Source organism: Dactylosporangium sp. NPDC005555 (genome assembly GCF_040605635.1).
Classification (GTDB): domain Bacteria; phylum Actinomycetota; class Actinomycetes; order Mycobacteriales; family Micromonosporaceae; genus Dactylosporangium.
On the sequence record NZ_JBEXDG010000003.1, the window covers coordinates 157,911 to 215,581 of the forward strand.

47 protein-coding genes, 1 tRNA gene and 2 pseudogenes (2 of these 50 cut by a window edge) are annotated in these 57,671 nt (G+C 71.4%); 18 read left to right on the forward strand and 32 right to left on the reverse strand.

Annotated features, from left to right (window positions below; all coding sequences use genetic code 11):
* On the reverse strand, positions 1–509 hold the 5' portion of the coding sequence (pgsA, locus tag ABZS58_RS05040) for a phosphatidylinositol phosphate synthase (protein ID WP_354777711.1). The gene continues 145 nt to the left of window position 1, outside the view; only the first 509 of its 654 coding nucleotides appear in the window; the start codon lies at positions 507–509; the stop codon falls past the left edge of the window.
* Positions 510–697: 188 nt separating this feature from the next.
* Between pgsA and ABZS58_RS05045 the strand changes: the two genes are divergently transcribed.
* Positions 698–2,860, forward strand: coding sequence for an elongation factor G-like protein EF-G2 (locus ABZS58_RS05045; RefSeq protein ID WP_354777713.1), 2,163 nt, complete (start codon positions 698–700; stop codon positions 2,858–2,860).
* A 7-nt stretch (positions 2,861–2,867) separates the two neighbouring features.
* On the opposite strand, the gene ABZS58_RS05050 is transcribed toward ABZS58_RS05045, so the two are convergent.
* Positions 2,868–3,347 carry a GNAT family N-acetyltransferase gene (locus ABZS58_RS05050; RefSeq protein ID WP_354777715.1) on the reverse strand — a complete coding sequence of 160 codons (480 nt, stop codon included), beginning with the start codon at positions 3,345–3,347 and terminating at the stop codon, positions 2,868–2,870.
* A 36-nt stretch (positions 3,348–3,383) separates the two neighbouring features.
* Between ABZS58_RS05050 and ABZS58_RS05055 the strand changes: the two genes are divergently transcribed.
* Positions 3,384–4,400 (forward strand): DUF695 domain-containing protein, encoded by a 1,017-nt coding sequence (locus ABZS58_RS05055; protein ID WP_354777717.1) that lies wholly within the window; start codon positions 3,384–3,386, stop codon positions 4,398–4,400.
* A 6-nt stretch (positions 4,401–4,406) separates the two neighbouring features.
* Here the strand turns inward: ABZS58_RS05055 and ABZS58_RS05060 are convergent, their stop codons facing one another.
* From ABZS58_RS05060 to ABZS58_RS05090, 7 genes are all read right to left on the reverse strand, one after another.
* Positions 4,407–4,922 carry an HIT domain-containing protein gene (locus ABZS58_RS05060; RefSeq protein ID WP_354777719.1) on the reverse strand — a complete coding sequence of 172 codons (516 nt, stop codon included), beginning with the start codon at positions 4,920–4,922 and terminating at the stop codon, positions 4,407–4,409.
* Positions 4,919–6,919 carry a threonine--tRNA ligase gene (gene thrS, locus ABZS58_RS05065; RefSeq protein WP_354777721.1) on the reverse strand — a complete coding sequence of 667 codons (2,001 nt, stop codon included), beginning with the start codon at positions 6,917–6,919 and terminating at the stop codon, positions 4,919–4,921. The genes ABZS58_RS05060 and thrS overlap by 4 nt, the downstream gene beginning before the upstream one ends.
* A gap of 54 nt (positions 6,920–6,973) precedes the next feature.
* Entirely contained in the window at positions 6,974–7,549 is a 576-nt protein-coding gene (locus ABZS58_RS05070) for a phosphoesterase PA-phosphatase (protein ID WP_354778046.1), read from the reverse strand.
* A 764-nt stretch (positions 7,550–8,313) separates the two neighbouring features.
* Positions 8,314–10,803, reverse strand: coding sequence for a VIT domain-containing protein (locus tag ABZS58_RS05075; protein WP_354777723.1), 2,490 nt, complete (start codon positions 10,801–10,803; stop codon positions 8,314–8,316).
* Positions 10,800–11,372, reverse strand: a complete 573-nt coding sequence (locus ABZS58_RS05080) for a MerR family transcriptional regulator (protein WP_354777725.1) — start codon at positions 11,370–11,372, stop codon at positions 10,800–10,802. Before ABZS58_RS05080 ends, ABZS58_RS05075 begins: the two co-directional genes overlap by 4 nt.
* Positions 11,373–11,390: 18 nt before the next feature.
* The gene (locus ABZS58_RS05085; protein ID WP_354777727.1) at positions 11,391–12,734 is read right to left on the reverse strand and encodes an ATP-binding protein; all 1,344 of its coding nucleotides are present in this window, start codon (positions 12,732–12,734) and stop codon (positions 11,391–11,393) included.
* Entirely contained in the window at positions 12,731–13,390 is a 660-nt protein-coding gene (locus ABZS58_RS05090; protein WP_354777729.1) for a response regulator transcription factor, read from the reverse strand. The genes ABZS58_RS05085 and ABZS58_RS05090 overlap by 4 nt, the downstream gene beginning before the upstream one ends.
* A 99-nt stretch (positions 13,391–13,489) precedes the next feature.
* Between ABZS58_RS05090 and ABZS58_RS05095 the strand changes: the two genes are divergently transcribed.
* A complete protein-coding gene (locus tag ABZS58_RS05095; protein WP_354777731.1) occupies positions 13,490–14,605 on the forward strand; it encodes a sigma-E factor regulatory protein RseB domain-containing protein in 1,116 nt (371 codons plus the stop codon).
* A gap of 20 nt (positions 14,606–14,625) precedes the next feature.
* Here ABZS58_RS05095 and ABZS58_RS05100 read toward each other — a convergent pair whose 3' ends face one another.
* A complete protein-coding gene (locus tag ABZS58_RS05100; protein WP_354777733.1) occupies positions 14,626–15,465 on the reverse strand; it encodes an MHYT domain-containing protein in 840 nt (279 codons plus the stop codon).
* Positions 15,466–15,576: 111 nt separating this feature from the next.
* Here ABZS58_RS05100 and ABZS58_RS05105 point away from each other — a divergent pair.
* Positions 15,577–16,020: pseudogene (locus ABZS58_RS05105) on the forward strand (SRPBCC family protein); the annotation flags it as partial.
* Positions 16,021–16,323: 303 nt separating this feature from the next.
* Here the strand turns inward: ABZS58_RS05105 and ABZS58_RS05110 are convergent.
* Positions 16,324–17,301 carry a hypothetical protein gene (locus ABZS58_RS05110; RefSeq protein WP_354777735.1) on the reverse strand — a complete coding sequence of 326 codons (978 nt, stop codon included), beginning with the start codon at positions 17,299–17,301 and terminating at the stop codon, positions 16,324–16,326.
* Positions 17,302–17,543: 242 nt separating this feature from the next.
* Here ABZS58_RS05110 and ABZS58_RS05115 point away from each other — a divergent pair, with 242 nt between their 5' ends.
* Positions 17,544–17,864: a hypothetical protein gene (locus ABZS58_RS05115; RefSeq protein ID WP_354777737.1), complete on the forward strand. Its 321-nt coding sequence runs from the start codon at positions 17,544–17,546 to the stop codon at positions 17,862–17,864.
* Entirely contained in the window at positions 17,864–19,354 is a 1,491-nt protein-coding gene (locus ABZS58_RS05120) for a DUF6745 domain-containing protein (RefSeq protein WP_354777739.1), read from the forward strand. Before ABZS58_RS05115 ends, ABZS58_RS05120 begins: the two co-directional genes overlap by 1 nt.
* Positions 19,355–19,732: 378 nt before the next feature.
* Here ABZS58_RS05120 and ABZS58_RS05125 read toward each other — a convergent pair whose 3' ends face one another.
* Positions 19,733–19,939: a hypothetical protein gene (locus ABZS58_RS05125; RefSeq protein ID WP_354777741.1), complete on the reverse strand. Its 207-nt coding sequence runs from the start codon at positions 19,937–19,939 to the stop codon at positions 19,733–19,735.
* Between the two features lie 647 nt (positions 19,940–20,586).
* On the opposite strand from ABZS58_RS05125, the gene ABZS58_RS05130 reads away from it, so the two are divergent.
* Together ABZS58_RS05130 and ABZS58_RS05135 are read left to right on the forward strand one after the other, a co-directional pair.
* Entirely contained in the window at positions 20,587–21,684 is a 1,098-nt protein-coding gene (locus tag ABZS58_RS05130) for a crosslink repair DNA glycosylase YcaQ family protein (protein ID WP_354777743.1), read from the forward strand.
* 4 nt (positions 21,685–21,688) lie between these two features.
* Positions 21,689–22,018, forward strand: coding sequence for a hypothetical protein (locus ABZS58_RS05135; RefSeq protein WP_354777745.1), 330 nt, complete (start codon positions 21,689–21,691; stop codon positions 22,016–22,018).
* Here the strand turns inward: ABZS58_RS05135 and ABZS58_RS05140 are convergent.
* Both ABZS58_RS05140 and ABZS58_RS05145 read right to left on the reverse strand, forming a co-directional pair.
* Positions 21,982–23,682, reverse strand: a complete 1,701-nt coding sequence (locus ABZS58_RS05140; RefSeq protein WP_354777747.1) for a CocE/NonD family hydrolase — start codon at positions 23,680–23,682, stop codon at positions 21,982–21,984. The two genes, ABZS58_RS05135 and ABZS58_RS05140, sit on opposite strands and share 37 nt — an antisense overlap.
* A gap of 11 nt (positions 23,683–23,693) precedes the next feature.
* On the reverse strand, positions 23,694–24,587 hold the full coding sequence (locus tag ABZS58_RS05145) for a lytic transglycosylase domain-containing protein (protein WP_354777749.1): 894 nt from the start codon (positions 24,585–24,587) through the stop codon (positions 23,694–23,696).
* A 154-nt stretch (positions 24,588–24,741) separates the two neighbouring features.
* Here ABZS58_RS05145 and typA point away from each other — a divergent pair, with 154 nt between their 5' ends.
* Positions 24,742–26,607 carry a translational GTPase TypA gene (typA, locus tag ABZS58_RS05150; RefSeq protein ID WP_354777751.1) on the forward strand — a complete coding sequence of 622 codons (1,866 nt, stop codon included), beginning with the start codon at positions 24,742–24,744 and terminating at the stop codon, positions 26,605–26,607.
* Between the two features lie 40 nt (positions 26,608–26,647).
* Here typA and ABZS58_RS05155 read toward each other — a convergent pair whose 3' ends face one another.
* From ABZS58_RS05155 to pnuC, 7 genes are read right to left on the reverse strand one after another with little or no spacing between them, the layout of a single operon-like run.
* Complete coding sequence (locus tag ABZS58_RS05155; protein WP_354777753.1) at positions 26,648–27,520, reverse strand: STM4011 family radical SAM protein; 873 nt, start codon at positions 27,518–27,520, stop codon at positions 26,648–26,650.
* Positions 27,517–28,818: an STM4012 family radical SAM protein gene (locus ABZS58_RS05160; protein ID WP_354777755.1), complete on the reverse strand. Its 1,302-nt coding sequence runs from the start codon at positions 28,816–28,818 to the stop codon at positions 27,517–27,519. Before ABZS58_RS05160 ends, ABZS58_RS05155 begins: the two co-directional genes overlap by 4 nt.
* Positions 28,818–29,612: an STM4013/SEN3800 family hydrolase gene (locus ABZS58_RS05165; RefSeq protein WP_354777757.1), complete on the reverse strand. Its 795-nt coding sequence runs from the start codon at positions 29,610–29,612 to the stop codon at positions 28,818–28,820. The genes ABZS58_RS05160 and ABZS58_RS05165 overlap by 1 nt, the downstream gene beginning before the upstream one ends.
* On the reverse strand, positions 29,609–31,144 hold the full coding sequence (locus ABZS58_RS05170) for an STM4014 family protein (protein WP_354777759.1): 1,536 nt from the start codon (positions 31,142–31,144) through the stop codon (positions 29,609–29,611). The genes ABZS58_RS05165 and ABZS58_RS05170 overlap by 4 nt, the downstream gene beginning before the upstream one ends.
* Complete coding sequence (locus ABZS58_RS05175; RefSeq protein WP_354777761.1) at positions 31,141–32,067, reverse strand: STM4015 family protein; 927 nt, start codon at positions 32,065–32,067, stop codon at positions 31,141–31,143. The genes ABZS58_RS05170 and ABZS58_RS05175 overlap by 4 nt, the downstream gene beginning before the upstream one ends.
* A 10-nt stretch (positions 32,068–32,077) precedes the next feature.
* Positions 32,078–33,175 (reverse strand): AAA family ATPase, encoded by a 1,098-nt coding sequence (locus tag ABZS58_RS05180; RefSeq protein ID WP_354777763.1) that lies wholly within the window; start codon positions 33,173–33,175, stop codon positions 32,078–32,080.
* Complete coding sequence (gene pnuC, locus ABZS58_RS05185) at positions 33,172–33,786, reverse strand: nicotinamide riboside transporter PnuC (protein ID WP_354777765.1); 615 nt, start codon at positions 33,784–33,786, stop codon at positions 33,172–33,174. Before pnuC ends, ABZS58_RS05180 begins: the two co-directional genes overlap by 4 nt.
* Before the next feature lie 21 nt (positions 33,787–33,807).
* On the opposite strand from pnuC, the gene ABZS58_RS05190 reads away from it, so the two are divergent.
* Positions 33,808–34,101: an antibiotic biosynthesis monooxygenase family protein gene (locus ABZS58_RS05190; protein WP_354777767.1), complete on the forward strand. Its 294-nt coding sequence runs from the start codon at positions 33,808–33,810 to the stop codon at positions 34,099–34,101.
* A gap of 4 nt (positions 34,102–34,105) precedes the next feature.
* Here the strand turns inward: ABZS58_RS05190 and ABZS58_RS05195 are convergent, their stop codons facing one another.
* Together ABZS58_RS05195 and ABZS58_RS05200 are read right to left on the reverse strand one after the other, a co-directional pair.
* The gene (locus ABZS58_RS05195) at positions 34,106–34,945 is read right to left on the reverse strand and encodes a hypothetical protein (protein ID WP_354777769.1); all 840 of its coding nucleotides are present in this window, start codon (positions 34,943–34,945) and stop codon (positions 34,106–34,108) included.
* Positions 34,946–35,196: 251 nt separating this feature from the next.
* Positions 35,197–35,439 (reverse strand): hypothetical protein, encoded by a 243-nt coding sequence (locus ABZS58_RS05200; protein WP_354777771.1) that lies wholly within the window; start codon positions 35,437–35,439, stop codon positions 35,197–35,199.
* Positions 35,440–35,577: 138 nt separating this feature from the next.
* Between ABZS58_RS05200 and coaE the strand changes: the two are divergent.
* Both coaE and uvrB read left to right on the forward strand, forming a co-directional pair.
* Positions 35,578–36,147 (forward strand): annotated as a pseudogene (coaE, locus tag ABZS58_RS05205) (dephospho-CoA kinase); the annotation flags it as partial.
* 291 nt (positions 36,148–36,438) lie between these two features.
* Positions 36,439–38,592, forward strand: coding sequence for an excinuclease ABC subunit UvrB (uvrB, locus tag ABZS58_RS05210; RefSeq protein ID WP_354777773.1), 2,154 nt, complete (start codon positions 36,439–36,441; stop codon positions 38,590–38,592).
* A gap of 929 nt (positions 38,593–39,521) precedes the next feature.
* Here the strand turns inward: uvrB and rpsA are convergent.
* A complete protein-coding gene (gene rpsA / locus ABZS58_RS05215; protein ID WP_344503470.1) occupies positions 39,522–41,024 on the reverse strand; it encodes a 30S ribosomal protein S1 in 1,503 nt (500 codons plus the stop codon).
* A gap of 257 nt (positions 41,025–41,281) precedes the next feature.
* Here rpsA and ABZS58_RS05220 point away from each other — a divergent pair, with 257 nt between their 5' ends.
* Positions 41,282–42,091 carry a class I SAM-dependent methyltransferase gene (locus tag ABZS58_RS05220; protein WP_354777775.1) on the forward strand — a complete coding sequence of 270 codons (810 nt, stop codon included), beginning with the start codon at positions 41,282–41,284 and terminating at the stop codon, positions 42,089–42,091.
* A gap of 434 nt (positions 42,092–42,525) precedes the next feature.
* On the opposite strand, the gene polA is transcribed toward ABZS58_RS05220, so the two are convergent.
* Positions 42,526–45,231, reverse strand: coding sequence for a DNA polymerase I (gene polA, locus ABZS58_RS05225; protein WP_354777777.1), 2,706 nt, complete (start codon positions 45,229–45,231; stop codon positions 42,526–42,528).
* A gap of 260 nt (positions 45,232–45,491) precedes the next feature.
* Between polA and ABZS58_RS05230 the strand changes: the two genes are divergently transcribed.
* On the forward strand, positions 45,492–46,748 hold the full coding sequence (locus ABZS58_RS05230; protein ID WP_354777779.1) for an ABC transporter substrate-binding protein: 1,257 nt from the start codon (positions 45,492–45,494) through the stop codon (positions 46,746–46,748).
* A 116-nt stretch (positions 46,749–46,864) separates the two neighbouring features.
* Here ABZS58_RS05230 and ABZS58_RS05235 read toward each other — a convergent pair whose 3' ends face one another.
* From ABZS58_RS05235 to ABZS58_RS05255, 5 genes are all read right to left on the reverse strand, one after another.
* Positions 46,865–47,665 carry an ABC transporter ATP-binding protein gene (locus ABZS58_RS05235; RefSeq protein WP_354777781.1) on the reverse strand — a complete coding sequence of 267 codons (801 nt, stop codon included), beginning with the start codon at positions 47,663–47,665 and terminating at the stop codon, positions 46,865–46,867.
* Positions 47,666–47,750: 85 nt separating this feature from the next.
* Complete coding sequence (locus tag ABZS58_RS05240; RefSeq protein ID WP_354777783.1) at positions 47,751–48,737, reverse strand: ABC transporter ATP-binding protein; 987 nt, start codon at positions 48,735–48,737, stop codon at positions 47,751–47,753.
* A complete protein-coding gene (locus tag ABZS58_RS05245; protein ID WP_354777785.1) occupies positions 48,727–49,722 on the reverse strand; it encodes a branched-chain amino acid ABC transporter permease in 996 nt (331 codons plus the stop codon). Before ABZS58_RS05245 ends, ABZS58_RS05240 begins: the two co-directional genes overlap by 11 nt.
* A 10-nt stretch (positions 49,723–49,732) precedes the next feature.
* Positions 49,733–51,034 (reverse strand): branched-chain amino acid ABC transporter permease, encoded by a 1,302-nt coding sequence (locus ABZS58_RS05250; RefSeq protein ID WP_354777787.1) that lies wholly within the window; start codon positions 51,032–51,034, stop codon positions 49,733–49,735.
* Between the two features lie 153 nt (positions 51,035–51,187).
* Positions 51,188–51,799 (reverse strand): response regulator, encoded by a 612-nt coding sequence (locus ABZS58_RS05255; RefSeq protein WP_354777789.1) that lies wholly within the window; start codon positions 51,797–51,799, stop codon positions 51,188–51,190.
* Between the two features lie 96 nt (positions 51,800–51,895).
* Here ABZS58_RS05255 and ABZS58_RS05260 point away from each other — a divergent pair.
* Positions 51,896–51,969 (forward strand) — tRNA-Leu (locus ABZS58_RS05260).
* A 15-nt stretch (positions 51,970–51,984) separates the two neighbouring features.
* On the opposite strand, the gene ABZS58_RS05265 is transcribed toward ABZS58_RS05260, so the two are convergent.
* Positions 51,985–52,800 (reverse strand): fused MFS/spermidine synthase, encoded by an 816-nt coding sequence (locus ABZS58_RS05265; RefSeq protein ID WP_354777791.1) that lies wholly within the window; start codon positions 52,798–52,800, stop codon positions 51,985–51,987.
* On the reverse strand, positions 52,801–53,331 hold the full coding sequence (locus tag ABZS58_RS05270) for a hypothetical protein (RefSeq protein ID WP_354777793.1): 531 nt from the start codon (positions 53,329–53,331) through the stop codon (positions 52,801–52,803).
* A 98-nt stretch (positions 53,332–53,429) separates the two neighbouring features.
* On the opposite strand from ABZS58_RS05270, the gene ABZS58_RS05275 reads away from it, so the two are divergent.
* The 3 genes from ABZS58_RS05275 to ABZS58_RS05285 form a co-directional block, all read left to right on the forward strand.
* On the forward strand, positions 53,430–54,728 hold the full coding sequence (locus ABZS58_RS05275) for an EAL domain-containing protein (RefSeq protein WP_354777794.1): 1,299 nt from the start codon (positions 53,430–53,432) through the stop codon (positions 54,726–54,728).
* A gap of 6 nt (positions 54,729–54,734) precedes the next feature.
* On the forward strand, positions 54,735–55,601 hold the full coding sequence (locus ABZS58_RS05280; RefSeq protein WP_354777796.1) for a hypothetical protein: 867 nt from the start codon (positions 54,735–54,737) through the stop codon (positions 55,599–55,601).
* Between the two features lie 67 nt (positions 55,602–55,668).
* Positions 55,669–57,671, forward strand: partial view of a hypothetical protein gene (locus ABZS58_RS05285; RefSeq protein WP_354777797.1) — the 5' portion only. 127 nt of this gene lie beyond the right edge of the window; 2,003 of the gene's 2,130 nt are visible here — the first part of the coding sequence; it begins with the start codon at positions 55,669–55,671; its stop codon lies off the right edge, out of view.

Sequence of the window (57,671 nt, forward strand, 5' to 3'; positions counted from 1 at the left end):
ACGTCGAAGCCGAACAGCAGGCCGCCGATGCCGACGAGGATCAGCCGCTCGGTCCGCTCGGCCAGCCCCACGTTGGCGGTCATCCCGAGACCCTCCGCGCGGGCCTTCACATACGACACCACCTGCCCGGTGAGCAGGCACAGCAGCGCCGCGGCGCACTCGCGCAGCTGGCCCTGCGACGCGAACCAGAACGCCACGGAGCCGAAGATGGCGCCGTCGGAGACGCGGTCCATGGCCGAGTCGAGCAGGGCGCCGAACTTGTTGCTGACGCCGAGCTGTCGTGCCATGGCCCCGTCGAGCATGTCGGTGAGGCAGCTCACGGTGACGATAACGAGCGCGATGACCATGTGGCCGCGCGTGGCGAAGCCGACGCTGCCGATGAGCACCCCGACCGTGCCGGCGACGGTCACCGCATTGGGCGTGATCCCGACACGCAGCAATGCGGCCGCGACGGGGTTGACGATGCGGGCCAGTCCGGCCTTGCTGACTACGCTGAAGATCTTCGCCATGGCGCTCCCACGATAACGGCGGCGGAGCTTGCCGGATACCTGCGCGTGGGCCTGCTCACGGTGCTTGAGTAAACCGTATGTCGCTCGTGGGAGACGACGGGCTTGTGTCGGTGATGGTTCGGGTGTGGGATCGGTGAACAGGTCGTGACTGTGAGACTGCTCACAGATGGCATGACGGGAGGCGCATGATGGCGCAGAAGGTTCAGGAGAAGGGTGTCGCCGGCCCGGTGCCGGCGGTTGATGACCCCGGCAGGGTACGCAACGTGGTGGTCGTCGGGCACTCCGGCGCCGGGAAGACGACGCTCGTGGAGGCGCTGCTCGCGGCGACCGGCACGATCGGCCGGACCGGCACGGTCATCGACGGCACCACGACGACCGACCACGATCCGGCGGCGGTGCGGCAGCAGCGCTCGGTGACGCTGTCGTGCGCCCCGCTCGTCCACGACGGCACGAAGGTCAACCTGCTCGACACCCCCGGCTACGCCGACTTCGTCGGGGAGCTGCGTGCCGGCCTGCGGGCCGCGGACGCGGCACTGTTCGTCGTGTCGTCCGTCGACGGCGTCGACGGAGCCACCGCCGCGCTGTGGGAGGAGTGCGCCGCCGTCGGCATGCCCCGCGCGGTCGCCGTCACCCGCCTCGACCACCCGCGCGCCGACTTCCAGGACACCCTCGACCTGTGCCAGGACGCGTTCGGCGACAACGTCCTGCCGCTGTACCTGCCGATGCTCGGCGACGACGGCGCGGCGGTCGAGGGGCTCATCGGCCTCATCACCCACCGGGTCTTCGACTACTCCGCGGGCTACCCGCCGGCGGTCCGCGACCCCGAGCCGCAGCACCTGCCGGCGATCGAGGAGTCGCACAACAGCCTGCTCGAAGGGATCATCGCCGAGAGCGAGGACGAGACGCTCATGGAGCGTTACGTCAGCGGCGAGGTCATCGAGACGTCGGTGATCATCGAGGACCTGGAGAAGGCCGTCGCCCGCGGCACGTTCTACCCCGTCGTGCCGGTCTGCGCGCAGACCGGCCTCGGCCTCGACGCCCTCCTGGAGGTGCTCACCAGCGGCTTCCCGTCACCGCTGGAACACGTCGTGCCGCCCGTCACCGACATCGAGGGCGAGCCGCACGCCCCGCTGCGCTGCGACCCCGCCGGCCCGCTCATCGCCGAGATCGTGAAGACGACGATCGACCCGTACGTCGGCCGCGTCTCCCTCGTGCGGGTCTTCTCCGGCACGCTGCGCCCCGACCATCCGGTGCACATCTCCGGGCACGGCATGGCCGAGCGCGGCCACCCCGACCACGACGCCGACGAGCGCTTCGCGCACCTGTTCTCCCCGCTCGGCGCGACGCTGCGGGAGGTGCCGTACGCGGTCGCCGGGGACATCGTGGCGATCACCAAGTCGGCGACGGCGGAGACCGGCGACACGATCTCCGGCAAGGACGACCCGATGCTCATGGCGCCGTGGGAGATGCCGGAGCCGCTGCTGCCGATCGCGATCGTCGCCAAGACCCGCTCCGACGAGGACGCCCTGGCCAAGAACCTCGGCCGGCTCGTCGCGGGCGACCCGACGCTGCGCCTGGAACGCAACGCCGAGACCCACCAGCTGGTGCTGTGGTGCATGGGCGAGGCGCACGCCGACGTCGTGCTGGACCGGCTGCGCTCCGGCGGCGTCGAACTGGACACCGAGCCCGTGCGGGTCGCGCTGCGCGAGACGTTCGCCGCGCCCAGCCAGGGCCACGGCCGGCACGTCAAACAGTCCGGCGGGCACGGCCAGTACGCGGTCTGCGACATCAAGGTCGAGCCGCTCCCGCGCGGCACCGGCTTCGAGTTCGTCGACAAGATCGTCGGCGGGGTCGTCCCGCACAACTACATCCCGTCGGTGGAGAAGGGCGTCCGCCACCAGATGGAGCGCGGCATGGTCGCCGGCTACCCCGTCGTCGACGTGCGGGTCACCCTCGTCGACGGCAAGTCGCACTCCGTCGACTCGTCCGACGCGGCGTTCCAGACCGCGGGCGCGCTCGCCCTGCGCGAGGCCGCCGAGCAGGGACAGACGACGCTCCTCGAGCCGATCGACGAGGTCACCATCCGCGTCCCCGACGAGTTCGTCGGCGCCGTCATGAGCGACCTGTCCGGCCGCCGCGGCCGGGTCCTGGGCAACGAGCCGGACCCCGCCGGGCACGAGCGGACCATGGTCCGCGCCGAGGTCCCCGCCACGGAGCTGGTCCGCTACGCGGTCGAGCTGCGGGCGATGACGTCCGGCTCGGGCACGTTCACCCGGACGTTCGCCCGGCACGACCCGATGCCGTCACACCTTGCCGACGCCGTGAAGAAGGAGCACGCCGCGGCCCGCTGAGCGCCTGTCACGGGTCTGGCTGGACGTCTGGGTGTACATCCAAGTCCAGCCAGACCCGGTCGCGCAGCTCGATGCCGTCGACCATGATGCCGGCGGGGTACCCGTTCGCGGGGGTGAAGACGTCGCGCTCGACCGACCGCATCCGGAAACCCTGCCGCTGGTAGAAGCGCAGGTTGCCGACGTCGGCGGCGCCGGTGGCGACCTCGATCGTCCGGCGGCCGTCGTGCGCGGCGATGCCGACGGCGGCCCGGATCAGGGCGGCGCCGATCCCCAGCCCCCGCCGGTCCTCGGCGACCGCCATGTTCTTGATCTCGTCGCCGACGAGCTGCAGGTGCCCGATGCGCCGCCCGTCCTCCTCGGCGACCAGGACGCGCCCCAGGTCCAGATAGCCGTCGAGCTCCCGGGCGGAGTCCTCCGCCAGCTCGAACAGCCACCGCACGTCGGCCCTGTCGCCGTCGTACTCCATCACTCGCACCGTGCCTTCCATGGGCCCACCCTCGCAGTTCCGCCTACACTGCGCGGCATGATTTTCTCGCGGGGCAGGAAACAGGATCCGGTGGTCGAGTTCTGGGCCTGGTGGCCGACGATCCGCCCCGCCGTCACCGCCGCCATCTCCACCGGCGGGTTCGAGCCGCTCACGCCCCAGATCAGCAAGCGGGTCGCGGCCATGCACAAGGACCTGACCTGGGAGTTCAGCAAGGGCGGCGAGGCGCGGCACGCGCTGGTCGTCTCCCCCGGCGGCAACCCGGCGCTGCGGGCCCTCGTCGCCCGCTGGGGTGCGCTCGCGCCCGCCGCCGACCCTGAGTGGGAGTTCCACACCGCCCGGCAGCCGGACCATGACACGTTGAGCGCCAGCATCGAGATCGCCGGCGCGAAGCTCGACCTGGAGCAGCTGCGGTTCGCGTTCACCCGCGACGAGGACTCGGCCGCGATCGACGTCGTCGGGCACCACCCGCTCTTCCGCAAGCTGCCGGAGCCGGTCCGCGGGCAGATCACCTTCCTGTCCCTCGACTGGCTGCTCGGCGAGGAGGGCGTCGAGCTGTGGATCGGTGCCGTCGACTTCAGCGCCGACGAGCCCGCCGGCGCCCGCGACCCGCTCGAGCTCGCCGCCGCCGTCGACGCGCTGCGCGAGGAGTACCGCGAGCCGAAATGGGTGGTCTTCTCGGGCACCCGGCGCGGCGACCCGGTGACCGGACTGGCGCAGCGGCCGTTGCGGGCCGCCCGCTGGCCCCGCTTCGACACGCACGTGGCGGTGACGCTGCAGTACAGCGGCCGCAACGGCGACGGGTTGCCCTCCGACGAGGCGCTCGACGCGCTGAGGGCCTTCGAGGACGGCCCGCTCGAGGCGGCGCTGCACGGCGACGGGGAGATGGTCGCGCTGGAGACCAGCGGCGGCGCACGCACCCTGCACTACTACGTCGACGGCGAGTCGGCCGCCGGTGACGACCTCACCGCGGCGGCCGGCGGCTGGCCGGACGGCAAGGCGAAGGTCAAGCGCGCCCACGACCCCGGCTTCGAGGCCGTGGGGCACCTGTCCTGACGTCGCTCAGTCCCAGACGGACGCCAGCAGCTTCCTCGTGTCGCCGAGCAGCTGCGGCAGGACCTTGGTCCGGCCGACGACGGGCATGAAGTTGGTGTCGCCGCCCCACCTGGGCACGATGTGCTGGTGCAGGTGGGCGGCGATGCCGGCGCCGGCGACCGAGCCCTGGTTCATGCCCAGGTTGAAGCCGTGCGCGCCGCTGGCCCGGCGGATCACGCGCATCGCGGTCTGCGTGAACGTCGCCAGCTCCACCGTCTCCTCGGCGGTCAGCTCCGTGTAGTCGGCGACGTGCCGGTACGGGCACACCATCAGATGGCCGGGGTTGTACGGGTACAGGTTGAGCACCGCGAACACGAGGTCGCCGCGGGCGACCACGAGACTGTCCTCGTCCGGCAGCCCGGGCGCCCGGCAGAACGGGCACCCGGTCGGCTCGTCGTGGTCGCCGGCCCGGTCCTCCTTGATGTAGGCCATCCGGTGCGGCGTCCACAGCCGTTCCAGATCATCCGGGGTACCCGTCGTCATGCCGCTGAGGGTCCCACATTGGTGCGGGACCGGACGACCTCCACCACGTGTGCGACGGCCTCGTCGAGGGCGACACCGTTGCGCTGCGAGCCGTCACGGTAGCGGAACGAGACGGTGCCACCGCTGACGTCGTCGTCGCCGGCGATCGCCATGAACGGGATCTTCTGCTGCTGCGCGGTGCGGATCTTCTTCTGCATCCGCTCGTCGGAGTGGTCGACCTCGACCCGGATGCCTTCCTTGCGCAGCCGGGCGGCGAACTCGGCGAGGTAGTCGGCATGGTCGCCGCGGACCGGGATGCCGACGACCTGCACCGGGGAGAGCCACGCCGGGAACGCGCCCGCGTAGTGCTCGGTCAGCACGCCGAAGAACCGCTCGATCGTGCCGAACAGCGCCCGGTGGATCATCACCGGCTGCTGCCGGGTGCCGTCGGAGGCCTGATACTCCAGCTCGAAGCGCTTCGGCTGGTTGAAGTCGACCTGGATCGTCGACATCTGCCACGTCCGGCCGATCGCGTCGCGGGCCTGCACGGAGATCTTCGGGCCGTAGAACGCGGCGCCGCCCGGGTCGGGCACGAGCTCCAGCCCGGAGTCCAGCGCCGCGGCCCGCAGCGCCTCGGTCGCCTCCTCCCACTCGGCGGCCTCACCGATGAACTTCGGCGAGTCGTCGCGGGTGGACAGTTCCAGGTAGAAGTCGTCGAGGCCGTAGTCGCGCAGCAGGTCGAGCACGAACTGCAGCAACGAGCGCAGCTCGCCCGGCATCTGCTCCTTGGTGCAGTAGATGTGCGAGTCGTCCTGCGTCATGCCCCGCACCCGGGTCAGGCCGTGCACCACGCCGGACTTCTCGTAGCGGTACACCGTGCCGAACTCGAACATGCGCAGCGGCAGCTCACGGTAGGACCGGCCGCGGGCCCGGAAGACGAGGTTGTGCATCGGGCAGTTCATCGCCTTCAGGTAGTACTCCGCGCCCTCCATCTCCATCGGCGGGAACATGGTGTCGGCGTAGTACGGCAGGTGGCCCGAGGTCTGGAACAGGTTGGCCTTGCTGATGTGCGGCGTGTTGACGAACTCGTAGCCCGACTCCTCGTGCCGCTGCCGGGAGTAGCTCTCCATCTCCCGGCGGATGATGCCGCCCTTGGGGTGGAAGACCGCGAGGCCGGAGCCGATCTCGTCGGGGAAGCTGAACAGGTCCAGGTCGGCGCCGAGCTTGCGGTGGTCCCGCCGCGCGGCTTCCTCGAGGAGCCTCTGGTACTCCTTGAGCGCGTCCCGGGTCGGCCACGCGGTGCCGTAGACCCGCTGCAGCTGCGGGTTCTTCTCCGAGCCGCGCCAGTAGGCGGCGGCGCTACGGGTCAGCTTGAACGCCTGGATCATGCGCGTCGACGGCAGGTGCGGCCCGCGGCACAGGTCGGACCAGCAGACCTTGTCGGACTGCGCGTCGAGGTTGTCGTAGATCGTCAGCTCGCCGCCGCCGACCTCCATCACCTCGTTCTGGTCAATGTCCGACTTCACATCGACGAGCTCCAGCTTGAACGGCTCGTCCTTGAGCTCGGCCTTCGCCTGCTCGACCGACTCGAACCGCCGCCGCCGGAACTTCTGCCCCGACTTGATGATCTCCTGCATGCGCTTCTCGAGCTTGTCCAGGTCCTCGGGGTGGAACGCCTTGGCGACCTGGAAGTCGTAGTAGAACCCGTTCTCGATCGGCGGCCCGATGCCGAGCTTCGCCTCCGGGAACAGGTCCTGCACCGCCTGCGCGAGCACGTGCGCCGTCGAGTGCCGCAGCACGTTGAGCCCGTCGGGCGAGGACAGGTCGACGGCCTCGACCTCCGTGTCCTGCTCCGGCGTCCAGTCGAGGTCCCGCAGCCGGCCTGCCTGGTCTCCCACGGCCTCGCGGACGACGACGATCGCCTTGGGTCCGCTGGTCGGCAGCCCGGCCTCGGCGACCGCGGCGGCGGCGGTCGTGCCGGCCGTGACCACGAGGGTATTCGAGCGCACTGTGGACACGGTCTGCTCCCAAGCGTGAAGAGGTCTGATTCCCTCAGAACTCTATCCGCCGCCTCACCGCAGGGCCGAGAACACCCCGCCCGCCACGGCCGCGCCGACGATCGCCCCGACCACCACCTGCGCCACCGTGTGGTCCTTCAGCGCCACCCGCGACCACCCGACCGCACCCACGAGCGGGGCGGTGGCCACCATGGGCCAGCCGTACACGAGCATCAGGATCACCATGGCCCCTGCCGCGACCGCGGTGTGGATCGACATCTTCCACCAGTGGTTGACGACCGCCGCGACGATGAGCCCGACCCCTCCGGCGACGACCGCGGCGAGCAGCTCCCGCTGGGCGTCGAGCCCCACCAGCACCACGAACCCCACACTCACCGACCCCAGCCCCACCAGCAACGGCCCCCGCCGCTGGCGATGGTCCCCCACATGGCGGTCGGTGAGGTCGCCGCGCCTGACGCCGCGCAGGATGTACAGGAACGGCAGCACACTCTCGAACACCGCCGCCACGACGCCGAGCAGCAGCCCCCGCCCCACACTCGGCGCCCCGTGCACGGCCAGCAGCACCAGCAGCACCGACACCAGCACCGCCGGCGCCAGGACCTCGGTCACGACCCGGGCCACGCGCTGCATGATCACCGCAGTACCGTAGCGCCCGCGCCCCACCGACCCCCAGCGGACGGCGAACCGCCGGCCGACGCGCTCCCCCGTTCGGAGCACATCGACCGGCGGGACCGACCTTCAGCGGACGGCCGATGCACTCCCCCGTTTGAAGTACATCGACCTGCCGCCCCGATCCGCGCCGATCACCCGGTCCTGCGTTTCGCCAGGACCTGGCCGCCGCCGGGCCTCCGGTAGATCTCGCCGCCCCGGGCGAGGCCACTGGTCCGGGTCGGTCGCTGAACTGACCTGGCACCCGTCCAAACAGCGGTCCAGCTGAGTGCGGGCCATCGGTCCGGTCCGACGCTGAACTGGTCCAGCGCGTCCGGGCCGTGGTCCCGGCCGAGTGCTGCACCGGCCGCGGCCCGGCGGACCACTGGTCCGGTCGGTCGCTGAACTGGCCCGGCATCCGTCCGAGCAGCGGTCCGGCCGAGCGCTGAGCTGGTCGTCGGTTCGGTGGAACGGTTGGTTCGGTCGAGTCGGTGGGTCGCCGAGGGCTCGGCGCGATCGATGGTCCGCTGAGGGCTCGGCCCCGACCGGTCGGTCCGCTGAGGGCTCGGACCGACCGGTCGGTCCGCTGAGGGTTCGGACCGACCGGTCGGTCCGCTGAGGGCTAGGTCCGACCGGTGGGTCCGCTGAGGGCTCGGTCCGGCCGGGTCAGCAGGCGGATGGCCAGGGCCCGGCCTGCCCAGTGCCCGGGTGGGTGCCGGGCGGGCCGGGGCTGGTGTCTGTGATGGTCAGCGCTTCCAGAACGCTCCCCTGGACTTCGTCGGGCCGGGCTGGTCGCCGGCGAGCTTGTCCAGCTCCGACAGGACGTCCTGCCACAGCGTGTCGAGGGGCTGGGAGGCGATCGCCGCCGGGGTGAGGCGGTCCGCCAGGACGCGCAGGGCGCCGATGCCCAGCACGGCCAGGCGGGAGCCGAGGTCTTCGAGGAGCTCGCGGCGCTCGAAGTCGGGGCGGTCCGCGGCGTCACGCAGGCGCCGGGCCTCCTCGGCCGCGAGCGTGCGCAGCTCCGCCGAGTCGGCCCGCAGCTGCTCCGCCTCCACCGACGGCTGGACCGACGGCTGCGCCGACGCGGGTGGCTGCGGGCGGACCGAGCCTCGCGACCGCAGTGACCGTGCGACCCCACCGCCGCCCGGGCGGCCGAAGACGCTGCCCCCGGCCGCCTTGCGCTGCGGCGCCGGGGCGCCCCCGACCGACGGCGGCGGCGGCATCATCGGCGCCGGCATCGGCGGCGCGGCGCCCGGTGCGGGCATGTTCGCGGCCCTGGACAGGTCAGGGGCGGCGGCCGCCACCGCGAACGGCATCGACGTCGGGTGCAGCGGCGGCGGTGGCACCGTCGTCGGCAGCTCCCAGCCGGCGGGTGAGTCGACGGGCTGCACCACCTGGCGCGGCTCGTCGCCGTCGGTGACGACCCGCTTGTCGACGGCGACATAGGCGGTGAAGCGGCACAGCACCTGGAAGCGCAGCGACACCGCGGTGATCCGCTGCTCGAGCTCCTCGCCGCCATGGGCCGGGCCGGCGACATAGGCGTCCTCCAGGTCGCGCAGCAGTGCGCGGGCCCAGATCGCGGTCAGCGCCGGATTGTCGTGGCGGGTCGCGGTGACCGTGGTCGACCAGGGGGTGCCGTCGCGCATGGCGCCGGCGACGGTGAGCGCGCCGGCGGCCTGGCCGCGATAGCGCCCGGTGACCACGAACGGCACGCCGGGGAACACGTCGGGCAGCCGGGCCGGCGCGCGCGTGCCGTCGATCAGGTCGAGGCCCTCGGCGGTGACGGTGACGCCGCTGACGACGGGCGCGCCGATCCGCCGGTGGATGCGGTCCATCGCCTCGTCGAGGCGGTCCTCGCTCTCGACGAGCTCGCAGCGGCCGCCGCCGGCGATCGCGAGGCGGCCGAGGAACCCCGCGTTGACGGCCTGGTCGATGCCGACGGTGTGCACCCGCACCCCGCGCAGCGCCGCCGAGACGGTCCGCAGGATCTGGTCCTCGTTGCCGACCTGGCCGTCGGTGACCAGCACCAGGACCCGGTCACGGTCGCCCGTCGCGGCGTCGAGGAGCTTCAGCCCGTCGATGAGCGGCTGGAGCAGCTCGGTGCCGCCGCGGGCGTCGACCCGCGACAGGTGCTCCACGGCGCGGAAGCGATGCCGATCGGTGCCGTCGGCGAGGCCGGACGGCAGCGAGTCGGGGGTCTCCACCCGGTCGTCGAAGGAGAGCACGGCGAAGCGGTCGCCGGCGGTGAGCGTGTCGACGATGCGGGCGGCGGCGCGGCGCGCGGCGACCATCTTCCAGCCGCCCATGCTGCCGGAGCGGTCCAGCAGCAGCACCACGTCCTTGGCCTTCGGCGGCGCCTGCGACTCCGGCGGCAGCACGGTCAGCCGATAGGTGCCCTCCTCGCCGGACGCGTCGGGCTCCAGCGCGAGACCGGCCTCGCCGGGGCCATAGGCCAGGCGCAGCACGAAGTCGCGGTTGGCGCGCTCCCCCGGCAGCACGGAGACGGTGCGCCCATCGGCGGAATCCGCCTGCCGCACGGTGTGCAGGCTGGAGCGGACCTCGCCGAGCGGCAGCCCGGCCGGGTCGATGTCGACCTCGATGCTGAGCCGCAGCGGATTGGGGAAGCCGGGCAGCAGCACCGGCGGCGAGATGCGGGACGCGTCGGGCACGGCGTCGGTGTCCAGGGCGTGACCTACCCCGACACTGTCACCGTCGAGCGCGCCGCCAGGGATGTAGCGGGGTGCGACGACCAGGGGGAACCGGAAGGTGGCCTCGCCGTCCTCGAACGGCAGCGGCCCGGCCAGTGACAGTGACACGCTGACCCGCTCGCCGGGCAGGATGTTGCCGACGCGCATGGTGAACACGTCGGGCCGCTCCTCCTCGGCGATCGAGGCGCGCTGACCGGCGGCGACCGCGCGGTCATAGGTCTCGCGGGCGGCGCCGCGCTCCTGCAGCTCCGCCTCCACGACCCGGCCGTCGGCGGTCATGGCCATGCGGGTCACCGCGGCCCGGTCGGGCAGCGGGAAGACATAGGTCGCCTCGAGGGGCTCGTCGTGGACGTTGACGAACTCCTGCGTGAGGTCGATCCGTGCGACCAGGCCGGTGATGGCCGCGCGGACGTCGATCCGGTCGAGCGGCAGGTTGCCCCGCTCGGTGCGCAATGCGCCGAGACCGGCGTCGTCCTTCGGTGCGGCGACCCGCAGGGCCTCCGCCTCGCTCATCGTTGCGACTCTCATTGCGCACTCCCTCGCTCGGCACTCGATTCAGGGCTCGGATCACGCGTCAGTCCACGCGCCGCCAGCAGGTCCAGCAGCGGCTGTGCGGCCGCCAGGATCGCGGCCACGTCGTCGGGCCCTGGTGCGCCGGGCAGCAGCAGCGTCACGTCACCGCTCAGCGGCACCCCGCTGAGCAGTGCGGGCGGCGGCGCCGGTGGCGGTGTGTGTGGTGCGGGCGGCTCGGTCCAGAACCGGGTGCGGGGTTGCTCGTGCTTGGGCAGGTCGGCGATCTCCCAGAGGAGGGCGTCGGGTGCCTCGGCAAGCTCAACCTGGATGTCGGCGATCCGTCTGCCTTCCGACTGGCGGCGTTTGATCGCCACCAGCTGCGCAAGGTGTCGCGGACCGTAGAGCGCGGTGCGGCCCCGCATGGTCGGGCGGTCGACGAGGCCGATCGTCGCATACCACCTGATGGCACGGGCGTCGGGAACGTCGCGCACCCGACCGTTGGGTGCGCCCGCATAGGCGGCACCGTCGAGCACGGCGGCAACCCGTGCCGTCAGCTCTTCGAGCGTCCATCCTGTCGCGGTCACGTGCCAACTATGACACTGTCACATGACACTGTCAACAAAGCGGGGCAGCCGCACCTCGGCCCGCACCCCCGGCCGCGCGTCGAGCAGCCGCACCGTGCCGCCGTGCCGCCGGACCAGCTCACGCACAATGGCCAGGCCCAGGCCCGTGCCGCCGGCATCGCGGGCCCGACCGTCGTCCAGGCGGGTGAACCGGTCGAAGACCCGCTCCCGCAGCGGACCGGGGATGCCCTCACCGTCGTCGGTGACAGTGACCAGGACCTCCTGGCCCTCCGCCTCCGCCCGCAGCACCACCCGGGTCCTGGCGTGCCGCACACCGTTGTCGACGAGGTTGAGCACGACCCTGATCAGCGCATCCTGCTCCCCCTCCACCCACAGGGACTCGCTGGACGGCTCGACGTCGACGGTGGCGAAGCGCTTCGCCAGGTTCCTCAGCAGGCTCTGCATCTCCACCGGCTCGCGCGCCACCCGCCGCCCGTCGCGCTCGTCGGCCCTCGCCAGCAGCAGCAGGTCGTCGACCAGCCGCGACAGGCGGTCCAGGTCGGTCAGCAGATCGTCGCCGACCGTCTGCCAGTCCCCCAGCGCGGCGGCCACCTCGACCTGGATGCGCATGCTGGCCAGGGGGCTGCGCAGCTCGTGCGCCGCGTCCGCGATGAAGGACCGCTGTCTCGCCCGGGTGGTGGCAAGGCGGTCCAGCATGTGGTTGAGCGTCACGGCGAGCCGCTGGATCTCGTCGCTGGACGGTGGCACCGGCAGCCGCTCGTCGGTGGCCGCGCCGGTGATCCGCTCCGCGGAGGCGCTGAGCCGGTCGACGGGCGCCAGGGCCTGCCCGACGACCTTCCACGCGACCGCGACCAGGATGGTGATCAGCGCGGGGTACGTCACCCACAGCGACGTCTTGAGCAGCTCGAGGCTGCGGTTGTAGTCGCCGAGCGGCACCGCGACCACGATGATCCGGCCGTCCTCGACCCGCTTGGCGGTGACCCGCAACGGGTCGGGTTGCAGTGCCCGGTCGCCGGGCACGGTGATCCGCTCGCGCTGGGCCGCGGCGATCTCCGAGGGGTGCAGCAGCGGCACGAGCAGGTCCGCGTTACGGTCGCCGGCGACGACGCGATGCTGGGCGTCGAGCACCTGCACGACCTGACCCGCGGGCGCCGGCAGCGGCGACGGCAGCGTCTGGCCCTCCTGCAGCAGCGCGGCGATCTCACCGACCGTGGTGTTCGCGGCACGGTCCAGGGTGCCGCGGGTGCTGTACGTCATCGCCATCGCCATCGCCACGCCGGCGATCCCGAGCCCGACGACGAGTCCGCTCGTGCCCAGCAGCACGAGCCGCCCCCGCAGCGACAGCCGCGACCACCAGGTCATGCCGAACGCAGCCGGTATCCGGCGCCCCGGACGGTCTCCAGGGCGTCCCTGCCGAGCTTGCGCCGCAGATAGCCGACGTAGACCTCGACGGCGTTCGGCGCGGTGTCGATGGCCGCGTCCCAGACGTGGTCCAGCAGCTCGGTCTTCGACACCACCTGTCCCGGGCGGCGCATCAGGTACTCCAGCAGCGCATACTCCCGTGCCGTCAGCACGATCTCCTCCCCGCCGCTGGTGACCCGCCGCCGGGCCGGGTCGAGGGTCAGCTCGCCGACCGTCAGCACGCTCGGCCGTTCGGGGGCGCCGCGCCGCAGCAGTGCGCGGAGCCGCGCGACCAGCACCACGTAGGAGAACGGTTTGGTCAGGTAGTCGTCGGCGCCGCAGTCGAGGCCGTCGGCCTGGTCGTACTCACCGTCCTTCGCGGACAGCATGAGCACCGGCACCCAGTTCTTCTCGGCGCGCAGCGCCGACACCACACGGTACCCGGAAAGCCCGGGCAGCATGATGTCCAGGATCACCGCGTCGTAGCCGCCGTGTCTGGCCAGCTCAAGGCCGGTCGGCCCGTCCCCGGCGACGTCCACGGCGAAGCCCTCCGCCTGCAGGCCGCGCTGCAACGCGCCCGCCATCCGAATCTCGTCCTCAACCACCAGCAGCCGCACGAGCACCAGCGTGGCACGCTGTGCTGTGGGAGCGCACAGGCGGTCTCAGCGATGTCACAGCCGACCCCGCGCACCATGGTCGGCAGGAGGTGTTACCAAATGTCGAAGTTCACGTCACGACCTGTCCTACGGTGGGCGGTGCCCGCGGTCGCCGCGGTCGCTGTGGTGGGCGCGGGCGTGGCCGCGAAGACCCTCGCCGTCGCCGCCGAGCCGAACCTGCCGCCGCGAACCGCGGCGCAGCTGCTGGTCGACCTGCAGACCGCACAGCTGGACGGACTGTCCGGCACCGTCGTCGAGCGCGCCGACCTGGGCCTGCCGGCCCTGCCGTCGCTGCTGGGCGACCAGAGCTCGGAGCTCACGTCGCTCGTGTCGGGCAAGCACACCCTGCGGGTGTGGTATTCAGGCCCGGACAAGGCCCGTCTGTCGCTGCTGGGCACGCAGGGCCAGAGCGACATCATCCACAACGGCGCCGACACCTGGACCTGGAACAGCAAGTCCGGCACGGCGCAGCACTTCAAGAGCGACGGCTCCGCTGAGGACGCTGCGAAGGGCCCGGTTCCGAGCGCGGTGCCGAAGAGCCCTCAGGAAGCGGCCGACCTCGCCCTCAAGGCGATCGACCCGACCACGCAGGTCTCCATCGGCAACTCGGCCAAGATCGCCGGCCGGGACGCGTACGAGCTGATCCTCCGTCCCCGTGACACGGCGTCGCTGATCGGTCAGGTCCGCCTGGCGATCGACGCTCAGGAGAAGCTGCCGCTGCGCGTGCAGGTCCTCGCGAAGGGCGAGTCCAACCCGGCGTTCGAGGTGGCGTTCACGCAGGTGAGCTTCACCAGGCCCGACGACGCCCAGTTCGTGTTCAACCCGCCGGCCGGCACCAAGGTCGAGGAGACGGACCCGGGTAAGAAGGTCGAGGGCAGCGACCAGCAGCCCAAGGCGGACACCGGTGAGCAGCCGAAGAGCACGGTCGTCGGTGAGGGCTGGACCTCGGTCATGGTCCTGCGGACGTCCCAGCCCGGACAGGCCGCCGCCACCGACGCGGAGGCGAAGAAGGCACAGGACGCCATCAACCAGCTCCCGCTGGGCAACGGCGGCCGGACGTTCAACAGCAAGCTGTTCAGCGTCCTCATCACCGACGACGGCCGGGTCCTGGTCGGCTCGGTGAGCCCGGAGCGCCTCTCGCAGGTGGCAGCCGACCCGGCGGCCGCGTTGAAGTAGGAAGTCGCAGGAGCAAGAGGTCACTGAGGGACCGCGGTGCTGCCGCGGTCCCTCTCCTCGTGCCGGGTCGCGACCGCGCGGTGCAGCGTGGCCAGGGAGTACATGTCGCGGGCCCGGCGCAGCAGTTCCTCCTCCGACGCCGTGTTCTGCCGCACGGAGAACCCGACGGTCGTGTACGCCAGGACGCTCAGCAGCAGGCACGCGAGCACGCACACGGGTGTCAGCAGCTCGAGCGGGCCGGCGCCGCTCACCGGTGTACCGGAAGGCGTGGCGTCCACCCGTACCGACGCCATCACCGTGTAGTGGGTGCTGCAGGCGGCAACGGCCATGATCGCCGCCGCCACGACGAACGCCCTGTTGCCCCGGACCGACGACACGCACCACAGGGTCACCGTCGCCCCGACCACCGACGCGACCAGGGCGGCCGCCGCGGTCGTGGGGTCGTAGCCGACCGTCCCGGCGAGGCGCATCGCGAGCGGCGCGGTGCTGTACACCGCGGCCAGTCCGAGGCCGGTGACGAGTCCGGCCGGCAGCACCTTCCACAGCGACGGCCGGCCGAAGCCGACGATGTACAGGCCCAGGCAGTACACCACCACCGCGATGCCGAAGCCGAGCACGGTGATCGGCACGTCGTAGCGGACGACGGAATTGGGCACGTCGGTGCCGAGCAGCGCCATGAAGTGCGGCACCCAGCTGCCGGCTCCCCCGATCGCCACCGCCGACAGTGTCAGCCACCGTGCTCTGCTGCCGCCGCTGGACGCCCTGGACCGGGCGGCGATGTACACGCCGAGCAGGCATCCGAGGAACGACAGGGTGAGGGCGAGCGCGGGCGTGATGGCGCCGTAGGCGAAGTGCTCCACGGACGCCCATTCAGCCAGCCCGATGGGTGACCCGGTCGGACATCTTGTGCGGGTTTGCCCTCACCCCATAGGGGTAGCTCAGAAATGAGCACGAGAGGATGTGAAGCGCACATGAGTCAGGTTGTGGAGACCGTCGACGTGGCCGTGCCCGTCCGGACCGCATACAACCAGTGGACGCAGTTCGAGGAGTTCCCGGCGTTCATGAACACCGTGCGGGAGATCCGCCAGCTCGACGACACCAGGTTGCACTGGGTGGTGGAGTTCGGTGGTGTACGCCGTGAGTTCGACGCCCGGATCACCGAGCAGCACCCGGACGAGCGGGTCGCCTGGACGTCGACCGAGGGCCCGAAGCACGCCGGCGTCGTGACCTTCCATCGGCTCGACGACACGCACAGCCGGGTGACCGCGCAGCTCGACATCGACCCGGACGGCTTCATGGAGAACGTCGCCGACAAGGCCGGGATCGTGGACCGTCTGGTGAAGTCCGACATGGCGAAGTTCCGCGAGTTCATCGAGCAGCGGGGCGCCGAGACGGGCGCGTGGCGGGGCGATGTGGCGCCGTCCTCCTCGTCCGGGGTCGCGTCGCCCTCCTCGTCCGGGGTTCCGAAGCCCGGATCGTGGCTGTCGGGTGACGCCGTGCAGGCCGCGCCGGACCTCACGCAGAGCACCGACCTCAACCGCATGCCGGACCCGGACGACTCCCGGCACGCCATCTGAGTTCCATACTCCACCGCACCGGAGAGCCGGCCGGCGCTTGTTTCGGGCGCCGGCCGGTCCGTGTCATCTCCGCGGTGCGGTGACCGGCGCCCGACACACCTCGGCGGACTGTCGGACCGCGGGGGTCCGTGGCTCACCGGACTATTCGAGCGGCCTGCGCTGGGCGGGGACCCGGGTCTCCTCGATGGTCGTGTCCGAGGGTGTGTACCGCCCGGACTCCGTGGACCAGTCGACGTTGCCGCGGACCCAGTGCACGAAGTCCCCGGCGACGGCCGCGATGGCCGGGTCGGTCGCGAGCGGACCGGCCGAGAACCGCTCCCGGGCCGCGACGAAGTCCCCGACGAGGGCGTCGTGCTCGGCGACCGCCACGCGCACCGCCTCCTCCACGGGCATGCCGTGCTCGTGCCGCAGCGCGAGCACGATGTTGTGGTGGTCGCCGGCGGCCTCTTCCTTCGGCCACGACACGAGATCGTTGAAGATCGCGGTGATCATCCCGGCGGAGCGGCGCATCGCGGCGAAATCCTCGTCGGCGAACACGTCCGCCCGGAGTTCGACGCCGTGCATCGGCTCGATGAGGTCGAAGAACATGTCGATCGCCGCGGTCTGGAAGCGCATGGTGCGGTATTCGGCGACGGGCGGCGGCCGGTGCGCGGCCCGGTTGCCGGCCTCCCACACCGTGGCGTCGAGATAGTCGCCGACGTGCTCGACGAACCGCTCCCGCCAGGCGTCCCCGACCCGTGGCCGGGTGCGCCGCCACACCTCGCCGAGGGCGCGCAGATGGGTCTGACCCTCGTGCGGCGCGTCGTCGCGCAGCAGGCGCTTGACCTCGTCGACGAGGTCCCTGGTCGCGGCCGGGCCGCCGGCCCGCTCGAGGCGGTCGTCGAGGGCGAAGACGCTGATCAGCCAGGCGGTGGCGAGCTGCAGGTCGGCGGGGGCGGCGCCCGGATACGTGCGGGCCATCAGGTTGGCGAACCTGGCCCTGGCGAACGCGGCCCGGGCGCCCGGCCGGTCGAGCAGCCCGTGTCTCGTGGCCCAGTGCAACGACCAGCGCTGCACCATGTCCGCATGTGGTGAGAGGCGCGGTGCGAACGGGCACAGGACCGCCAGCGTCAACTGCATGATGCACCCCTCTTGCCCAGGAGGACTTCATGGTCGCGTCTTTTCACGCTTTCCGCGACCCTGTTCGAGGGCTTCGGGCGATTTCTGATGTTTGTCTCATCTGGCGGCCGTCGCACCGACGTCGCTATTGGGCTTGACCGGGATCCACATGTCTCTCGCTCGGAAAAAATTGTCGTACCCCGCGGCTATCGTGCGGGGTGCTGGTTCGAACATCTGTCTTTTCCCGCTTGGGAGGTCCGGCCGTGTATCGACAAGGTGACGTCCTGCTGGTGCCCATCGCCGCCGGCGAGGTGCCGCTGACCGCGGTGCCCGCCCCGCGCGACCGCTCCGGCCGCATGATCCTCGCCCGCGGGGAGGCCACCGGCCACGCCCACGTGATCGTCGGCCCCGACACGCTGCTGCTCGCCGACCGCGACGACATCGACCGTCTCTTCGTGAAGATCGTGACCCGGGCCCGCGTCGTGCACGAGGAGCACGGCACGATCGCGATCCCCGCCGGGTCCTATCGGATCGTCCGCCAGCGCGAATACGTGCCGGGCTCGTGGCGTCCGGTGGCCGACTGATGACCACGACCCCGCTCACCGACGAGACCAGCGCCGCGGCGCTGGGCGCCAACGCGGCCAAGTGGCTCGCCGCGGGCCTGTCCACCACGCCCGCCGACCGCGACGCGGCCGCCGACGCGGTCAGCCTGGCGTATCGCTCGGCCGGGCTGCCCGAGCCGGCGCACATCGTGTGGTTCTCCTCGCCGGCCGGGGGCGCCAGGGCCGCGGCCCTGCTCACCGGCCGCCGCGACCTGCCCGGGCCGGCCCGCCCGTTGACCGCTGCCGCCCGCCGGGCGGCCCGGGCCGGGCTCACCCTGCCCACCGACGCGGCCCGGCGTGACGCCCGTGCGGGCGTCAACCTGCACGATGCCGGTCCCGTCGCCACGATCGCCGCGCTCGGCGACGACGACGCGATCGTCGCCGAGCAGCTGCGCGCGCAGGGTTGCCCGCCGTCGCCCGGCACGGCCGGCGTGTCGGTCCGCGCCGCCGTCCGCACCGCGCCGTGGGCCGCGGCCCGCGCCGAGGTGCACGGGTCGCTCGGGCCCGACGGCTGGGCCCGGCTCTGGGCGGCGTGCGGCGCCGACGTCTGGCGGATGGTGAACGACCGCGTCGCCACGCCGTTGCGCACCCACCTGCGCAACGAGCTGCCCACCCATGTGCGCGCCGTGCTGCTCGACGCGGCCGGCGGCCAGCACGACGCGGGCTGGCTCGCGGCCTTCGACGCCGCCGCCTCCCGCGCCGACACCGCCGGCTCCTCGCTCCCCGCTTCGCGGGCCGACGCTTCCTGGGGCGGCACTGCTCACGGCGGCGCTGCTCACGGCGGCGCTGTTCACGGCGGCGCTGTTCACGGCGGCGCGTCGAGGGGTGACGCTGTTCGGCGGGTGCCTGCTCAGGCGGGCAGCGGGCCGGGCGACGGCGCTTCGGCCGGTTGCAACGGGGAGGCGGCGGGGGTGGTGCTGCGCGCGGCCCAGCGCCTCGCCGGCCTCGCCGGGGTCGCCAGGTCGACCGGCTGGTGGTGGCCGTATGCCAACGTCGCCATCCTCACCGACCGCCCCGACGAGCTGCACCGCGACAACGTCGGCCGCCTGCACGCCGCCGAGACCCCAGCCCTGCGCTACAGCGACGGCTTCGCCCTGCACGCCTGGCGCGGCATGCCGATCCCTTCCGACCTCGTCCACCGCCTCGCCCACCTGACCCACGCCCAGATCGCCGCCGAGCGCAACGCCGAGCTCCGCCGCGTCATGCTCGAGCACTTCGGCTACGAGCGGTATCTCCGCGAGGCCGGCGCCCGCCGCCTCGGCTCCGACGCCTGCGGCGTTCTGTGGCAGCTCCGCTTCAACGACGACGAGCCCCTCACCATGGTCGAGGTCATCAACAGCACCCCGGAGCCCGACGGCACCAGCCGTGTCTACTGGCTCCGCGTTCCCCCGACCACCCGCACCCCGCGCGAGGGGGTCGCCTGGACCTTCGGCCTCACCGAGGAGGAGTATCACCCCCTGGTCCAGACCTGACAGCCGTTGTCCTCGACCGTCAGCGGTCCTGGCGCGGCGGGGCGGCGATGCCCCTTGCCCGGACGGGCGTCGGGACGGGGCCGCCAGCAGATCGGTGCGCCCCCGAGAGTCGGCGCACCCCTGGAGTCGGGCGTCCGTGAGTCAGCGCGGCCAGCAGGTCAGCGCGGCCAGCAGGTCAGCGCGGCCAGGAAGTCGGACGTCCGCGAGTCGGTGCTGCCCGAGTCGGGTCGCACCGATGGCGGCCAGCGCCTCGGGAGGCGGCGCGGTCACCCGCGCGACCCCGGGGCCACATCGGTCACGCTGCCGGCCACGTCGTCGGGCCTCGGCCTCAGCCGCCGACGAGCGGCGGCATCGGACCGGGCCGGCTGGGCGCCGGGCTCAGCCTCCGGCCCGTTGGGCGTCGGTCTGTTCCCGGCTGGGCCCGCTGTCAGGCCAGTCCCGCCGTGGATCGGTCTCGGCCAGCTCGACCATGTCGGAAGGGCGGACCCGGGCGGGCAGCTCCCCGAACCTCACATGTCGCAGAAACGCCATCTCGGGATCGGTGAACCTGATCTCGCCGCCCTCACCGTCCGCCGCACTGGTCATACGACGATCGTCCGCCTCACGCCCACCTCACGCAAGGCACCACCCGGCCCGCCCTCACGCAAGGCACCACCGGTCGCCCTCACGTCCACCTCACGCAAGGCACTACCCGGCCCGCCCTCACGTCCGCCCTCGCGCAAGGGACCACCGGCCGCCCTCACGTCCGTCTCGCGCCGGCGCCGCCGCATCCGTCCTTCGCCGTTCCCGGCTCCACCGCCGTTCCCCGCGGCGCGTCGCCCGGCGTCGCTCCACTTTCCTGCCGCGTTCCGCGTCCGGCGGCCGCCCAGGCACGACAGCACCCGATGCCCGGCGCACCACCCGCGTCCCCCCGGCACTGAGCCGTCGCACCCGCCGCGCCTGCAGGCACCGGGTGCGATCTGCCTGTCACCTCCCCGTTCACCGTGTCCGGACCGGTCGCCGCCAGGCCCGGCATCCGCGCGCCGTGTCGCCCAGTGCCGCTCCGCCCCTTCTCCATCTTCTGCACCTTCCGACCCTTCCGGCCTACCCGGGCGACCGTCGCCCGGCGCGGGGCGGCCGGCCGAGCCCGAACTCGAAACCGTTCGTCGTGGAGTGTGGGCTGAGGCCGCGCCGTCTCCTGCCGGGACGGTGTTGGGCGTGCGGGGGTGGGTGGGTGGCACGAGAATGGGGCGATGGCTAGCGTCGGGCGGGCGAAGGTGCTCGCGTACCGGGTCGTGACCAACCAGCTGCACGAGCGGGTCGGCACCGACCCCGCAGACCTGGAGATCCTCGACCTCGGCGTGGCCAACGTGCCCGCCGGGACGGCGCGGCAGGCACTCGCCGCGCGGACGAGCAGGTTCGACGGACCCCTGGCAATGGTGTGGTCGACCAGAGGCGCGCGGCACCTGCACCGGCGGGCGGACCTGCCGAGGCTGGTCGAGGCGCTGTGGCCGGTCAGTGACGCCGACGCGGAGGCGCGGTTCGGCAGCAGGCAGATCCCGGACGGCGGCAGGCTCGGGATCGCGGCGTTCCGGGCGACGGCCGAGGCGTTCGCGGCCGCCATCACGGGGCCGACGTCCAAAGGCGACGCGAGCCGGAGCGTCAGCGACCGCGTCCCGGAGGCGTTGACCTATTACTGCGGTCCGTGCAAGGCGCGCCACATCGCGGGTTCGATCTTCCAGCAGGCCGGCCTCGCCGGTGGGGTACACCTCGATGAGGACGCGCCGCAGACGGTGATCGTGCCGCTGGACGAGCCCATGACCGTCCCGGACGGGCCGGGCGACCCGGAAGCGCTCATCCGCGCGTACCTCAAACTGCTGGGACCCGCGTCGCCGGGGGATGTCGCGAAGTATCTCGGCACGACCGTCACGGCGATCAGGCCCGCGTGGCCCGGCGGGCTGGCCGAGGTGAGCGTCGACGGGCGCAAGGCGTGGATACCCGAGGAGGACCGGCAGCGACTGCTCGACGCCGAGCCGGTGGACGGCGTGCGGCTGCTGCCCGCGTCGGACCCGTTCCTGCAGGCGCGCGACCGGTCGGTACTGACGCCGGACAAAGCAAAGGAGCAGGAGGTCTGGCGCGTCCTCGGCAATCCTGGCGCGTTGCTCGTCGACGGGGACCTCGCCGGGTCGTGGCGGGCCAAGGTGGCGGGCAAGCGGCTCGCGGTGACCGTGACAGCGTGGGCGGCGCCGCGGAAGACGGTGCTGGCCGCGGTCGACGAGGAGGCGCAGTGGCTGGCGGCGGCGCGGGGCATCCCCACCGCCGAGGTCACGGTCGAGCGTGGGGATACTTGAGCACATGAGCTACTTGATCGCGTTCGCGTCGCGGCGGCTGGTGGAGGACGAGTCGCTGCTCCCCGGCTACGTGTATCACGACCCCGAGGACGCCACTCTGCCGGCCGCGCCCGACGGACGGAAGGCCAGCGGGTGGAACCTGCTGGTCGGCGACGAGACCGACGAGCAGCTCGCCGACGCGGGCGAGCTGCTCATGCCCGACCTGGAGTGGCTCGTCGAGCGCTACCCGGCGTTCGGCAAGATCGTCAGTGCCGGCTCCGAGGGCCGGCAGTTCGAGTGGGACGCCGACTCGGGCACCTACACGGACGTGGGTCCGTCCACGTTCCAGGACTGAGCGACCGGCAGGCTGATCGGCGACACCGGCAGGCTGATCGACGACGGCGACAGGATCGCCTGCCGGACGGCGCGCAGCTCCAGCTCATGGCCGAGCGGCGCACCGGTGCCCGGGTTGCGGGAGAAGCGGGGGTGCGCACCCCCGCTGACCTGCACCCGGATGCGGCGACCGGCCGCGAACCGGTAGGCGGTCGGCCACAGCTCCACCCGCACCGCGACCCCGTCGGCGTCCGAGCCGGCCGAGGCGCGGGCGAGGCCGTCGCAGATGTTCCACGAGCGGTCCTGCTCGTCGACCTCGCACAGCCGGACGAACACGTCGAAATACGGCACCAGGTCGCGGGTCGAGGGCGCCGAACCGTCCGGACGGACGCAGGTCGCCTGGACGGTGACGTCCGCGGAGACCGGGCCGATCACCTCCATGGCCTCCTCCAGGGGCTCGGACGTGAATGTCAGCACGTCCGGCCGGTCCTCGAGGGGCCGGTTGTCGCGCCGACCGGCGATCTTGCTGACGAGCCGCGGGCCGCCGAGCGCCGGCGTCGGGTTCCTCGGGTCGTAGGTGAACCCCTCCAGGTGCGCGCCCGCCGGTTCGGCAGCGGTGCTCAGGTTTCCGTTTCGCCGCATGTACCAGTGCTGCGTCGCGCTCGAAGCGGGTGGCCATTCCGGCAGCTCGCGCCACGCGGCCGTGCCTCCGACATGGACGCGGACGGGGCGCTCGCGGATGCGCTCCGGGCCGCCGGTGTGTGCCCGGAACCAGGCGACGGCCTCGGCTGCGGAGTGCTGGAACAGCCCGGCGCTGCCGTGGTTCCACGGGCCGACGGTCAGGTGCGGCCGGAGCCCCGCCGCCCGTAGCGCCGTGTAGTCGGCCAGTTGCCAGGGCAGGAAGATGTCATACCAGCCACCTATCATCAGGACCGGCGCGGTGACCTTCGGGAGGCTGTGGGTGTGGCCGCGCTGGGTCCAGTAGGAGGAGGTGGGGTCGGCCTCGGCGAGCCAGCGCTGGAAAAACTCGATCTCCGCGCCGGTGGTGATGCGGTCCGCCTCGGCCAGGGGCACCCGGGCCAGGCCGCGCTGCAGTCTCGGCTGGCCGCGCAGCAGCTCGACCGCGTTCTCCAGCCGCGGGCCACGCTGCGCGTCGAGGATCGCCGACCAGGTGAGGACCGTGTCGAGGGAGAAGGCACCGCCCGCGTAGGTGGGCGGGCCGAAGTCGGAGGCGGTGACGATCGTGGCCATGGCCTTGAGCTCGTCGCCCGCCTCGGCCGCGAGGGCCCACTGCACGAAGCCGACGTAGCTGGGGCCGTAGGTGAGGAGGCGCCCGTCGTACCATCGCTGCAACCGCAGCCAGTCGAGGGTGTCGAGGCCGTCCTCGCGCTCCTGCAGCAGCGGCTCGAACGTGCCGCCGGAGTCGGCAGTCCCGCGGCACGACTGGATGAGCACGTTGAAGCCGCGCTGCGCGACCGCCCGGCACAGCACGCTGGTGGGCGCACCCCGGCCGTAGGGCGTGCGCACCAGCACCGTGGGCAGCTCGGCCTCGATCGCCGGGCCGTAGTGGTCGGCGCGCAGGATCACGCCGTCGCGCATCCGGACGGGGATGCCCTTGGTGACGCGGACCCGTCCGGTCAGCGCGGGTGGCAGCTTCAGCAGTCGGCCTACCGGGTCGAGCCTCATGCCGCTCTACGTTAGTAGTTGTTGCAGCAGCGTCCCATGAGCGCCTTGACGTTGTTGACGTAACTCCAGTTGGTGATGCCCGCGTCACCCTTGGTCAGGTCCACCGCGCCGGCGCCGTTGTTGTACGCGGAGATCACCGCGTTGAGCAGGGTCGGGTCGGACATGTCGAACGTGCCGAGCTGCTCGCCGAAGTAGCGGATCGCCCAGGCGAGGTACTGCCCGCCGAGCATCACGTTGTCCTTCGGGGTGTCGATCTTCCAGCTGGTGCCGAAGCGCTGGTTCATCCAGGTCTCGGTGTCGGGCATGACCTGCATGACGCCGACGCCCTTGTCGCACGCGTAGATGTTGGACTGCCAGCCGCTCTCCTGGTCGGCGACGCCGTACATCAGCCGCTTCGGAACCTTGATGGCCTGCACCTCGGCGGGGGTGTTGCCGCCCCAGAACTGCTTCTCGGACGCCGCGTCGAGATATTCGCGCACCGTCGACTTCGGCAGCTGGGTGCCCTTGTACGTGGGCTGGCAGCCGGGCTTGGTGCTGACCTTCGGCGGCGGCGGGGGCAGCGCGGTCTGCTTCGGCGGCGCGATCGACTTCTTCGTCGCCGGCGGCTTCGACGGGGTGGCCGACGGCGTCGGGCTCGGCGGCGGGGCCGACGTGGTCGCCACGATCTCCTCGAGCTCGTCACTGGGCGGTGCCGCCGACTTCGACGCGCGGCCCTGCGCCGAGGCCGGGACCGGGTCCTTGCCCTTGGCGAGCACGACGAACCCGCCGACGGCCACCAGGCCGACCACGACCAGCGCACCGAGCAGGAAGATCAGGCCGGTGCGCCGCTTGCGCGGCCGGTCCTCCTCAACGCCCCAGGGCTGTTCAGCGGTCTGGTCGTCGTCATAGAAGCTGCCGTAGCTCATCGATGCCTCCCCGTGCTGGCACGCTATCGCGGACCGTGCCGGCCCGCTGTCCCTATGACGCCGGAGGGCCCGGTTTCGATGAATGAGGGCGCGGAACGTCACATCGCGCACTGTGCGTGACGGCGCGTCGGGAGCGCCTGGAACAATGGAGGTCATGCAGACCCGCGCAGACCTCCGCAACGTCGCCATCGTCGCTCACGTCGACCACGGCAAGACCACCCTTGTCGACGCGATGCTGCGGCAGAGCGGCGCGTTCCACGCGCGCGCGGAGCAGGTCGACCGGGTGATGGACTCGATGGACCTGGAGCGCGAGAAGGGCATCACCATTCTCGCGAAGAACACCGCCGTGCGCTACGTCCCTGCCGACGGCGGCGACCCGACCACGATCAACATCATCGACACGCCCGGCCACGCCGACTTCGGCGGTGAGGTCGAGCGCGGCCTGACCATGGTCGACGGCGTGGTCCTGCTCGTCGACGCCAGCGAGGGCCCGCTGCCGCAGACCCGGTTCGTGCTCCGCAAGGCGCTGAAGGCCCGCCTCCCGATCATCCTGGTGATCAACAAGGTGGACCGCCCCGACGCGCGGATCAAGGAGGTCATCGACGAGACGTATGAGCTCTTCCTCGACCTCGACGCCGACGAGCACCAGATCGATTTCCCGATCGTCTACGCGTGCGCCCGCGACGGCGTCGCGTCGCTGAACCAGCCGGAGGACGGCACCGTCCCGGCCGACAGCGACGACCTGCAGCCGCTGTTCCAGACGCTGCTCAACACGATCCCCGCCCCGGCCTACACGGAGGGCGCGCCGCTGCAGGCACACGTCACCAACCTCGACGCGTCGCCGTTCCTCGGCCGCCTCGCGCTGTGCCGGGTCCGCGAGGGCACGATCCGCAAGGGTCAGACCGTCGCCTGGATCCGCACCGACGGCACCGTGCAGAATGTCCGGATCTCCGAGCTGCTGATGACCCAGGGCCTGGAGCGCAAGCCGGCCGAGGAGGCCGGGCAGGGCGACATCATCGCGCTCGCCGGCATCCCCGAGATCATGATCGGCGAGACCCTCGCCGACGCGGAGAACCCGGTCGCGCTGCCCCTCATCACCGTCGACGAGCCGGCGATCTCGATGACCATCGGCACAAACCAGTCGCCCCTCGCAGGCAAGGTCAAGGGCACGAAGGTCACCGCCCGCCTGGTCAAGGACCGCCTCGACCGCGAGATGGTCGGCAACGTGTCGCTGCGCATCCTGCCGACCGAGCGCCCCGACACGTGGGAGGTCCAGGGCCGTGGCGAGCTCGCCCTCGCCATCCTCGTCGAGCAGATGCGCCGCGAGGGCTACGAGCTGACCGTCGGCAAGCCGCAGGTCGTCACCCGTGAGGTCGACGGCAAGGTGCACGAGCCGGTCGAGCGCCTCACGATCGACGCCCCGGAGGAATACCTCGGCGCGATCACCCAGCTGCTCGCCACCCGCAAGGGCCGCATGGAGCAGATGGTCAACCACGGCACCGGCTGGATCCGGATGGAGTGGCTGGTCCCGGCGCGTGGCCTCATCGGCTTCCGGACCGAGTTCCTCACCGACACCCGCGGCACCGGCATCCTGCACCACGTCTTCGAGAAGTACGAGCCGTGGTTCGGCGAGCTGCGCATGCGGGCCACCGGCTCCCTCGTCGCCGACCGGGCGGGCGTCGCGACCCCGTTCGCGATGATGAACCTGCAGGAGCGCGGCTCCATGTTCATCGAGCCCACCACCGAGGTGTACGAGGGCATGATCGTCGGCGAGAACTCCCGCGCCGACGACATGGACGTCAACATCACCAAGGAGAAGAAGCTCACGAACATGCGCTCGTCGGCGTCCGACGAGACGGAGAAGCTGATCCCGCCGCGCAGGCTCACCCTGGAGCAGGCTCTGGAGTTCTGCCGCGAGGACGAGTGCGTCGAGGTCACCCCGACCGCGGTCCGCATCCGCAAGGTCATGCTCGACCAGAAGGACCGCGAGCGCTCCGCCCGGAAGCGGGCGCACGCCTGACGTCGTCTTTCCGTGAGGGGCCGCCGCGACCGGCGGCCCCTCACGTGTCTGTCAGGGCCCCCTGCGGAACGGACCAGAGTGGCCGTTCGTGGGGGACGCGTTCGAGGATCCCGCCGGCGAACACGTCGTACAGCGGCAGGGTCCGCAGGTGGACGTAGCCGATGTGGCAGTCGCACTCACCCTTCGGGCAGGGTTCCCTGGTCCGCTGCCAGGTCCCGTCGTACAGGTTGCCGAGCCGGTCCGGCACGAAGTGACAGCGGCGGACCGTGCCGTCGCCCAGCACGGAGATCACCTCGTCGCCGGTGCGGCAGGCGGCGCCCCGCGACGGGTGCGGTCTGACGCTGTAGCCGAACAACGGGTCGACGCCCGTCCACGCCGCTTCTTCCTCCGGCGCGTACGTGTGCCCGTCGGCGGCGTTGACCCACAGGTACACGTCGGGCGGCAACGTCTCCCGCAGCGCCACCGCCTCCGCGAGGTGCTCCGGCAGGCCGACCACGCCGACCGAGTGCCGGATCCCGTGCCGCCGCAGGACCGCGAGCTGCGCCAGGAACCTGTCCCGCGCCACCTGACCGGGGTGGTAGGTGCACCACAGCGCCAGCGTGTCCGGGTCGGCGCCGGCGACCCAGCCGAGCCGTCCCGCGAGGTTGGTCTGGATCGCGGCCCGCCCCACGTGCGGCAGGTGCGACAGTCGTATGAGCGCGTCGCGGTACCAGGTCCGCGTCAGCCCCTCACCCCACGGCGTGAACAGCACCTCGATCGGCTCGCCGGGATGCGCCGCGACCCAGCCGACGAACCGCTCCAGGGCCTTGCGGTCTTCGCGCAGCAGTCCGGGTGGGTCGCGCCGCTTGGCGAACGGGCAGTACGGGCAGTCGTAGTTGCAGCTCGCCAGCGGGCCCCGGTAGAGGATCTTCATCGCGGCACGTGTTCCGTCATGGCGGCGCGGACGTCGGCGGAGACGAGCCAGGGGCCGATCGCGTCCGAATACGCGAGCCCTTCCTCCGTGAGCTTGTGCCCGTGGAGGTGGCCGGTGTCGCGGAGCCGTCCGAGCGCCGGGAAGTCGTCGTCCACGCCGGTGCCGAACCGTTGTGCGTACCCGGCCGGATCGACGCCCGACGTGCGGAGCAACGACTTGAGCAGCCAGCGGCGGCGCTGCTCGGTGCCGTCCAGCGCGAACCCGACCTCGGCGAAGTCGAAGTCCTCCGCCGGTCTGCGCAGGTAGTCGTCCAGGATGCCGCGGACCTGCCGGACGCTCACCGCGTAGTCGAACGAATAGTGCAGTTCCGTCGTGTACGACCTGGCCCCGCACCCCAGTCCGACCATCCCGTCGTCCTGGCAGCAGTACGCCGGCCCGCCGGGATCTCCGGCCGGCGGCGCGTCGCGCCGGCGGAACGCGCGCATCGACTGCTGCTCGTAGCCGGCGTCGGCGAGCAGGTCCACGGCGTGCCGGTAGAGCCGCAACCGCTGCGCGTCCCACTCCGGGTCGGGGGCACCGGGCGCGCGCCGGCCGAGGCCGGTCATCGGGCGCACGTACAGCGGGTACAGGTAGAGCTCCTCGGGCCGCCAGGTCAGCGCGGCGCGCAGCGACTCCGTCCACGTCTGCACGGTCTGCCCGGGGATGCCGTAGATGAGGTCGATGTTGAGCTCGACCGGCCCGGCGGCGCGGATCGTGTCCAGCGCGCGGTCGACCTCGGCGCGGTGCTGCGGCCGGCCGGCGGCGTGCGCCTCGGCGTCGAGGAAGCTCTGCACGCCGATGCTGACCCTGGTCGTGCCGCGCTCCAGCAGCACCGCGAGGCGGTCGGCGGTCGCGGTGGCGGGCGACGTCTCGACCGAGGTCGGCACGGCCGGCAGCCCGGTCTCGCCCAGAACGTCGAACAGACCGGTCAGCTCCGCCGCGGTCAGATACGTCGGGGTCCCGCCGCCGATCGCGGCCCGCGCGTACGACGCGTCCGGCACCGCCGCCGCGACCCGGTCCGTCTGCCGGCGCAGCTGGTCGAGGTATGCGGTGACCTGCTCCTCGGGCGGGCCGGCGCGGGTGAAGAGGTTGCAGAACCCGCACCGCATCTCGCAGAACGGCACGTGGACGTACAGGAACAACGCGTCCACCGGCTCCGCGGCCCACACGTCGGCGAGCCTCGGCCTCGGGCGCAGCGGCCGGTACGCGGTTTTGTGCGGGTACGCGTACAGATACCCCTGATACGGCGAACCGAGCATCACCACTCCCCCGGCTCGAGCGTGAACTCCGCGTACGGCACCGTCCACACCACCTCGTGCGCGAACCGGTGCCCGGTGTGCCCGTCCTCCCCGTACGCCGTGCCATGGTCGCTGCACATGATCACGTGGCAGGGCCGCCCCCGCGACGTGACCAGCCCGAACAGCGCCGGCAGGTGCCGGTCGACATACCCCAGTGCCGCCGCGTGCGACGCGACCGTGTCCTCGGCGGCGCCGGGCAGGTAGTGCCGGTTGGGCTGGTGCATGGCGGCAACGTTGACGAACGTGAACAGCGGCCCCCGCTCAGGGATCACCGTCTTGAGCCGGTCGAGCTGCGCCTCGAAGCACGCCGGGTTGGTGACGCCGAACTCCCGCGTCCAGTGCGCCTCGTCGAACAGCCCCGGCAGCACCCCGCCCTGCGCCGACGTCATCGCGAAGAAGCCGACCCCGCCGACGCAGATCGTGTGGTACCCGGCCGCGCGCAGGCCGCTGACCACGTCGGGTGCGTCGAACTCCCACGTCTGCCCACCGACCGTCGTGCTGCCCGGGAACCTCGCCGCGAACGGCCGCTCGTGCGGCCCCGGCGTCACCGGCGTCGGCAGGAACCCACCGAAGAACGCATGGTGCGCCGCATACGTGAACGACGCCGGCGTGTGCCGCCGCTCCCACGCCCCATCGCGCAGCACCTTGCCGATGTTGGGCGTCCGCCCCGCCGCCAGCTCCCCGGCCGCCACGTCGTGCCGCAGCGTGTCGAGCGTGACCAAGAGCAGGTCATGACTGCCGATGAGCGCCTTCACCGCACACCTGCCGACGCACCCACGTCACGCCCGCAGGGTCCGGCGACGGGGAACCGGCCGGACAGGAGGGCGTCGATCTCCGCGGCGTACGTGTCGCGGCCGTCGACGAGCAGCCCCGGCAACAGGTCGCCGAACGCGTTGACCTCGGCGACCGCGTGGGTGCTGTAGTCGCGCCCGAACATCAGGTCGACACCGACATGCAGCGTCCCGGGGAAGCAGGCCGCCGCCGCCTCGCAGGTGCGCATCGCGGCGGCCCAATGCTCCTCCCCAGCCGCGGCCCGGACGCCGGGCAGGTCGCCACGGGCGTTGCCGAGGTGCAGGTTGGTCATCGGGGACTCTCCGGTGCGCACGACGACGTGGCTGACCCGCCCCGCGACGACGAGCACCCGCAGGTCGAACACCAGCCCGTCATGCGACGCCTTCGGCAGCCACCGCTCCACGTGCAACCCGTCCACAGCGAGCCGGTCGATGATCGCGGCAACGGTCCGCTCATCGGTGTAATGACGGACCCGCAGCTCGTTGTAGAGCCGCCCATCGTCGAGGACCGCGGACGTGTAGGCACTGACCCGCCCGTTTCCCCGAACTCCGCCGCTGCCCCGTCCCCCGCCACTTCCCGGCGACCCGCTGCTCCCCGAAGCCCCGCCGCTGCCCAGGACCCCACCGCCGCTCCGCGCCCCGCCGTCCCCCGAACCCCTGCTCCCCGAAACCCCGCCACTCTCCCGCGACCCGCCATTACCAAGGACCCTGTCGATACCAAGGACTCCGCCACTGCCCAGGACCCCGCCGCCTCGCGTCCCGCCGTCCTCCGGACCGCTGCTCCCCGGAACCCCGGCGCTCTCCCGTGACCCGCCGCTCATCCGTGGCCCGCCGAACGCGAGAGCGATGACCCCTGACGCCGACGATCCGTGCGGTGGTTTGACGAACACCCGCCGCCAGCCCCGGTCGCGGATCTCCTCATAGCTGCCCGCCGTGAACGCCGCGGGCACGGCCACGCCCCGGGACCGCAGCAGCGCATGGCAGCGCCGCTTGTCGAACATGACGTCGAGCTCGTCCACCGCCGTCAGCATCGGCAGGCCCCACGCCTCGACCCACCGGGCCGCCGCGACGAACCCCCGGTGCCACGCGGCCAGCCCGACGATCTCACCGTGCGCTGCCTCGGTCACCGCGCCCCGCAGCAGCCGGTCGATCTCGGCATCCTCGCCCGGCGACTCCAGCCGCACCCACGTCGGCCCGCCGCCGCCCACAGACCCGACAACACCCGAACGCGCACCGCCACCCGCAGGCTGACCAGCACCACCGATCGCGCCACCACCCGCAGACGCGCCACCGCCCGCAGGACCGTCGCCACCCGAAGGGCCACCGCCGGCAGGTCGACCAGCACCACCGATCGCGCCGCCATCCGAAGGGCCGCCGGCGCAGACGTCGCGCCAGCTCACCACGGTGGGCTCGGGCAGGCCCGCGGCGACGGCCGCGTCACGGAACAGCCTGACCCGCCGGTGGCCGGGGACGCCGACGACGATGACGGTGGTCATTCCGACACTGCCGTGTAGCGCTCGCCCTCGTCCTCCTCCTGCTCGTCGGACAGGTCGACGTCGACGCCGGGCAGCTCGGCCCGGAGCCGGTCGGCCAGCTCGGCCGAGATGAAGTGGTGGGACAGGTCGAGCCTGCGCAGGTGGGTCAGCGGCTGGCCGAGCAGGAGCGCCTCGGCGCCCCGGTCCGACAGGATGCCCAGGGACAGGTCGAGCTCTTCGAGGCGCGGCACGACAGGGGCGCCGGCGAGCGCGGACGCGATCTGGTCGGCGATCTCGGCGTTGCGCAGCGCGAGCCGGCGCAGCCGGGGCAGGCCCGCGCCGCTGAACACCGGCGCCAGGTCGTCGGCCGTGATGTCGCCGCCGTATTCGCTCACGCCGAGCCACAGCTCCAGGTCGGTCAGGGCGGGCAGGTGCGAGTCGAGGACGCCGCGCAGGAAGCCCGTGGGCAGACCCCCGCTCTCGACCGCCAGCTCGCGCAGGCGCATGTGCCGCACCGGCGACAGGCCCAGCCCGGTGGCACCGCGGATGCGCAGGACCTCCAGCCCCGGGAACGCGGCGAGCAGCGGCGCCACGTCGGAGTGGGTGATCCAGGAGATCTCGCACTCCTCGCCGGTCATCTCGCCGAGGAACAGCGCCCGCAGGTGGGGCAGCCGCGCACGGGCGGCGGCGAGCAGGTGCAACGGCGCCGCGGTGTCATATGCCTCGCCCCACTGGCCGATGACCAGCGCGTGGACGGACTCGCCGCCCACGACGTCGAGGCACCGGTCGAGGATCTCGCGGAACACGTCCTCGCCGTCCTCATAGTCCGTCTCGATCCGCCACGCGACGGCGCTGCGCGGGGTCCCCTCGGCGTCCAGCTTGTCGACGACGCCGGGACCGAACTGCATCACCGGGAGCCCGGCGAACGTCGTGATGTGCCTCATGCGCGGGACCCTAACAGCACCCACCGACATTTCCCGGCGGCCGCCCTGAAGGTCGGCGGGGCAGCTGCGGCGCGGCGAACCGCCATCCCCGGGCGAGCAGTTCGTCGCAGGCGGCCAGGGCGGTGCGCAGGCGCGTCCGGTACGTCCCGGTGAGCTCGATCCACGGGACCCAACGGGCGGCGAGCTCGGCGCGGAACCGCCCGGTCATCCATCTCCGCAGATGTTCGCCGTCGCGCATCCCGTCGTTCTCGAACGGCACGTCGTCGTCGGGAGTCAGCAGGTACAGGGCCGGTTCGCGGGCGGCGGCGCGGACCTGCGGCGAGGGGGAGCCGAGGTAGCGTTCCTCCCAGATCGCGGTCGCGAACGCGTCGGTGTCGCAGATGAGCAGCGGCCCGCCGGCACGCGCGGCGGCGTCCTCCGCGGCGTTCTGCTCCCGCACGACGGTCAGGAAGTCCTCGCGGTCCCAGACCAGGTCCTCGACCTTCACGCCGCCGGCCATTTTCAGTTCGGTGAGCTCCCGTCCGTACTCCGGGACCCAGCGCGTGCCGGCGAACGCTCCGCCGCGCAGCCTGAGCTGGGCGGCCAGGGCACGCGCCAGGGTGGTGGTGCCGGTCGACTCGGCGCCGACGACGACCACCCGGCGGGCCAGCCAGCCGCGCACGGGCGGGGCGAGGAACGCCCAGTTGGCAACGGGATCAGCGCGCACCGCCGTGCCCGAGACCGGGGCGCCGAGTCTGGCCGGATCGACCGGCACGTGCCGGGCGTCGAACCGCCGGGCGAGCTCATCGCCGTACGCCTCGGAGGAAAACACCAGGTCGACCTGATCCGGACCGGCGGCGCCACGGAACACCTCATAGTGCGCCTGCCAGATGTCGGGGTCGTCGTAGTCGATGGGCAGGTCGCAGTACACGCCGGCGAACCGCACGTGCGGGCTGGACGCGTGCACCTCACGCAGCCACTCGAGGCGGATCTGCAGCGGGATGGACTCCGCGCTCGAGGGTGCGACGACGACGGTGACGCGGTCGCACGTACGGGCGGCGGCATCGATCAGGAGGTGGTGGCCAGCGTGCGGCGGGTAGAACTTGCCGACGACGAGGCCGTGGGTCACGCGGGCACCGTTGCGCGCTGGGCGTCGAGCGCCTGCCGCCAGGCGCGCAGCCCGAGGACGCAGAGGGCGAGGAACGCGAGGTAGAGGACCGCGGTGAGCCACAGGTCCTTGTACCCGTACAGCGGCACGTAGACGACATCGACGGCGATCCACAGCCACCAGCTCTCGACGAGGCGGCGGGTCTGCCCGTATGTCGCGAGCAGCGACACCGCGGTGGTCGCGGCGTCCGGCAACGGCACGGTCGAGTCGGTGAACCGGTCGAGATACCACCACAGCGTCACGGTGAGCAACAGGCCGGCGACGACGAGTGCGCCCCACTCGACGCGGGTCGTGCGACGCACTACCGTCGTGGCACCGGGCCTCCAGCGCCACCAGCCGTAGGCACCGAGGACGACGTAGACCACCTGCAGCCAGGCGTCGCCGTAGAGGCCGATGTGCTGGAACACGACCATGAGCAGCAGCACGTTGGCGATCCCGATCGGCCAGTTCGCGATGTGCTGCCGCACGACCAGCCAGACCGTGCCGAGACCGGTCAGGAAGCCCAGCAGCTCCGCCCACGTGGTCGGGGCTCCGAAAGCGTGGAAGGCGGCGGTGGTGAGCCAGTCGAGCACGATGTCCCCTACGCTGTCCGAATGGTCTTGGAAGTCGCGCTCATCGAAGTGCTCGCCGGTCGTGAGGAAGAGTTCGCAGCCGCGTACAGGAAGGGACACGAACTGCTCGCGTCCACCCCCGGCTGCCGGTCGGTGCGCATGACGCGCGGCGTCGAGTCGGCGAGCCGGTTCGTGCTGCTGGTCGAGTGGGACTCGATCGACGCGCACCTGGACAACTTCCGCGCCACCGACCGCTTCACGCAGTGGCGCACGTTGATCGGGCCGTTCTTCGACGGCGCGCCGACCGTCGAGCACTTCGTCGACGTGCCCGCCTGAGCGGTCAGTCGCCGGCCTTCTTCCACACCGTGAAGTCGAGGTACGTGGTGTAGAGCCGGCCGCTGACCACGGCGTCGCCGGACCGGGGGCTGAACCAGCCGAAGCGCTGGTCCCCGGTGCGGACGCACACCTTCGTGGTGGGCAGCAGCGCGCCGAGCAGGACCCGGTCGGTCCACTGGGCGGTCGGGACCGCCGAACAGACGGCGAGGGTCGGCGCCTGCAGCACCGGGGCGAAGGCCGCGCCGCCCACGGCGGCCAGGCCGAGCGCGCCGGCGGCCACGTCGGCGCCCGACGCCTGCTTGGCGCCGCTGTCGAAGTCGAAGGTCTCGTCCGCCTGCCCGGCGAGGACGGTCATCCGGACGGTGCCGGCCCGCAGCACGTCGGTGACGGTGCCCGGCGGCACGGGGCTGGTCACGACGGCGCTCGGGCCGGGCGTGCCGCTGGTCGCGGGCACCGGCGATCCGCTCGCGTCGAGACTCGGGGTCGCGGACACCGAGGCGGTCACCGTCGCGGCGGGTGTCGTCGCCCGCGTCGCGGGTGCGGTGACCGCGCGCGTCTCACCGACCGGGACCCCGGGGTCGCCGCCGGAGCCGCGCGTGGCCAGGACCCCGCCGACGGCGGCGACGACGAGCACGATCAGGCCGATGACGAGGGCCGCGATCCGCCAGCGACGGCTGGGCCGATCCGGAAGCGGCGCTTCGACAGCCTCTTCCCACGCTGCTTCCCGGGGCGCTTCCTCAGGGACGGGTGGCGGAGGCGGAGGCTGCGGGGTGGCCTGCCGGGGCACGATCGCGTAGGCCGAGGTGGGCCAGCCGGAGCCGCCGTCGAGCGGCGAGTCCGACATCCAGCCACGCCGGCTGCCGGGTCGCGGTGGCGACCCGTTGACCTGGTCGTGGCTCGGCTCCGTCGGTGGATCCTGCCGTGGGGGGTGTCCCGGCTCCATGCAGCGTGTCCTTCTGGTCCCGGCGTGGGTGCAGTTCGTGCACTTGCGCACGGCACTCGTGCACTCGCCCGGGCAGAGTATCGCTGACAGCCCGCACCTCGCGCCACGGCTGATGGCTCAGCCTTTGGCGACGGCGGCGGTCGACGTTCCGGTCAACGCACCAGCATCTGCACGACCGCGGTCGCGCCCGACGCCGTGTACCAGCCGCTGACGGCGAGCATCGCCAGTACCGCCGCGGCCGCCAGAATCCCGGCGGCCTCGGTCGTCGCCCGCCGCACCGAACGGCCGCGCCGGTGCCGTGGCCTGCGTTCGGTGACCTCCGCGGCCGCCACGATCATGGTGATGTCGCGGCGCCCGAGGCCCGGCCGGCCGATGCAGTGTCGCCCCTGTGTCATGTTCGCCCCGTTTTTGTCCTTCTGAGGGTCTTCCTCAGAACGGAGGTTATCTCTACAATTGCCGGTTTTACGGCATACACGCCGGTCGGTCACCTGTCCGGTGCGCGGCGCGACCACCGGCTCTGCTGTGATGGACCGATGAGGATGGTGGGGCTGACCGGCGGCATCGGTGCCGGCAAGAGCGCCGTGGCGGCCCGGCTGGCCGCGCTCGGCGCCGTGGTCATCGACGCGGACCGCCTCGCCCGTGAGGTCGTGGAGCCCGGCACGCCCGGGCTGGCCGCGATCGTCGAGGCGTTCGGCGACGGCGTCCTCACCCCGGACGGGGCGCTGGACCGGGCGGCGATGGCGAGCCGGATCTTCGGCTCCGACGAGGCACGCGCCACCCTCGAGGGCATCGTGCACCCGCTCGTCAGGGCGCGGACCGCGGAGCTGATCGCGGCCGCGCCGCAGGACGCCGTCATCGTCAACGATGTGCCGCTCATCGTCGAGAAGCGGATGTCCCGACTGTACGAGCTGGTCGTCGTCGTCTTCGCGTCCCTGCCCACCCGGCTCGATCGGCTCGTGCGGCTCCGCGGCATGACGCCGGAGGAGGCCCGTGCCCGGATCGCGGCGCAGGCCACGGACGAGGAGCGGCGGGCGGTGGCGGACGTGTCGATCGAGAACGACGGCACGCCGGAGGAACTGGACGCGGCGGTCACGGCGGCCTGGCCCGCCCTGCGGGGCGCTCGTTGACGCAGGGGCGCTCGCGGCGGCCGGTCGCGCGTGTCGCGCGATCACACCACGGTGCGCTCGCCGGCCGTGACGGGCTCGGGGCAGCAACCTGGCGCCGGGAGGGCGTGCCGTGTGGTGGCACGCCTGCTCTCCGGTCGGCCGCCGCGAGCGGCCTACGCGTCTACGGTAGTCCGGTGATCTTCCCCACACAATCGTCAGGTTGAATACGATCGACCACCCAGGGCGAGGACCCCGAAAGTTGTCATACCCTCCGCGTACGGTTGGGCCATGGCGCTCGACATCCCACGCTTGGACAACCGCTTCGAGGTGGTCAGCGAATACGTCCCGTCCGGAGACCAGCCCACTGCCATCGAGCAGCTCGCGCGGCGCGTCCGGGGCGGCGAGCGGCACACCGTGCTGCTCGGCGCGACCGGCACCGGCAAGAGCGCGACGACCGCGTGGCTCGTCGAGCGGCTGCAGCGCCCGACGCTCGTGCTCGCCCACAACAAGACCCTCGCCGCGCAGCTGGCCACGGAGTTCCGCGGGCTCATGCCCAACAACGCGGTCGAATACTTCGTCAGCTACTACGACTACTACCAGCCCGAGGCCTACATCCCGCAGACCGACACCTACATCGAGAAGGACTCGTCGGTCAACGAGGAGGTCGAGCGGCTGCGGCACTCCGCGACGATGAGCCTGCTGACCCGGCGCGACGTCATCGTGGTCGCGACCGTCTCCGCGATCTACGGTCTGGGCACGCCCGAGGAGTATCTGGACCGGGCCGCCAAGGTGACCGTCGGCCAGGAGCTGGAGCGGGACAAGCTGTTGCGGCGGCTGGTCGACATCCAGTACACGCGCAATGACCTCGCGTTCAACCGAGGCACGTTCCGGGTCCGTGGCGACACGCTCGAGATCATCCCCGCCTATGAGGAGCTCGCGATCCGCATCGAGTTCTTCGGCGACGAGATCGAGCGCCTGTCCTATCTGCACCCGCTGACCGGCGACGAGATCCGCCAGGTCGACCAGCTGATGATCTTCCCCGCGACGCACTACGGCGGCGGACCCGAGCGCATGGAGCGGGCGATCTCCCAGATCGAGGTGGAGCTGGAGGAGCGCCTCGCCGAGCTCGACCGCGAGGGCAAGCTCCTGGAGGCGCAGCGGCTGCGCATGCGCACCACGTATGACATCGAGATGATGCGCCAGGTCGGCTTCTGCAACGGCATCGAGAACTACTCACGCCACATCGACGGCCGCGAGGCGGGCAGCCCGCCGCACTGCCTGCTCGACTACTTCCCCGACGACTTCCTCACCGTCATCGACGAGTCGCACGCCACGGTCCCGCAGATCGGCGGCATGTATGAGGGCGACGCCTCCCGCAAGCGCACGCTGGTCGAGCACGGCTTCCGGCTGCCCAGCGCCCAGGACAACCGGCCGCTGCGCTTCGACGAGTTCGAGGAGCGGGTCGGCCAGACCGTCTACCTGTCGGCGACTCCGGGCCCGTGGGAGCTGGGCCGCACCCAGGGCGAGTTCGTCGAGCAGGTCATCCGCCCGACCGGCCTCATCGACCCCCAGGTCGTCGTCAAGCCGACCAAGGGCCAGATCGACGACCTCATCCACGAGATCAACCAGCGGGTCGAGCTCGACGAGCGGATCCTCGTCACCACCCTGACCAAGAAGATGGCCGAGGACCTCACCGACTATCTGCTGGAGCACGGCATCCGCGTGCGCTACCTGCACTCCGAGGTCGACACCCTGCGTCGCGTCGAGCTGCTGCGCGAGCTGCGCCGCGGCGAGTTCGACGTCCTCGTCGGCATCAACCTGCTCCGCGAGGGCCTCGACCTGCCCGAGGTGAGCCTCGTCGCCATCCTCGACGCCGACAAGGAAGGCTTCCTGCGCTCCGGCACCAGCCTCATCCAGACCATCGGCCGCGCCGCCCGTAACGTCTCCGGCCAGGTCCACATGTATGCCGACAAGATGACCCCGTCGATGGCCCTCGCCATCGACGAGACCAACCGGCGCCGCGACAAGCAGATCGCCTACAACACCGCCAACGGCATCGACCCCCAGCCGCTGCGCAAGAAGCTCGGCGACATCCTCGACGACATCTACCGCGAGGCCGACGACACCGCCGGCGCCGTCAGCGGCCACGGCCCGGGCGGCGCCATCACGGTCGGCGGCGGCCGCCAGATGAGCCGCGGCAAGTCCCCCGAGAACACCCGCGCCCGCCAGAAGGGCGGCGGCACCAAGGGCTCCGCCGGCTCCGCCACCCCCGCCCGCGCGGGCATGGCCCGTGCCGAGCTCGCCACCCTCATCCAGGACCTCAACGACCAGATGCTCGGGGCTGCGCGCGAGCTCCAGTTCGAGCTGGCCGCCCGCCTCCGCGACGAGGTCTCCGAACTGAAGAAGGAGCTCCGCGCCATGGACGTCGCCGGCGTCAAGTAGGCCGCGCCCGAAGGTGCTGGCGACCACCACCCGGCCGTCAGCACCCGCGCCCTGCGCACATCCCCGGCCCGTTGCTCCACACACCTGCGCCCCGCAGCCCGCGACAGGAGCCGCTCCAGTCGATGTGGCTCACCGGCCGCGCCGGGCTCGGTCAGACGATGTGGCCGGCGGCGCTGTGGCCCGGCGCGGGGAACGTCGCCATGGGCTGGGGCGTCCACCATCCGGTCACGGCGGCTGCCCGTGCCGCCCGCGCACATGGGCTTAACCGGCCCGTACCGGACCGGTCAGCGACGCATCGTCCGACGAGCCCTCCCGCCCGCGCACATGTGCTTGACCCGCCCCCGTACCGGACCGGTCAGCGACGCACCGTCCGGACGAGCCCTCAGCGCCTGTTCAGGTGTCCGTCGTCGACACCCGGGGTCGACGGGGGCCACGGCTCGCCGTCCGTGTCTGGCAGCGCAGCGGGAAGCACCCGGTCACCGCCGGCAGCCAGCGCCTGTGCGTGTCCCGCCTCCGGCACCTGCCGCCTACGTCTGCGGCCCCGTTCCACGGACCCGCCTCCACCCCCGGCTGCCCGTCCACGCGGCCTGCGTCCGCGGGAGACCGAGGTGCGGGGATCGCTCGGCGGCGGTCGGCTGCCGGGGCGGTCTGGCGTGATCCGGAAGACTTCTTGCTGTCCTGGAGCCTGTTGCGAAATGGCCGTCTCACGTTCCGTGCTGAGAAAAACACGGCTGTGCGAGCCGGTCGCGGCCGATCGGTAGCCGTCGAGGGTCGCGACGACCGTCGACGAGACGGTTTTCCGCCAAAACGCAACAGGCTCCCTGGCGACAACAACTCTTCCGGATCATGGGTATGGGTGGGGCGGGAAAGCGGGAGGGGCCCCGTGGCCGTTGCCGGCTGCGGGGCCCCTCCTCATGTTGTGCGAGCTGTCAGCTCTTGCCGCCGGCCAGCTTCTCGCGCAGTGCGGCGAGAGCCTCGTCGGTGGCGAGGGTGCCTGCCGGCTCCTCCGGGGCGCGGGCCGCCGTCGGGGTCGACGAGGTCACCGGGCCGCTGCTCGTCGCGCCGGCCGCAGCGGTGGCGGCGGGCTCGGCGGCGTCGGCCTGGCGGGCCGTCTGCACCTGCTTGGTGTGGGCCTCCCAGCGCTGGCGGGCCTCAGCGTACTGCTGCTCCCACGCCTCACGCTGCTTCTCGAAGCCGGCCATCCACTCGGCGGTCTCCGGGTCGAAGCCCTCCGGGTAGATGTAGTTGCCCTGCTCGTCGTAGGTCGCCGACATGCCGTAGAGGGTCGGGTCGAAGTGCTCCTCGCCCTCGACGAAGCCCTCGTTGGCCTGCTTGAGCGAGAGCGAGATCCGGCGACGCTCGAGGTCGATGTCGATGACCTTGACCATGACGTCGGAGCCGACCTGCACGACCTGCTCGGGGATCTCCACGTGGCGCTCGGCCAGCTCGGAGATGTGGACCAGGCCCTCGATGCCGTCGTCGACGCGGACGAACGCACCGAACGGGACGAGCTTGGTGACCTTGCCCGGGACGATCTGCTGGATCGCGTGGGTGCGAGCGAACTGGCGCCACGGGTCTTCCTGGGTCGCCTTCAGCGACAGGGAGACGCGCTCACGGTCCAGGTCGACGTCGAGCACCTCGACCTCGACCTCCTGACCGACCTCGACAACCTCGGAGGGGTGGTCGATGTGCTTCCAGGACAGCTCGGACACGTGCACCAGACCGTCGACGCCACCGAGATCGACGAACGCACCGAAGTTGACGATCGAGGACACGACGCCCTTGCGGACCTGGCCCTTCTGCAGCTTGTGCAGGAACTCGGTGCGCACCTCGGACTGGGTCTGCTCGAGGTAGGCCCGGCGGGACAGGACCACGTTGTTGCGGTTCTTGTCCAGCTCGATGATCTTCGCCTCGAGCTCGCGGCCCACGTAGGGCTGCAGGTCGCGGACCCGACGCATCTCGACCAGGGACGCCGGCAGGAAGCCTCGGAGCCCGATGTCGAGGATGAGACCACCCTTGACCACCTCGATGACGGAGCCGCGAACGATGCCGTCGTCTTCCTTGATCTTCTCGATCGTGCCCCACGCCCGCTCGTACTGCGCGCGCTTCTTCGAGAGGATCAGGCGCCCTTCCTTGTCCTCCTTCTGAAGGACCAGGGCCTCGATGTGGTCACCGACCGACACGACCTCAGCAGGGTCGACATCATGCTTGATCGACAACTCGCGCGAGGGGATGACACCCTCGGTCTTGTAGCCGATGTCGAGCAGGACCTCGTCCCGGTCGACCTTGACGACGGTGCCTTCGACGATGTCGCCGTCGTTGAAGTACTTGATGGTCTCGTCGATCGCGGCGAGGAACGCCTCATCGGACGCGAGTTCGTCGACGACCTTGTTGCTGCTGGCGCTCGAGGTGGCCTCGATGCTGCTCGTCATGTGGGTTGTTGCTCCGGTCGGTGGGTGACTTCGGTGGACCTGCGCTCCCGCGGATCATCGCCGGGCACAACCCGCCTGTCGCAGTGCAGGATCAGTGCATTGGAAGCTCAGGATGTGTCGGACGACCGTGAGCCTGCTCCATGCCGAGGCGCACAACCCACGAGTGCACCGATCAGCCTACCCTGCGCAATACCACATGGTCCAACCCTCCCCCAGACCCGATCCGCCGACTTTTGCGGGGCCTACCGTTGCAGTCCATGGAAACGTCACCAGACGCAGGCGTCACACGACGCGCAGTGAACCCAGCCGAGAGCCGCCGCGCGAGCCGGGGCTGGTGGGACGCTGACGCCGACGCCTACCAGGCCGAACACGGCGCGTTCCTCGGTGATGTCGACTTCGTCTGGTGCCCCGAGGGCCTGCGCGAGGCGGACGCGCGGCTGCTCGGCGACGTCGCCGGCAAGGACGTCCTGGAGATCGGCTGCGGCGCCGCGTCATGCTCGCGGTGGCTCCGTACGCAGGGCGCGCGGGTCATCGCCAGCGATCTGTCCGCCGGGATGCTCCGGCAAGCGGCCGCCGGGACCACCCGATCGGGTGTACCTGTGCCATTGCTGCAGGCCGACGCGACCGCCCTGCCGTTCACCCACGGTGTGTTCGACGTCGTGTGTACGGCGTTCGGCGCGGTCCCGTTCGTCGCCGATTCGGCCCGGGTCATGCGTGAGGTGTTCCGCGTGCTCCGTCCGGGCGGCCGCTGGGCGTTCTCGATCACCCATCCGATGCGGTGGGTCTTCCTCGACGACCCGGGCGAGGGCGGCCTGGTGGCGGTGCACTCGTACTTCGACCGGCGCGCGTACGTCGAGGAGGACGAGGCGCACGTGCCCACCTACGTGGAGCAGCACCGCACGCTCGGCGACCGCATCCGCGAACTGGTCTCGGCGGGCTTCGTCCTCGACGACCTCGTGGAGCCGGAATGGCCCGACGACCACAACGGCACCTGGGGTCAGTGGAGCCGGCTGCGCGGCAGGATCTTCCCCGGCACGGCGATCTTCGTCGCCACGAAGCCGGCCTGACCTCCACCGAAACCGGGGAGGCCACCTGCCGGCCGGACGAAGGCCGCGGCGCGGGGCGGTCAGCACGAGGCCAAGAGCGACCGGGAGACGCACAGCCCCCGGCCGATGTGCCGCAGCCACGCCGCGGCCGGCGCTCGCCCGGAACCGGATGACCGGCCTGCGGGTGGGCAGGCCGGTCACGAGTCCGCAGCCGGGCGACCGCCGAGCCCGGAGCCGCCCGGCCGAACAACCAGGACCGAACAACCAGGACCGAACAGCCGGAACCAGACGCCCCATCGACCGCCCGGCCCGGAGCCGCCCGGCCCGAAGCTGCCCGACCTGAGCCGCCCGGCCGAACGACCAGGACCGAACAGCCGAGATCACAAACAGCCCGCCGGCCGAACGGCCAGGGCCGGGGCGACCCCGTCGACGGGCGTCCCCAGCCCGACCGGGAACTAGTGGTCCGCGGCGTTCCAGTCGCGGCCCGAGCCGACCGACACGCCCAGCGGGACGTCGAGCGGGTAGGCGGCGCCCATGTGCTCGCGGACGAGGGACTCCACGGCGGCGTGCTCGCCCGGGGCCACCTCGAACACCAGCTCGTCGTGGACCTGCAGGAGCATGCGGGACCGCAGGCCGGCGGCGCGCAGGGCCGCGTCCACGTGGAGCATGGCGACCTTGATGATGTCGGCGGCAGAGCCCTGGATCGGTGCGTTGAGGGCCATCCGCTCCGCCATCTCGCGGCGCTGCCGGTTGTCGCTGTTGAGGTCCGGCAGGTAGCGCCGGCGGCCGAGGACCGTCTCGGTGTAGCCGTCACGGCGGGCCTGCACGACGATCTTGCGCAGATAGTCGCGGACGCCGCCGAACGTGGCGAAATACTCCTCCATGAGGACCGTGGCCTCGGCCGGGGTGATGCCGAGCTGGGAGGCCAGCCCGTAGGAGGACAGACCGTAGGCCAGGCCGTAGTTCATCGCCTTGATCTTGCGGCGCTGGTCGGGGACGACCTCGGCGGCCGGGATCGCGAAGACCGACGACGCGGTCGCGGCGTGGAAGTCGAAGCCGGAGTTGAAGGCCTCGATCAGCGCCTCGTCCTTCGACAGGTGGGCCATGATCCGCATCTCGATCTGGCTGTAGTCGGCGGTGAGGAGGGACTCGTAGCCCTCGCCGACGACGAAGGCGCGGCGGATCCGCCGGCCCTCCTCGGTGCGGATCGGGATGTTCTGCAGGTTGGGGTCGGTGCTGGAGAGCCGGCCGGTGGCCGCGACCGTCTGGAAATAGGTGGTGTGGATGCGGCCGTCGTCGCTGGTCGACTTGAGCAGCCCGTCGACCGTGGTCTTGAGCTTGGCCACGTCGCGGTGGCGCAGCAGGTGCTCCAGCAGCGGGTGTTCGGTCTGCTTGTGGAGACTGGTCAGGGCCTCGGCGTCGGTGGTGTAGCCGGTCTTGATCCGCTTGGTCTTCGGCAGGCCGAGCTCGTTGAACAGGATCTCCTGCAACTGCTTGGGCGAGCCGAGGTTGAACTCCCGGCCGACCACCTGATAGGCGCCCTGCGCGGCGGCCTTGACGTCGCTGGCGAACTGCGACTCCAGCTCGCTGAGATAGTCGGTGTCGGCGGCGATGCCGACCCGCTCCATCTCGGCGAGGACCGTGACGAGGGGCAGCTCGACCTCGGCGAGCAGCCGGGCGGAGGAGTCGCCGTCGCGGCGCAGCTCCTCCGAGATCGCGTCGGCGAGGTCGAGGGTGGCCCGGGCGCGGAGCATGAGATTCTCCTCCGCTTCGCCGGTGTTGTCGCCGAGGCCCTCCAGCGCGAGCTGCCCGGTGTCCGGGGCGTCGACCCGCAGCTCCCGCTTGAGATAGCGCAGCGCCAGGTCATTGAGGTCATAGGAGCGCTGGTCGGGGCGGGCCAGATAGGCCTCGATGGCGGTGTCGCTGGCGACGCCCCGCAGCTGCCAGCCGCGGGCGCCGAAGCCGAGCCGGGCGGGCTTCACGTCGTGCAGGACCTTGGGCCGGTCCTCGGCGGCGAGCCACTCCCCCACGGCGGTGTCGTCGGCGGCGTCGAGCTCGGTCGGGTCGAACCAGGCGGCCGGGCCGTCCGCGACGGCGAGGCCGATCCCGGTGACCTCGCCGGTGCCGCGGCCGAACTTGCCGGCGACGGCGACGCCGACCCGGGTGCCGACGGGCGCGTGCTCGCTGAGCCAGGCGCCGACGCCGTCGCCCTCGCCGCTGCGCAGGATGCTGCCGGACAGGTCGAAGCCGCTCTCGGCCTCCGGCTCGACGGCGTCGAGATACTGATAGAGCCGGTCGCGCAGGATGCGGAACTCGAGGGCGTCGAAGACCTGGTGCACCGCCTCGCGGTCCCAGCCGCGCCAGCGCAGCTCCTCGGGGGCCATCGGCAGCTCGAGGGTGTCGACGAGACCGTTGAGCTCATAGTTGCGCATGACGTCGGCGAGGTGGGCGCGCACGCTCTCACCGGCCTTGCCCTTGATCTCGTCGACCCGGGCGATGATCCCGTCGAGGTCGCCGAACTGCAGGATCCACTTGGCGGCGGTCTTGTCGCCGACGCCGGGGACGCCGGGGAGGTTGTCGCTGTCCTCGCCGACGAGGGCGGCCTTCGCCCGATAGAGCGACGGCGGGATGCCATAGCGCTCCTCGACCTTGGCGGGGGTCATGCGGTCCATCTCGGAGACGCCGCGCTTGAGATAGAGCACCGTCACGAGCTCGTTGACCAGCTGGAAGGCGTCGCGGTCGCCGGTGATGATCGAGGTCGGGATGCCCTCGGCGACGGCCTCGCGGGCCAGCGTGGCGATCACGTCGTCGGCCTCATAGCCCGGCTTCTCGATGAAGGGGATCCGCAGCGCGTTGAGGATCTCCTTGATCAGGTCGAGCTGGCCGGAGAACTCGGGCCGGGTCGTGGAGCGGTTGGCCTTGTATTCCGCATACTTCTCGAGGCGGAACGTCTGGCGGGACACGTCGAAGGCGACCGCCACGTGCGTGGGCTTCTCGTCCCGCAGCATGTTGATCAGCATCGACGTGAAGCCGAAGACGGCGTTGGTCACCTGTCCCGTCTTCGTGGAGAAGTTCTCCACGGGGAGGGCGAAGAACGCCCGGTAGGCGAGGGAGTGCCCGTCGAGCAGCAGGAGCCTGGTGTCCTCTGTTGAACCCGTCACACTACGAGCCTAGTCGGGGGGTATGACACTTCTCAGCGCAGACCCCGTGCCGTGGCGCGGCGAAGCGCGTCCGCGCCGTGGCGCGACAAAGCGCGTCCCGCGACGGTTGCGAACAGGAAGATTACGACTGCGCAACTTCCTGGTACGTGTTGGGCCGAAGGCCTAGTGCCAGCTCCTGAGTTTCATTAGGTTCTGCCCCTATCAGCGTCTTGGCATCTAGGCGCAACCACGCCTACCGCGCTGTAAAAAGGAGACAGGTGATGATCCGCCCCAACCTCGCATGGCGCTCGGTCGCCGTGCTGAGCGCTGCCGTTCTGGCACTCAGCGCATGTGGTGACGATGCAGATAGCCCCAGCACGGGCGCAACCACCGGTGGCGCCGCACCCGGCGACGGTGTGCTGAAGATCGGCACGATCCTGCCGCAGACCGGTTCGCTGGCCTTCCTCGGCCCTCCGGAGTTCGCCGGCGTCGACGTCGCGATCAAGGAGATCAACGCCAACGGTGGCGTCCTGGGCAAGCCCGTCACGATCCAGCACATGGACTCGGGCGACACCTCCACGGACATCGCCACCCAGTCGGTCAACAAGCTCCTCACGGACAAGACCGATGTCATCATCGGTGCCGCCTCGTCGTCCGTCTCGCTGTCCGTGATCGACAAGATCACCGGCGCGGGCGTGGTCCAGATCTCGCCGGCCAACACGTCGACGGCGCTGACCACCTACAACGACAAGGGCCTCTACTTCCGGACCGCTCCGCCGGACACGCTGCAGGGCCGCGTCCTCGGTGACCTGATCGTCCAGGACGGCAACGCCACCACCGGCATGCTGGTCCTCAACGACTCCTACGGCACCGGGCTCGCCGAGAACGCCAAGGCGGAGATCGAGAGCGGCGGCGGCAAGGTCGCCGTGTCGGTGACCTACGACCCGAAGGCCGCCGACTTCTCGGCCGACGTGGCGAAGATCAAGGCCGCCAACCCGGACGCGATCGCGATCATCGGCTTCGACGAGACCAAGAAGATCGTCCCCAAGCTGATCGAGGCCGGCCTCAAGAGCAAGAAGTGGTACTTTGTGGACGGCAACATCGCCGACTACTCGAAGGACTTCGCTCCCGGCACGCTGACGGGCTTCAAGGGCACCCAGCCCGGCGCCGCGACCAAGGACGACTTCAAGAAGCGCGCCCTTGAGATCAACAAGGACCTGAAGGACTGGAACTACGCCGTCGAGTCCTACGACGCCACCATCCTCGCGGCCCTCGCGGCCCTCGAGGCCGGCAGCGACAACCCGGCCGAGATCGCGAAGCACCTGATCACCGTCTCCAAGGGCGGCGAGAAGTGCACGGACTTCAAGTCCTGCGCCGACCTGATCAAGGCCAAGAAGGACATCGACTACGACGGCCTGAGCGGCCCGATCTCCTTCAACGACGCCGGCGACCCGGCCGAGGCCACCATCGGTGTCTACACCTACGACGCGAACAACAAGCTCACGTCGGACGTGAAGTACCAGACCGGCAAGATCTGATCTGAATAAACCGGAAAGGGCCCCACCGCGGAAGCGGTGGGGCCCTTTTCCATGCGTGCGATACAACAAATATCCCGCGCCCCCTTCCGGGGGCGCGGGATAGCAAAAACGATGGTTCAGGCGCGCGCGAGCGTACCCAGGTACAACTCGATCACCCGCGGGTCGTTGATGAGGTCCTGACCCGAGGCGGTGTAGGCATTGCGACCCTGATCGAGCACGTAACCGCGGTCGCAGATCTGCAGGCACCGGCGGGCGTTCTGCTCGACCATCACGACCGTCACGCCGGTCGAGTTGATCTGCTTGGTCCGGAAGAACACCTCGTCCTGCAGCGCCGGCGAGAGGCCCGCCGAGGGCTCGTCCAGCAGCAGGACGGTCGGCTCCATCATGAGCGCACGGGCCATGGCGACCATCTGCCGCTCACCGCCCGACATGAGCCCGGCCCGCTGCTTGCGCCGCTCGGCCAGGGTCGGGAACAGCTGGGTCACGAAGTCGAAGCGCTCCTTGTAGCGCTTCGGCTTCAGGAACGTGCCCATCTGCAGGTTCTCTTCGATGGTGAGCGCGGCGAACACGTTGTTGTTCTGGGGTACGAAGCCGATGCCCCGCTCCACCAGCGCGTGCGCCTTGAGGTTGGTGATGTTCTCCCCGCGCAGGGTGACAGCCCCCGAGCGGATGTTGACCAGGCCGAACATGGCTTTCAGAAGGGTCGACTTGCCGGCGCCGTTGGGGCCGATGATGCCCACGAGCTCGCCGTCGTGCACGTACAGGTCAGCGCCGTTGAGGATGTTGACGCCGGGCAGGTACCCCGCGGTGACATCGTCGGCCCGCAGGACCGCCCCGTCCGCGTGCGCCAGGTGGTCGCCACGGTCGAGGATCTCGTTGCTGGCGACCGGAGCCTCGTCCTCGATCGAATCGGTCATGCCGTCACCTCCGCTTCGCTGCGGCGCCGGCCTGACCCGAACCCGCGCTGATGATGCCCGATCACTCCGCTACGCTCCGGATCGGTCATGCCGGCCCCCTCTTCGTGACGTCGTCGGGTGACGCGGCGAGCTCGTCGACGGCCCCGATGAGCGTCACATCGCCGCCGGACTCGTCCAGCGTCGAGGCGTCGACCTCCTCGCCGCCGACGGTCTTGACCGCGCCGTCGTGGTGGGCGCCCAGGTAGGCGTCGATCACGCGCGGGTCGGCCATGACCTTGTCCGGGGTGCCCTCGGCGATGACGCCGCCCTGCCCCATGACGATGATCCAGTCGCTGATGTCGTGGACCATGTCCATGTCGTGCTCGACGAACAGCACGGTCATGCCGTCCTCGCGCAGCTGCTTGACATGGCCGAGCAGCGACTGCGTCAGCGCCGGGTTGACCCCGGCCATCGGCTCGTCGAGCATGACCATCTCCGGCTGCACCATGAGGGCCCGCGCCATCTCCAGGAGCTTGCGCTGGCCGCCGGAGAGGCTGCCGGCGAAGTCGTCCCGCTTGGCGATGAGCTTGAAGCGGGTGAGCAGGTCCTCCGCGCGGGCGGTGACCTCCGCCTCCTGCTGCTTCCAGGTGCCGGGCAGCAGCGCGCGCCAGAAGCTCTCGCCGCGCTGCCCGGTGGCGCCGAGCCGCATGTTGTCGATGACCTTGAGCTTGGACAGGGCCTTCGTGAGCTGGAAGGTGCGGACCATGCCGGCCCGGGCGACCTTGTGGGCCGCGACCCCCGACAGCGACCGGCCGTTGAACGTCCACGAGCCCTCGTCGGGCGCGTCGAAGCCGGTGAGCAGGTTGAAGAAGGTCGTCTTGCCGGCGCCGTTGGGGCCGATGAGGGCCGTGATGGAGCCGCGCTGGATCTCGACGTGCTTGACGTCGACGGCGGTGAGGCCGCCGAAGCGGCGGATCACGTTGTCGGCGACGAGGATCGGATCGGGCTTCGGGACGCCGGGCTCGCACGGCAGACCGGCCAGGGCCTGCACGGCTCGCGTCCGGGCGGCCCGATCGGACTTCTCAACGTCCATCGAGCATGACCTCCCTCTTGTCGCCGAAGATGCCCTGCGGCCGGTAGATCAGCAGCAGGATGAGGCCGAGACCGACCAGGATGTACCGGACCGAGCCGGCCTGCGAGGTGGTCATGAGCCAATCCGGGAAGACCTTGTTGTTGGACGCCTCGCTGAGCGTGGAGTCGATGAAGACCAGCAGCACCCAGAAGATCATCGAGCCGACGACCGGGCCGAAGACGCGGGCCGCGCCGCCGAGGATGACGATGGTGTACGCGAAGAACGTGAACTCCGTGCCGTACGTGTCCGGCTGGACCGCCGCCCGGTCGAGGGCGAAGACGAAACCACCGAGGGCACCGATGACGCCACCGAGGACCAGCGACTGCATCTTGTACGAGAAGACGTTCTTGCCGAGGCTGCGCACGGCGTCCTCGTCCTCCCGGATCGCCTTCAGCACACGACCCCACGGGCTGCTCATGAGCAGGTACACCACGAGGCAGCTGAGCGCGACGAGGACCCAGCCGACCAGCAGGATCCACAGCTCACGGTCGGTGAACGTGATGAGTCCCAGGTCGAGGCCCTTGCTGCCGGCGAACGGGTTGAGGGCGTAGAAGTCCTGCGAGAAGCTCTGCAGGCCGTCCGAGGCACCGGTCCACTTGCGCAGGTCGGTGGCGCGGTAGAAGAGCCGGATGATCTCGGCCGCGGCGATCGTGACGATGGCCAGATAGTCCGCGCGCAGGCGCAGCGTCGGGATACCGAGCAGCAGCGCGAGGACCACCGCCGCGGCCAGGCCGATGGCGACGCCGAGCCACAGTGACAGGCCGAAGGTGGAGACCGTGATCGCGATGCCGTAGGCACCGACGCCGAGGAAGGCGGACTGGCCGAAGTTGAGCAGGCCAGTGTAGCCGAAGTGGACGTTGAGGCCGATGGCCGCGAGGGCGTAAGCAATGGTCGTGGAACCGATGATGGCTTCCAGCGACACGCTGAAGATACTGCTCCAGTTCATGGTCGTCCCCTCAGCCGATCCGGGCCCGGCGACCGAGGATGCCCTGCGGCCGGAAGAGCAGGATCACGATCAGCACCCCGAGGGCGCCCACGGACTTCAACTCGGTCGGGATCCACAGCGTGGAGATCTGGATGAACAACCCGATGACGAGGCTGCCGAGCAGCGCGCCCCAGGCCGTGCCGAAGCCGCCGAGGGTCACCGCGGCGAAGATCAGCAGCAGGATCTGGAAGCCCATCTGGAAACCGACGCCCTGGAAGGTGCCGAGGATGACACCGCTGAGCGCGGCGAGGCCGCCGCCGATCGTCCAGACCAGCCGGATGATGCGGTCGACGTTGATGCCGGACGCGGCGGCGAGCGCCGGGTTGTCGGCGACCGCACGGGTCGCCTTGCCCAGCCGGGTGCCGACCAGCGCGAAGGACACCGCCGCGAGGACCACGAGGGCGACGCCGTCGGCGATCAGGTTCTTCGGCGCGATCAGGAACGGGCCGTACTGCACGCCCGCCTGGGAGTTGTAGTCGGCGAAGTTGCGCGACTCGCCGCCGAAGAAGTACAGGAAGACGTAGCGCACCAGCAGCGACAGACCGATCGAGATGATCATCATGGTCACCAGGTTGGTGCGGCGCTTGCGCAGCCAGCCCCAGAACGCGCGGTCCTGGAAGTAGCCCATGGCGGCGCCGATGGCCACCGAGATGATCCCGGACAGCACCAGCGGCATCCCGATCGTCACGTTGAACAGGAACGTGAGCAGACCGCCGAAGGTGACCATCTCGCCGTGGGCGAAGTTGGTCAGGCCGGTGGTGCCGAAGATCAGCGAGATGCCGAGCGCCGCGAGCGCGATGATCAGCGAGAAGTGCAGGCCGGAGTACAGCAGGTCGGCGAACCGGTCGAACGACGAGCCTCCCCCGCTGTCGTTCGTGCCGGGCTGGTTGCCGCCACCGATCGTCGTGCCGGACGGGCCGAGCGGGAACAGCACGTTTCGTGCCTGCCCGTCAGCGACGGTCGGGGTCAGGCTGGGCCGGTTGTTGGTCAGGCCGACCCCGGCGGGCAGCGAGGCTACATCGAGGTCCACCTTGTAGGTGCCCGGACCGGTGACCGGGATACTCCACTTGCCCTGCTCGTCGGATGTGGCCTCACCGGCGGGCGCGCCGTCCTGGGTGGACGCTTTGATCTTCACACCGGCGACCGGAGCGCCGTTGTTCGTCAACGTCCCCTGCAGCGCTTCCCCTTCGGCCCATGCGCTTGTGGCGCCCAGGCCGAAGGAAAGCATCACGCAGGCCAGGAAGGCCGTGAGCATGATCACGGCTCTACGCAATGGTGCTCCTCGAATAACTCATGGCGGCAATCCGTCCCGACCCTCGGGACTGGCGGATCATAGCCCGCGCCACAAGCCGATTGAGCGCCGTTACCAAGCCGTTATTCGAGTCAAGGCTTTACCTGCACAGACAGGCCTTGCGCAGGTAAAAGGTCAGGACTCAGGGGTTACGGTGCTGTTACCGGTGGCGGTTTCCGTGATGATCCGATCGGCCACTTCCCGCATGGTCATTCGGTGGTCCATCGCGGTGCGCTGAATCCATTTGAACGCCTGCGGCTCGTTCATCGAGTAGGTCGCCATGAGCTGCCCCTTGGCCCGCTCGACGACCTTGCGGGTCTCCAGGCGGTCGGTCAGCGTGGCGACCTCCTCCTCGAGCACCGCCAGCTCCGCGAAGCGCGACACCGCGATCTCCACGGCCGGCACCAGGTCGCTCTTCTGGAACGGCTTCACCAGATAGGCCATCGCGCCCGCGGCGCGCGCCCGCTCGACCAGGTCCCGCTGGCTGAACGCGGTGAGGATGACGACCGGCGCGAGACGGGCGCCGGCGATCTTCTCCGCGGCGGCCAGCCCGTCCATGATCGGCATCTTGATGTCCATGATGACCAGGTCGGGCTTGAGCTCCTCAGCGAGACGGACGGCGGTCTCGCCGTCGCCGGCCTCGCCGACCACGTCGTAGCCCTCCTCGACGAGCATCTCGCGCAGGTCGAGGCGGATGAGCGCCTCGTCTTCCGCGATGAGCACCCGGCGGCTCTGTGCCTCGGCCACGCGCAACTCCCGATCCGACTCGACGAACCTGACTGACACGACTGACGGCGGTTACCGCCGCGATCAGACTAATGGGTACCCTGGTGCGGCGTACTCGTCCCGGTATCCCAATCGGCAGAGGAACGGAGCTCAAACCTCCGACAGTGTGGGTTCGAATCCCACCCGGGGCACGCACGACCCACCCGTCACGGCAGGATCACCGGCTCCGCGCCGGCGGTCAGCAGGTCCAGTCCGGCGCCGCTGACGACCTGCGCCGGCTGGCGGTCCCGCCCGAGGATCGCGGCCAGCCGCCCGACAGGCAGCCTGTCCGCGGCGGGAGAAGCCGCAAAAACCACGTTGCCGAAGCGCTGGCACCGCAGGAGTTCCGGACGCACCAGCAGGCACAGGTCGCCGAAGGCGGTGCGCAGCGTGGCCGCCTGCCCCCGGGAGAACGCCAGTGGCGCGAGGTCCGCGACGTTGACCGCGTAGACCCCGTCCGGGCGCAGGACCCGGGCCACCTCCGCGGCGAACGTGACGTCCGACACGCTCAGCGGCATCTCCGCGGCGTCGTACACGTCGCCGATCACCAGATCATAGGAAAAGCCGGGAATTCCGGCCACGACCGAGCGGGCGTCGCCGAAGACGAACGAGACGCCCGACGGGTCGGCCAGCGGCAGCACACGCTGCACGAACTCGGCCAGCTGCCGGTCCCGCTCGACGATCACCTGCGTGGAGCCGGGCCTGGTCGCGGTCACGTACCGCGGCATCGTGAAAGCACCACCGCCGAGGTGCAGCACGGTCAGCGGCCGCCCCTGCGGCGCCATGGTGTCGATGACCGCGGCGATGCGCCGGGCGTATTCGAAACGCAGATGCGTCGGATCGGCCACGTCGACGTAGGACTGCTGGACCTCCTCGAACAGCAGCGTCCAGCCGCCCTTGCGACGCGGGTCGCGCACGAGCCTGGCGCTGCCGAACTCGGTGCGCTCGCCGATCCCGTCGATGACCTCGCGCCATCCACCCATCTAGGCGGGCGCCTCGTCCACGACCTCGACGGGTGCGCCATCGGCATACCGGGCGGCGAACAGCGGCTTGGCCTTCTCGACCTCCGAGGTGCCGACGACGACGACCCCGCGCACGAAGTCCGACGACACGCTGTTGACGTGCACACCCTGCTCGGCCCAGTAGGTGTTGTCGTCGTTGACCTGCGCATACCGCTTCGCCAGCTCGGCGGCGGAGAACTTCGCCTCGTGCACGATCACGCACGACGTGGCGAACGTGGCGGTGATCCACGTGTCGAGATCGGCGGACGGCTTGCGGTAGACCTCGACACCGTCGTCGCCGACCCGGGCGCCGGCGAACACGGCCGCGAAGTCGGCCTCGCCCTTCGTCCCGATCTGCGCGGCCACCTCGACAGGGTCCACGGACGCGGACGCGCCGCACCCGGCGGTCTTCACGAGGCCCGCGGCGCCCGATGAGGCGGACGAGGACGGATCGGCCGAGGCGGAACATGCCGTCAGGCCGAGGAGCAGCGTCACCACCAGTACACGTCGCATCGCAGTCCAACCTACCGGAGCGCAGAGGGCGCACCGCGCCCGCTCCGGTAGGTAGGGCGGAGCGACCCCACCACAAGCCAAACAGGCGAATACCTCAGTTGCGGCGCTTCCGGGCCGAACCGAAGGGCATGGACGGCACCACCATCATCCGCGGCATCGACGACGTCGTCGATGCCCGTGCCGTCACCACCGTCTTCCAGCCGATCGTGCGGATGGACCCGTGGCGCCGCCACCGCCCCGAGGTCGTCGGCTACGAGGCGCTCACCCGCGGTCCGGCCGGCACCCCGTGGGAGGCGCCGACCGACCTGTTCCAGGCCGCCGGCCAGGCCGGGCGCCTCGCCGAGCTCGACTGGGTCTGCCGGGCCACCGCCTACCGGGCCGCGATCAACGCCGGCCTGCCGCTCGGCCTGACCCTGTTCGTCAACGCCGAGCCCGCCGCGCTCGGCGTGCCGTGCCCGCCCGACCTCGCCCCGACGATCCTCGACGCGCAGCTGCGGCTGCGGGTGGTCGTCGAGATGACCGAACGGGCCATCGCCGACGACCCCGCCGCCCTGCTCACCGCCGCCGAGGCGTGCCGCGGCTCCGGCTGGGGCGTCGCCCTGGACGACGTCGGCGCGGAGCCCGCGTCCCTGGCGGTCATGCCGTTCGTGCACCCGGACGTGGTCAAGGTCGACCGGCACCTCACCCAGCAGCCCGACGGTGCCTACGCCGCCCGGGTCGTCAACGCGATCGTCGCGTACGCCGAACGCACGGGCGCCGCGGTCCTCGCCGAAGGGGTCGAGACCCGCGAGCACGTCGCCACCGCCCTGGGCGTGGGCGCGACGCTCGGCCAGGGCTGGCTGTTCGGCCGGCCGGGCCCGCTGCCGGCGGACGTCGCCGAGCGCAGCGCCACCCTGCCGGTGCCGTTCGTCGCCCCTCCGGCCGGGACGGGGACGAGGACGCCGTATGAGATCGTCGCCGCGCGCCGCCCGACGGCCGAGGCGACGAAGCGGATGCTCATGCCGCTCAGCCGGTACCTGGAGGAGAAGGCCCTCGACGCCGCGGAGCCGCCGATCCTGCTCGGCTGCTTCCAGGAGGCCAGGTTCCTGACCGCCCGGACCGCCCGCCGGTACGCCACCGTCGCGCGGACCGCCGCGCTGGTGGGCGCCCTCGGCACCGAGATCCCCAGCGCACCGGTGCCGGGGGTCAGGGGCGCCGCGATCCCCACCGACGACCCGCTGCGCGGCGAGTGGAACGTCGTGGTCGTCGGCCCGCACTTCGCCGGCGCGCTCGTCGCGCGGGACCTCGCCGACGACGGTCCCGACGCCGACCGCCGCTTCACCTACGCCCTCACGTACGACCGCGACCTCGTCCTCGAAGCGGCCCGTGCGCTGCTGCACTGGATCGTGCCAACATAGGCTGCTATGAAGCGGTTGGCGCTCGTCGTGGTGGTCGCCCTGCTCGCCGGCTGCTCCGGCACCACGAAGGACAAGACCGGCGACAACCCGGTCAAGCTGCGGGTCGAGCTGACGCAGGGCCGGGTCGACGAGGTCCGGCACACGGTGCAGATCTCCATGCGCAACGACGGCCCCGCCAAGGTCACCGTCGAGCGGGTCGAGCTGCGGGCGCCGTCGTTCAAGGGCGTCGGGCCGGTCACCGTCGACGCCCCGCTGCCCGTCGGCGGCCTGCGCGTCGACGTGCCGGTCTCCTACGGCACGGGGGTCTGCCAGGGCGACGAGCTCAAGCCGCGCAGCGCCGCCGCATTCGTCGGTTTCGCCGTCCGTACCGAGGACGGCAGGCTGCACGATCTCCGGCTGCCGCTGCCCGACCCCGACCCGATGCTCGACAAGCTCCTTGCCATCGACTGTCAGCAGGCGTACCTGGACCGCCAGGTGACCCTGACGTTCGGCCCGTGGACGCACCTGCCCAGCGGCTGGCTCAACGGCACCGTGATCCTGAAGCGGGCCGGCTTCACCGGGACGGTCACCCTGCAGGAGTTCGTCGGCAGCATCCTGCTGGAGGTCCTGCCGCTGCCGGCCCGGGAGCAGACGCCGAAGCCGTACGCCGTGCTGCAACCCGGCCAGAACGAGATCAGCATCCCGATCGTGGTCGACGGCGAACGATGCACTCCCCATGCCCTCGCGGAGATCAAGAAGCCCTACGTGTTCCCCGCCTGGCTCAGCCTCGACGGCGGCCCGCCGCTGTACACGGAGCTGAAGATCACGGATGCGGAGCGTGACGCGTTCAAGCCGGTCATCGACGCCTGCGCCGCCAACCGCACCGAGATGTAGCCACCAATTTTTAAGCCAGACTTAGGCCAGTTGCGATGGGGTACGGCGGGTGCCATGCTCCAGAGCCATGTCCGAGGTCGGTGAGCGCGTTCGCGCTGCGTTACCCGCGGTCGCGCTGCTGACCCTGGGGACCGCGGCCGTCCTCGGGCTGTCCACGCTGGCCGGGATCGCCGCCGCGCCGCCGGTCTGGCAGGTCGTGCTGACCCTCGTGGCGGGGCTGCTCCTCGGCGTCGCCGCCACCGACCAGGTCCGCGCCGCGCTCACCGACTGGCAGGGCGCCACCGCGGCCGAGTCCGGCTCGCACCGCCGCACCCGCCGCGCCGCGGGCACCCCGGAGCCGGCCTCCGCGGACGAGCCGGCGCACCCGGACGACCGGACGTCCACGGGCCGGCAGCAGCGGCCCGTACACCTCGAAAAGCCGCCGGAGAAGCCGGCGGAGAAGCCGGCCAGGCCCCGCCCGGAGCGCCCCTCGTGGCCCCGGATCGGGATCATCGCGCTGGTCACCGCGGTCCTCGTGGCCCTGCTGTGGGTGCCGCAGATGCCCGTCCACGGCGTCGCCGCGGCGATCTTCACGTTCGTGTTCGGGTATGCGGCGTACGCGCTGCCGGTCCTGCCGCTACTGCTGCTCTGGCCGCTGCCGCGCCTGCCGCGGGCCACCTGGCCGTGGCAGCTGCCGCTCGTGCCGTTCGTCGACCGGCGGTTGTGGACCGGCGCCGAGCTGCGCGACCTGGCGGTCGCCACCGTGCAGTACCTCCGCGAACGGGTCCTCACCCGCACGACCGGCATCGCCCTGGCCACGCTCGGGCTGCTGCACCTCGTCCGGGGCAACCCGAGCCTGCTCGACGGCGGCACGTCCCGCGCCGGCGGGATCGCCGGCTGGCTGCTCGCCGAGCCCCTGCGGCTGATCCTGTCCACCGGCGGCGCGATCGGGCTGCTCGGCGGGATCCTCATCGGCGCCGCCGCGGTCATCGCCGCGTCGGTCGGCCGGGCCTGGGGCACCGTCGCGGGCTACGCCGTCCTCGCCGTCGCGGTCGCCGTGCCCCTGCTCGGCACCGGCGCCGGGCACTGGCTGGGCTTCGAGTACTACCTGCGCACCGAGCAGGGCAAGGTCGTCGTCGTGGCGGGCCTGTCCCCGTCGCACCGGCAGGCGGTCCACGACACCGCCGTCGGCGTCGACGGCCTGTCGCCGTCGCTGCTCGCGCTGCTCGACAAGGGGCTGCAGGTCACGGGCAACGACGACGGCGACCGGATCGCGCGCGCCCTCGCCGACCCGTCCAAGGCCGCCGCGGAGATGTTCGTCGGCGACCAGTTCGAGCTCAAGGCCGGCGAGTGCTTCGACTGGATCGGCGGGTCGTCGCAGCTGCGCTACGTGACGCCGTGCAACGCCGCGCACATCGGCGAGGTCACCTACGTCGGGCACCTGCCGTTCCTCGCCGACCCGGGCCGCGAAGCCGTCGACGCGGCGGCGAAGGCGGTCTGCGAGCAGTCCTACGGCGCGTACCTCGGTGTGCCGTACGGCGAGTCGTTCCTGCCCCTGGACAAGCCGATGCTGCCGCCGGACTGGACGGAACGCCCCGTGATCGCGTGCTCCGTCGGTGCCGTCGGGCCGTGGACGCTGAAAGACACGAAGACCGTCGCGGCGCTGCAGCAGAAGGTGCCGTGGGGTGCCGCCGCCGGCTGCAAGGTCGAGGTGCCGGACGCGCTGCGGATCACCGCGGAGCAGCCCAACACCCGCTGTGTCGCGCCGGGCCCGGAGCAGCGGCTCGCGGTGCAGGGCGGCGGCTTCACCATGGACCTGGAGTTCGCCGCGATCGGCAAGGCCGCCGGCGGCGCCAAGATCGGTGCCGCCTGCCTCGACGGCGCGGACCTGGGCAACGGCTACACGTTCGAGGTCGGCGCCGACGGCGTCATCCAGATCGACAAGCTGGTCGGCGGGCAGCCCACGAAGCTCGCCGCGTCGGCGAAGCCCAAGAACGCCGGCCCGCCGCCGACCGCCTCGACGCCGCTGCAGGTGACCTGCAAGCCGACGGCGGACGGCGGGATGGAGCTGACCGCCTTCTCCACCGGCAA

Coding starts and splice junctions, on each gene's coding strand:
- ABZS58_RS05230 (WP_354777779.1), top strand. CDS start 45,492: ATGATCCGCCCCAACCTCGCATGGCGCTCGGTCGCCGTGCTGAGCGCT.
- ABZS58_RS05235 (WP_354777781.1), bottom strand. CDS start 47,665: ATGACCGATTCGATCGAGGACGAGGCTCCGGTCGCCAGCAACGAGATC.
- ABZS58_RS05135 (WP_354777745.1), top strand. CDS start 21,689: ATGAGCTACTTGATCGCGTTCGCGTCGCGGCGGCTGGTGGAGGACGAG.
- ABZS58_RS05160 (WP_354777755.1), bottom strand. CDS start 28,818: ATGCTCGGTTCGCCGTATCAGGGGTATCTGTACGCGTACCCGCACAAA.
- ABZS58_RS05095 (WP_354777731.1), top strand. CDS start 13,490: ATGTCGAAGTTCACGTCACGACCTGTCCTACGGTGGGCGGTGCCCGCG.
- ABZS58_RS05195 (WP_354777769.1), bottom strand. CDS start 34,945: ATGTCGGACTCGCCGCTCGACGGCGGCTCCGGCTGGCCCACCTCGGCC.
- ABZS58_RS05145 (WP_354777749.1), bottom strand. CDS start 24,587: ATGAGCTACGGCAGCTTCTATGACGACGACCAGACCGCTGAACAGCCC.
- ABZS58_RS05075 (WP_354777723.1), bottom strand. CDS start 10,803: ATGAGAGTCGCAACGATGAGCGAGGCGGAGGCCCTGCGGGTCGCCGCA.
- ABZS58_RS05055 (WP_354777717.1), top strand. CDS start 3,384: ATGATTTTCTCGCGGGGCAGGAAACAGGATCCGGTGGTCGAGTTCTGG.
- ABZS58_RS05190 (WP_354777767.1), top strand. CDS start 33,808: ATGGTCTTGGAAGTCGCGCTCATCGAAGTGCTCGCCGGTCGTGAGGAA.
- ABZS58_RS05200 (WP_354777771.1), bottom strand. CDS start 35,439: ATGACACAGGGGCGACACTGCATCGGCCGGCCGGGCCTCGGGCGCCGC.
- ABZS58_RS05085 (WP_354777727.1), bottom strand. CDS start 12,734: ATGACCTGGTGGTCGCGGCTGTCGCTGCGGGGGCGGCTCGTGCTGCTG.
- ABZS58_RS05245 (WP_354777785.1), bottom strand. CDS start 49,722: ATGAACTGGAGCAGTATCTTCAGCGTGTCGCTGGAAGCCATCATCGGT.
- ABZS58_RS05130 (WP_354777743.1), top strand. CDS start 20,587: ATGGCTAGCGTCGGGCGGGCGAAGGTGCTCGCGTACCGGGTCGTGACC.
- ABZS58_RS05270 (WP_354777793.1), bottom strand. CDS start 53,331: ATGCGACGTGTACTGGTGGTGACGCTGCTCCTCGGCCTGACGGCATGT.
- ABZS58_RS05175 (WP_354777761.1), bottom strand. CDS start 32,067: ATGAGGCACATCACGACGTTCGCCGGGCTCCCGGTGATGCAGTTCGGT.
- ABZS58_RS05220 (WP_354777775.1), top strand. CDS start 41,282: ATGGAAACGTCACCAGACGCAGGCGTCACACGACGCGCAGTGAACCCA.
- ABZS58_RS05120 (WP_354777739.1), top strand. CDS start 17,864: ATGACCACGACCCCGCTCACCGACGAGACCAGCGCCGCGGCGCTGGGC.
- ABZS58_RS05280 (WP_354777796.1), top strand. CDS start 54,735: ATGAAGCGGTTGGCGCTCGTCGTGGTGGTCGCCCTGCTCGCCGGCTGC.
- ABZS58_RS05170 (WP_354777759.1), bottom strand. CDS start 31,144: ATGACCACCGTCATCGTCGTCGGCGTCCCCGGCCACCGGCGGGTCAGG.
- ABZS58_RS05140 (WP_354777747.1), bottom strand. CDS start 23,682: ATGAGGCTCGACCCGGTAGGCCGACTGCTGAAGCTGCCACCCGCGCTG.
- ABZS58_RS05060 (WP_354777719.1), bottom strand. CDS start 4,922: ATGACGACGGGTACCCCGGATGATCTGGAACGGCTGTGGACGCCGCAC.
- ABZS58_RS05265 (WP_354777791.1), bottom strand. CDS start 52,800: ATGGGTGGATGGCGCGAGGTCATCGACGGGATCGGCGAGCGCACCGAG.
- ABZS58_RS05110 (WP_354777735.1), bottom strand. CDS start 17,301: ATGCAGTTGACGCTGGCGGTCCTGTGCCCGTTCGCACCGCGCCTCTCA.
- ABZS58_RS05050 (WP_354777715.1), bottom strand. CDS start 3,347: ATGGAAGGCACGGTGCGAGTGATGGAGTACGACGGCGACAGGGCCGAC.
- uvrB (WP_354777773.1), top strand. CDS start 36,439: ATGGCGCTCGACATCCCACGCTTGGACAACCGCTTCGAGGTGGTCAGC.
- typA (WP_354777751.1), top strand. CDS start 24,742: ATGCAGACCCGCGCAGACCTCCGCAACGTCGCCATCGTCGCTCACGTC.
- ABZS58_RS05125 (WP_354777741.1), bottom strand. CDS start 19,939: ATGACCAGTGCGGCGGACGGTGAGGGCGGCGAGATCAGGTTCACCGAT.
- ABZS58_RS05240 (WP_354777783.1), bottom strand. CDS start 48,737: ATGGACGTTGAGAAGTCCGATCGGGCCGCCCGGACGCGAGCCGTGCAG.
- rpsA (WP_344503470.1), bottom strand. CDS start 41,024: ATGACGAGCAGCATCGAGGCCACCTCGAGCGCCAGCAGCAACAAGGTC.
- ABZS58_RS05045 (WP_354777713.1), top strand. CDS start 698: ATGGCGCAGAAGGTTCAGGAGAAGGGTGTCGCCGGCCCGGTGCCGGCG.
- ABZS58_RS05070 (WP_354778046.1), bottom strand. CDS start 7,549: ATGCAGCGCGTGGCCCGGGTCGTGACCGAGGTCCTGGCGCCGGCGGTG.
- ABZS58_RS05155 (WP_354777753.1), bottom strand. CDS start 27,520: ATGAAGATCCTCTACCGGGGCCCGCTGGCGAGCTGCAACTACGACTGC.